Origin of the sequence: Acinetobacter sp. R933-2 (genome assembly GCF_030325485.1) — a bacterium.
Taxonomy (GTDB): domain Bacteria; phylum Pseudomonadota; class Gammaproteobacteria; order Pseudomonadales; family Moraxellaceae; genus Acinetobacter; species Acinetobacter sichuanensis.
This window is the reverse complement of the sequence record NZ_JACAIJ010000013.1, coordinates 57,672-115,342: the sequence shown is the minus strand read 5'-3', so window position 1 is coordinate 115,342 and position 57,671 is coordinate 57,672. Positions and strand designations below refer to the sequence as shown.

Here is a 57,671-nt window from a genome sequence, read left to right as displayed (position 1 = left end):
TAAACCTGCGGCAATCCCAGCAATACTGACCATGAGTGCATGATCGACAGGAGTGTGTTCAGCCTGACGTTCAGCCAAATAAGCACGACGACGTTTCATTAACTCCGCTTGTAATAAATGCAAAGGGAGCAAATACGGTTTTCGTACTTTCATGGCTTGATCAAGGACTTCATTTGAGCTTAAAAGTTTCGATTCACCTTTCATTGCCAACAATGTTTGTACTGCATCATGCAAGCGTTGACGTAATTCAGCACCTAAAACTTTCAAGTCTTCATCATCGGTTAGATGCGATTCATAATATAGTGCAATGTTGGAATCGGCTTTGGATAAGACCATTTCCAGCATATCAATGAGGGTTTGGAAATAAGGCCATTCGGCAAGCATTTCATCTAATAAGGCTTTCTGACCTTGATCAATCACTTGATTGATTGCAGCGCCAGTACCAAGCCATGCGGGTAACATTAAACGAATTTGTGTCCATGCAAATACCCACGGAATCGCACGTAATGACTCGATCCCACCACTGACTTTACGTTTGGCAGGACGTGAACCAAGCGGTAGCATTTGTAATTCAAGTTCAGGCGTTACGGTACGTAAATATTTCACAAAATGTGGGTTTTCACGCACGGTCTGACGATAGACCTGAACCGATAAATCGGTCATGATGTGCATCAAATCACGCCATTCCTGTTTCGGTTCAGGCGGTGGCAGTAGCGTTGCTTCAAGCGTCGCTGCGGTATAAATTTCCAGATTTTGTAGTGCGATTTCTTCCAAACCAAATTTAAAGCGAATCATTTCGCCTTGTTCAGTCACGCGAATCGCACCTGAAATAGACCCTGGTGGTTGTGAGAATAGTGCTTGTTGCGTTGGTGCACCACCACGACTGATAGAGCCACCACGACCATGGAACAGCGTCAATTGTACGCCGTGTTGTTTTGCCACAGCAGTTAATTCTTCTTGGGCACGATACTGCGCCCAGTTTGCTGACATGAAGCCTGCATCTTTAGCCGAGTCTGAGTAGCCGATCATGACTTCGTGTTTGCCCTGAATATGCTGTTTATACCAATGCATATTGAACAGCGTGTTCATGGTTGCTGCTGCACCATCTAAATCTTTCAGGGTTTCAAACAGTGGAACGACACGCAAAAAGTGTTCAATGCCTGCTTCTTTTTGCAAGAGTAAAACAGCTAAAACATCACTTGGGTATTCCGCCATAGAGATGATATAAGCCCCTAAACTTTCTTTTGGCTGTTCCGCCAAAGTACGCATAGTGGCAAACACTTCTTGTACATCAGGATGTTCAATCAAGCTATTGGCAGGTTCATTTAAATGTTTAGGCAAGAGCGGACGTTTACTTTGTAACTCTTGAATGAGGAAGTTTTGACGTGCTTGTTCCGTCCAAGTTTCAAAATTTCCCAAACCTAAATATTCAGTAATTGCTGAAATGGCTTGACGATGACGACCTGATTCTTGACGAATATCAAGTTTGAGTAATTCGATGCCAAAACAGTTGACCCGATAAATAAAGTCGAGCAATTTGCCATTGGCAATTTCAGGTAAATTACTATCAATCAATGAGCGATAGCACAGAAGAAGTGGCTGTAATAACTCATCTTTATGACGAATGATCAGACTGCGGTCAACATCGGAGTGTTGTCCTTGTAATTTGCTCGCAAGCCATTGGCGAGTTGCTTTTAAGCGAGTGCGTGTTGTGCGTAGATATTCACGATAAGGTTCAGGATGCTGCCCACCTAAAGCTTGTTTGAGTTCATTTGAACATGCTTCGATAGAAAGTTCCCAGCGCAGATCTTCAATATCACGAACATATAAATCTGCTGCCTTCCAGCGTGATAACCATAAGACTTCTTGGGTAATATTATGCGTGACATTTGGATTACCATCACGATCTCCACCCATCCATGATGCAAAACGAATTGGGGAAATATCTAAAGGCAATGGTTTTTTGCAATGTTCTTGAACCAAGTGGTCTAGTTCACGAATAAACTTAGGAACAGCATTCCATAATGTTTGTTCAATGGTGGTAAAGCCCCATTTTGCTTCGTCTACAGGTGTAGGTCGGTGTTGACGAATTTCATCCGTTTGCCATGCTGAACAAATTAATTGTTTTAAATCTGCTAAAACTTCAGCACGTTGTTTAGGGGTGAGCTTTTGTTGATCAAATTTTGATAGGCAATCATTAATGCCATCATATTTTTGAATCAGCGTACGGCGGCTTACTTCAGTCGGGTGCGCAGTTAGTACCAACTCAATACTGAGTTGACAAATTTGTTGGTAAAGCTGCTGTGTACTAATTTCTTGAGTTTTAAACTGTTCAAACAATGGTACAAGAACATTGGGTGAGGGCTGCGTTTCATCAAATTCACTTTGGCGACGACTACGCACCACATGATATTGTTCAGCAATATTAGAAAAATTCAAAAAATGTGAAAATGCACGGGTTAGTGGCAAAATCTCATCATCTTTTAAATGAAGAAACAATTGTTCGAGTTGTTTTTCTGCTTCGATTTGACCATCACGTGCACCTTTGGCTAAAGCACGAATTTGTTCAATTTGATTAAACAAATCTTGTCCAGCTTGTTCTTTTAAAGTTTCCCCTAAAAGATTTCCGAGCAAACGTACATCCTCACGCAGTGGAGCATTAATTTGTTGAATCATTGCTATTCTCCAGTTCTTATCCTTTTGACTATAACTCGCTATGTTGAGATTCCAAGTACACCCCTACAAAAGTAGAAAAGCAGTCGGTTATTTCAACAACAATTGTGCTTTTAAAAAATAGTATGCCGTAAAATCTGCATAATCTTTATTTAGAAACTTAATACATTGACTATAGGCTATAACGTAAAAGAAATAGATGAATACTATCTTGAATAATTTGATATTTTTCTTGTTCATCGGGTGGTTGACGAATACCAAGCAGAACTTCGTGATGACGAATGCCCAATAACAATGACAAAATTAAATTTGTTTGTTTTTCAATATCATCAGCTTGAATGAATTTTAATGCGATGGCTTGTTCAAAGAAATCTTGCCAGACTGTACACATTTTTTGGTGTGAAACATTATAAAACTGTAGTGCTAAAGGGTTCTTTTCAGCAGCAAGTTCTAAAAGTAAATGCTCAAGCTTAATGGCTTCAGGCAAAGAAATAATATTTAGTGCGAGTTCACACACTTGATAAAAACACATTTGAAAATTACTTTCAGCAGTCAAACCTAATGGTCTAGCATTAATTGAAGCTTCACAGGTTTGTTCAATTGCACAGGTAAATAAATTTTCTTTATCTTGAAAATGGTTATAGACCGTCAGTTTGGTTACACCTGCTGCTTTAGCAATTTGATTCATGCTTGAACCATGATAGCCATGTAATAAAAATAAGGCTTTAGCAGCTTCTAAAATCTGCTTGCGCTTTTCTAAGTCCTTAGGACGACCAACATGTGCTTGCACTAAATTTTCCAAAAAAAAGTCAAATAGGTCATTTACTTTTATGGTCATTTTTAATTAATGTACCTTGCGGTATATTAATTAAAAGTTGAACCTTTGTTAAAGTGATTGAACATGGATGAACATATGTGAGGAATCACATGATGGATAAAATATTCATTCACCTAACTGCTATTCTGCCCGAAAAAAAACGTTTCAATAAGAGCATTGTGTATGAGTATTTTAAAATCAACTGTGATCAGTTTAATGATGGTATGTGGTGTGATTTTAGTGGGGTGTCAAAAACAAGCGCCAGAAGCAGAAGAAATTCCTTTTGTTATGGTAACGCAACCTACAATGTCGCATGAAGAACAAAAAAGTTATGCTGGTGATGTACAAGCACGACAAACGACAGCTTTGGCTTTTCGTGTGGGTGGACAAATTACGGAACGTTATGTGGATGTTGGGGATCGGGTCAAAGTTGGGCAAACTCTTGCAAAGCTAGACATCAAAGATGCTCAGTTACAATTAAATTCAGCCACAGCCCAACTGGAAAATGCACAATCTGCATTAAAAATTGCAGAAGATGAATTTAAGCGTTTTCAACAACTTTTACCAAGCCATGCTGTGAGCCGCTCACAGTATGATGCTGTCAAAAATCAATATGAAGCAGCAGCTTCGACCTTAAAACAAGCACAAGCTCATTATGAAATAACAACCAATCAAACAACCTATAATCAACTCATTGCCAATAAAAATGGGGTGGTTACACAACGTAATATTGAGGTTGGGCAAGTCATCTCAGCAGGGCAAGCAGCATATCAATTGGCAATTGACGGTGAACGAGAAGTCGTCATCGGTGTTCCAGAGCAAGCCATTGGTCAGATTAAAGTAGGGCAAAATGCATGGGTCACATTGTGGTCAAAACCACAGGATAAATTTGCGGCTTATGTACGTGAAATCTCACCTGCGGCAGATCAATCCCGTACTTTTAGTGTGAAAGTTACATTAAGAGAAGGGCAGTCTGTGATTCAGTTGGGGCAAAGTGCTCGCGTGTTTTTTAGCCAAAATGTTGACAATGTTTTAAGTGTGCCTTTGTCTAGTGTTTCAGCAAATAATCATCAAGCTTATGTTTGGGTGGTTAATCAAAATCAGACGATTCGAAAAGTTCCTGTCAGTTTAGGTGCTTATGGTCGTGATAGTGTGCCTATTTTAAATGGTTTAAATGCAACGGATTGGGTGGTGATTGGTGGTGTGCATTTATTACGAGAAAAACAAAAAATCAAACCTGTAGACCGTGAAAATAGAACAGTCACTTTATCGGCAGGAGTAAAACCATGAGTCACGACATGAAATTTAACTTGTCAGAATGGGCACTCAAAAATAAAGGTTTAGTGCTTTATTTTATGATTTTACTCGGTATTGTGGGGATATTTTCTTATTCAAAATTATCACAAAGCGAAGACCCGCCATTTACCTTTAAAGTGATGGTAGTACAGACCTATTGGCCGGGTGCAACCGCAGAAGAAGTTTCTCTACAAGTCACAGATCGTATTGAAAAACAATTGATGAGTACGGGCTTATATGATCGGATCGCAGCCTATTCACGCCCAGGTGAATCATTGGTGACATTTGTTGCCAAAGACTCTTTAAAATCTAATCAAATTCCTGATGTTTGGTATCAAGTTCGTAAAAAAATTGGAGATATTCAGCACCAATTACCGAGCGGTGTGCAAGGACCATTTTTCAATGATGAGTTTGGTGATACTTTTGGAAATATTTATGTTTTAACAGGCAAAGATTTCGATTACGCCACTTTAAAAGAATACGCTGACCGCTTACAGCTCCAGTTACAGCGTGTTAAAGATGTAGGGAAAGTTGAGTTAGTTGGCTTACAAGACCAAAAAATTTGGATTGAACTTTCAAATACCAAAGCTGCTCAATTAGGAATTCCTGTAACAGCAATTCAAGAAGCCTTACGTCAGCAAAATAGTGTCGCAAGTGCAGGTTTTTTTGAAACAACAACAGACCGTATTCAAGTTCGTGTAGGGGGGCAGTTACAGTCTGTCGATGACCTTAAAAAAATGCCTTTGTTAGTGGGCGATAAAACCATTCAACTGGGTGATGTTGCTGAGGTTTATCGAGGCTTTAGTGAGCCTGCGCAACCACGTATGCGGTTTAATGGTGATAATGGTATTGGTATTTCAGTATCTATGCGTAAAGGAGGCGACATTATTGCCTTGGGCAAAAACTTAGAAACCGAATTTACCCACCTACAAAAAACTTTACCACTGGGTATGCAGCTACAAAAAGTTTCTGATCAGCCTGTTGCAGTGCAACGTAGTATTCATGAGTTTATTCAGGTTTTAGCAGAAGCTGTCATTATTGTTTTATTAGTGAGTTTCTTCTCACTCGGGTTTCGTACAGGTTTAGTTGTCGCATTTTCAATTCCTTTAGTTTTAGCAATGACTTTTGCAGGAATGAATTTATTTGATGTCGGGCTACATAAAATTTCCTTAGGTGCTCTCATTTTAGCACTCGGTCTTTTGGTCGATGACGCCATTATTGCTGTTGAAATGATGGCAATCAAAATGGAGCAAGGCTATAGCCGTATGAAAGCCGCAGGTTATACATGGACAAGCACGGCTTTTCCTATGCTGACTGGGACATTAATTACCGCAGCAGGTTTTTTACCGATTGCAACCGCAGCATCGAGTACGGGTGAATATACACGCTCTATTTTCCAAGTCGTGACCATTGCTTTGGTGGTGTCTTGGGTGGCAGCCGTGGTTTTTGTGCCTTATTTAGGCGATAAACTTTTACCAGATTTTAATCAAACAGCCCAAAAAGCACCATGGTATCAACGTCTATGGGCGCGTTTACGTAAACAACCTGAACCAACCCCTATCGTGCATCATACGGGTGAACATTATGATCCATATCAAACTAAGTTTTATCAAAGCTTTCGAAAGTTGGTCAACTGGTGTGTAAATTATCGTAAGACCGTGATCACGCTGACTGTAGGTATATTTATTTTATCAGTGATGATGTTCAAGTTAGTACCACAACAGTTTTTTCCACCTTCCAATCGAGCTGAAATTTTAGTTGATCTTAAGCTCGAAGAAGGTGCTTCTCTGGTTGCAACCGAAAAAGCAGTCAAAAAAGTCGAGGCATTTTTATCTAAACAAAAAGGGATTGATAATTATGTTGCTTATGTCGGTACAGGTTCTCCTCGCTTTTATTTACCGCTTGATCAGCAGTTACCACAAGCAAGTTTTGCCCAGTTTGTCGTTTTGGCATCTTCTTTAGATGATCGTGATGAAATTCGTAAATCTTTAGATACGCAAATTCGCCAACTATTGCCTGAGGTGCGTACTCGTGTGGCGTTACTAGAAAATGGTCCACCTGTAGGTTATCCAATTCAATATCGTATATCGGGAGAAGATTTAAATACAGTTCGTCAGTTAGCACATAAAGTTTCAGCTTTGGTCAGTCAAAATTCAAATACGACTAACGTGCATTTAGACTGGGGCGAACCAAGTAAAATTATTTCTTTAGAAATTGATCAAGATCGTGCACGCCAAATGGGCGTGAGTAGTCTAGATGTTGCCAATTTTTTAAATAGTTCAATTTCAGGGGCAATGATTAATCAATATCGTGAAAAAAGAGAGCTTATTGATATTCGTTTACGTGGTGAACAGGCTGAACGGATTGAAGTCGGATCTTTAGAAAATTTGGCTGTGCCAACGAGTCAAGGTGGTTCAGTGCCATTATCTCAAATCGCCAATATTCAATATAAATTTGAAGATGGTTTAATTTGGCATCGTAATCGTTTACCAACAATCACAGTACGTGCAGATATTCGTAGTGCTTTACAACCAGCAACAGTAGTGGGTGAGCTAGCAGACAGTATTGAGCAATTACGTACTGAATTACCCAATGGTTATTTAGTTGAAGTCGGTGGCACAGTAGAAGAGTCAGCCAGAGGACAAAGTTCTGTCAATGCAGGAATGCCATTATTTTTAGCTGTCGTGTTTACACTCTTAATGATTCAATTAAAAAGTATTTCACGCTCCTTTATTGTATTTTTAACAGCACCTTTGGGTTTAATTGGTGTTGTTTTATTTTTATTAATCTTTAATAAGCCATTTGGTTTTGTTGCTATGCTCGGTACAATTGCATTATCAGGCATGATTATGCGTAATTCACTGATTTTGATTGATCAAATTGAGCAAGATATTCAGTCTGGACAAGATCAATGGAATGCAATTTTAGATGCAACCGTTCGTCGTTTTAGACCGATTATTTTAACTGCACTTGCTGCGGTACTTGCAATGATTCCATTATCACGTAGTATTTTCTTTGGACCAATGGCAGTTGCCATCATGGGTGGTTTAATTATCGCAACACTTTTAACACTATTTTTTCTACCTGCGCTTTATGCCGCGTGGTTTAAAGTTAAAAAACAAGTAAAAACTTCCTAGAAATATATGAATTGTAGGTGCGAAATTTTGAAAAATTCAATATAGTAGCACCTCATATTTTACAGCTAGTCGCATTAGAAGTTTCCACACAAAATATGTAAAATGATGTGATGGATTGAGGTATAAAAATCACCTATGGGGCAAGACAATCTCAAAGTACATCGTCGTTATATGACGATCTCGTATATTTTCCTATTTCTCGCATTATTTACGATTATCAGTGCTCTTATTTCGTACTTTTTAGCACGTAAAGTTGCGATGTCCGAACATGCAGAAGTATGGATTCATGCTCAAGCATTATGGGTGATGCGTAGTGTGGTCATTTTCTTAGTTTTGGCAGCATTTGCTGCATTGTGGTTTATTCCGCTCATTTTCTTTTATTGGGATTCGATGCTTTGGGTTAAGGCATGTACTGTGATTGGTGTAATTTTTAGTGCAATTTCATGGTTATACCTCTTAAATGCATGGTTTAAAGGTTTCAATAAATATCTTATTAGTAAAGCTGTATTTTAATTTTTTTACTGTGAACGCTTGTAAAAGCGACGGGTCGTCCCCATTTTAGTTGACAGTAAGAATTGATCAAAATTTTGTGGAGCATCGCCAATCATGGCTAAACGTGATTATTATGAGGTTTTAGGTGTTGCTAAAACCGCTAGTGATGATGAAATTAAAAAAGCCTACCGTAAGTTGGCGATGAAATATCATCCAGACCGTAACCCTGACAACCCTGAAGCTGAAGATAAATTTAAGGAAGCTGCTGAAGCTTATGAAGTTTTATCTGACAGCGAAAAACGCAGTATGTATGACCGTATGGGACATCAAGCGTTTGAAGGTGGCATGGGCGGTGGTGGCGGCTTTGGCGGTGGTGGCTTTAGCGCAGAAGATATTTTCAGCCAATTTGGTGATATCTTCGGTGGTGCGTTCGGTGGCGGCGGTCGTAGCCAACAACGAACCCGTCGTGGCTCAGACCTACGTTACGTCATGGAATTAACCTTAGAAGAAGCAGTTAAAGGCGTTAAAAAAACGGTGACTTTTACTGCACCAGCACCATGTGATGTATGTGATGGTAAAGGTTCTAAAAATCCAAATGATGTAGAAACGTGTAAGACTTGTCATGGTGCAGGTCAAGTGCGTATGCAACAAGGCTTTTTCTCGGTACAGCAGACATGTAGTACGTGCCGTGGACAAGGGAAAATCATTAAGAACCCATGTAACACCTGTCATGGTACAGGCGTAAAAGACCGTCAGCAAACACTTGAAGTGACCATTCCTGCGGGTGTGGACAATGGCGATCGCGTGCGTTTGACAGGCAAAGGCGAAGCAATTCGTGATGGTCAAGCAGGTGATTTATACGTTGAAGTTGTCGTACGTGAACATGAAATCTTCCAACGTGATGGTGCAGACCTTTATATGGATGTTCCTGTTAGCATCGCTGATGCTGCTTTAGGTAAAGAAATAGAAATCCCGACTTTAGAAGGTCGTGTGAGCTTAAAAATTCCTGAAGGTACTCAAACAGGAAAAATGTTCCGTTTACGTGGTAAAGGTGTGACCCCTGTACGTAACAGTATGCGAGGTGATTTGCTGTGTCGTATTGTGGTAGAAACACCAGTCAACTTAACAGCACGTCAACGTGAATTGTTAAAAGAATTGCAAGCAACAATGGATGGTGATGACAGTACATCATCACCAAAGAAAAAATCATTCTTCGATCGTTTATTTGACTAACTGATCGTATGATGAAATGAAAAGCCAACTTTGATGCAGAAGTTGGCTTTTTTATTGAAAATAAACAACCTTATTCAAATCAAAAACATGAGATGAAAGTGCTTTTATGAAACAGGATTTAGCTTTAGTAATGGCATTGCCAAGTGAGTCAAAAGGCTTATTTGAACAAGAAAGTATTGCTGTGCATTATAGTGGTATCGGAAAAGTGAATGCTGCATTTAAAGCATTTGAAATTATCCAGAAAACGCAGTGTAAAACTTTATTAAATTTAGGTACTGCGGGAAGCTCAACGTTTAATGCGCATGAATTGGTTGAGGTTACGACATTTGTACAACGTGATATGGATGTATCACCTTTAGGCTTTGAGGTTGGAATTACCCCAATGGATGAGCATTTTCCAAGTGCTATTGAAATAGAGCCTTATTTTCAAGACTTGCCGAAGGGGATTTGTGGTACAGGTGATAATTTCGAAATTAGCTTACCTAAAGTGAAATGTAATTTAGTCGATATGGAAGGCTATGCATTAGCAAAAGTCTGTAAAAAATTGGGTGTGCGTTTAATTTCAGTAAAATATATTACTGATGGTGCAAATGAAACCGCACATTTAGATTGGGAAGAAAATTTATTATTAGGCGCGCAAAAATTATTAGATTTATATAAGCGGTTTTAAATTTTTAAAATAAAATCTGGCGACCATAGCAAACTATGGTCGTATGCCAAAACAATGTTTGAGCTTTAAGGATGATCGATTTATCTTGGAATTACACCATATAAAATCATATGAATCGTGTGTTCAATTGCACGTTGATACATACTTTTATTTCTTAAAGTCTTGCCTGTAACCATTTCCATCTGTGTACTAAAATCGGCATAATTTTGTGTTAAGCCCCAGATATTAATAATCAGAAGTTCAGGGTCAATTTGCGTTGAAATTTTACCTTGCTCTTGCCAGTTTAAAATCACTTTTGCTTTACGCTTAAATAATTTTTTTAATGGACCTTTTAAGATCGGTAAAATATGAGGCGCACCCTGAATAATTTCTAAAGCAAACAGCTTAGAGGCTTTTGGTTGCGTTCTAGAAATTTCAATTTTTGTCATTAAATAATGACTTAACGCTTCAACAGGCTCTAATTCTGATTCAAGCATTTGTAAAGGCGCTAACCATTTTTGCATGACTGTTGTTAGCACTTCGACATACAAGGCTTCTTTATTTTCATAATAATAGAAAATATTTGATTTGTGCATTTCGGCAAGCTGAGCAATTTCCTCTAAACTCGCGCCATTAAATCCGTAGATTGAAAATACGTCTAAGGCTGCATTGAGTAACTGCTGTCTTTTCTGAGCACTCTTTTTTTGTTCCATCGCATCACTGGGTCTAAAAAATAACATTTAAATTGTACGGTAAAACGTTTGATTTGTGCACAGGTCTGCTCGACTATTTTAAAATATTATTGAGTTTTATTATGAAGTTTTATTATTTAATGTCGAATATGCATTTATTTAGTTTATATGCACAAAAATAATGCAATAATTATAAAAATATAAGAAAAAATAAATGGTTTTTTTAAGCTTATTTTAATATTGAACATAATATAAAAAGTAAATTTGTTAAGAAATTTTAATAAATTTGTGATCACGTTAAAATAAAATGACAACAACTCTAAATTAACTTTAAAGTTGTTGTTTGAATTTTATACTATGAATTAAGTAGACAATACTGCTTGTAAAATTTGTTGTTCAAACTCGGCAAAAGCGATGCCTTTCTGACGAGGTCGTGCCAAATCAATATTAAATTGTTGAGCAATATGTCCCTTGTCTAACAAAATGATGCGATCGGCAAGTTGTACTGCCTCACTGACATCGTGAGTGACCAAAATCGTGGTAAAACCTTGTTCTAGCCATAATTTTTCAATCAAACTTTGCATTTCTAGTCGTGTTAAGGCATCTAAAGCACCCAATGGTTCATCCAAGAGCAGAACACGTGGTGTGTGAGATAAGGCACGTGCTAAAGCTGTACGTTGGCGTTGCCCACCTGAAAGTTGAGAGGGCCAGAGTTCCGACTTTTCTTTTAATCCGACTTTTTCCAGTAATTGTTCAGCTTTTGGATATTGGGCTTTATCTAAACCCAATTGAACATTTTTAAGAATACTTTTCCAAGGTAATAAACGTGGATCTTGGAACATGACACGAATATCATCTGCGGTAATGCCTTCACGAAAATTAATTTGCGATTTAAACTTAATTTCACCATAACTAGGTTGTTCTAAGTCGGCAATTAAACGCAATAGGGTGCTTTTACCACAACCACTGCGTCCTACAATGGCAATAAATTCTCCTGCTTTGATGTTTAAATCAAGATCTTCTAGAACTTTTACATCACCATAATATTTGTGTAATTCAGTGATATCGATTTCTGCACCAATTTTTTCATTATCTGCTGCAACATTTTCAGGCGTTGTAACAAACTCGTGCGCATATTGGCTGATGCTTAAATCCGTCATAATCTAGCTCCTATTTTTGATAGCCTGAGTGCCAACGCAATAAATATTTTTCTAAATATTGTGCAAAAACATCGGCAAATTTACCTAATAGGGCATAGAGTAAAATCCCCACCAGTACGATATCTGTTTGTAAGAACTCTCGAGCATTCATGGTCATATAACCAATACCTGATTGCGCTGAAATGGTTTCAGCAACAATCAGTAAGACCCAAACCAGTCCAAGTGAAAAACGTAAACCGACCAAGATTGAAGGCATTGCCCCTGGTAAAATAATGTCTTTGTACAGTTGCCAACGGCTTAAACCATAGCTTTTACCCATCTCAATCAATTGTGGATCTACAGAGCGGATACCGTGATAAGTATTGATATACATCGGGAAAAATACGCCCACAGCAACCAAAAACAACTTGGCTGATTCATCGATACCAAACCATAAAATGACCAGTGGAATCAAAGCGAGCGCTGGAATATTACGGATCATTTGTAACGTTGTATCGAGTAAATTTGATGCAACTTTTGACGAACCATTGAGTAAGCCTAAAAATAGACCTAAACCACCCCCGACTAATAACCCCATCAAAGCACGTCCTGCACTGACTTTGACATGTTGCCAAAGTTCACCACTGAGCAATAACGTCCAAAATGCCGAAATTACAGCAGTAGGTGCAGGCAATACACGACTTTCAAGCAAACCTGTTTGAGAGGAAATTTGCCAAATCAGAACCAATAAAATAGGTACGATCCAAGGTAACAGGCGTTGTCCAATTTGTTTCGTTCCACGTGAAACGGAACTATTTTTTACTTGATGACTTGGTTTGGTCGCTGCATTCATGCTGACTCCTTTAAAGGAGTTTTATGTTCCTCTGCGGTATAGTTATTGGCAACGATTTCACCAAATGGACCTGTTAAATTCGGTTGTGTAAGTTTTTGGCGTGTTTCAATCGGCAGTAAAGGGAAGACCAATTCAGCAAAACGAATTGATTCTTCTAAGTGTGGATAGCCTGAGAAAATAAATGTGCTAATGCCTAAATCAGCATATTCTTGAATACGGTCAGCAACTGTTTGTGCATCACCAACCAAAGCTGTACCCGCACCACCACGTACTAAACCGACACCTGCCCAAAGGTTAGGTGACACTTCGAGTTTACTTCGGTCTCCATTATGCAGTTCAGCCATACGGCGCTGACCAACAGAGTCCATTTGTTTAAATTTCTTTTGTGCTGCGGCAATCGTTGCATCATCGACATATTGGATCAGTTCATTGGCTGCTTGCCATGCTTGTTCATTGGTTTCACGCACAATCACATGTAAACGAATACCGTAATTTAACTGACGACCTTTAGCTTCAGCTTTGGCTTTGACGACAGCTATTTTTTCTTTGACTGCGGCAGGTGGTTCACCCCATGTTAAATAGGTATCGACCTGATCGGCTGCCAATTCAATCGCATCTTCAGAAGAACCGCCAAACCAAAGTGGCGGATAAGGTTGCTGAATCGGTGGATAGAGTAACTTGGCATCTTCTACGCTTAAACGTTCACCTTGAAAACTAAAAGACTCGCCTGTGTGTGAGCGCTTTAAAATTTCACGCCAAATGGTGGTGTATTCTGCGGCAGTTTTATAACGTGTTGCATGGTCTTCATAGACACCGTCGCCTTTTAACTCTTGCTCATCGCCACCTGTCACAAGGTTGAGTAACACGCGACCATTCGATAAACGGTCAAAGGTTGCTGCCATACGTGCAGCAAGGGCAGGAGTGGTCACACCCGGACGTAAAGCCACAAGAAATTTTAAGTTTTTTGTCGCATCAATTAAGCTTGCTGCTGTAATCCACGGATCCTCACATGAACGCCCTGTTGGAATAAGAACACCTTCATAACCTAAGTTATCAACTGCAACCGCAATTTGCTTCATATAAGCATGATCGACTTGACGAGCACCTTTACTTGTACCCAAATAACGACTATCACCGTGTGTTGGAATAAACCAAAAAATTTTCATCACTTGCGTCCTTTTAAATTATTTGCCAGTCCAAACGACTAGCTTGATATTGATCGGTTTAGGAATAATGTTCAGTTCAGCAAAACGATTTGCCAGTTGTTGCTGATCTGCAATGACTTTGGCGTTGAGTGGTGCTGCAAAAGAAGGTTTTGGGCGACGTTGAATAAATACCGTACTGATGTTTGGTTTTAAACCTGTGCTTTGAGCAATACTTTGCGCCGTCTCTTTTTGATGTGTTTGTACCCATTGATCAGCCAGATTGATCTGTTGAATAAAACCAGTCACTGCTTGAGGATGTTGTTTTACAAAATTTGGTGAAGCTAAATAAAATGTGTAGTTAGGACTTAAACCTTTACCTGAAGCCAATACACGTGCTTGGTCTTCAATTTGTGCAGAAGCAAAGTAAGGATCCCAAATTGCCCATGCATCGACGGCACCTTTTTGAAATGCTGCACGAGCATCCGCAGGCGTAAGCCAAATGGGTTGAATATCAGACCATTGCAAACCTGCTTTACGCACCGCCTGTACCAATAAATAATGTGCACTAGAGCCTTTTTGTAGCGCGATGCGTTTCCCTTTGAGTTGACTGAGTTGCGTCAATTTTGAATCCTTAGGCACTAAAATCGCAGATGCCAAGGGTTTTGCTGCTTCATAGGCGATGTAATACAATGGTTTATTGGCTGCTTGAGCATAAACAGGCGGTGTATCGCCAGTTACGCCAACATCAATTGAACCCACTGCAAGTGCTTCTAAAATTTGTGGACCAGCAGGAAATTCATTCCAAGAGATTTTGGCATTGGGAAATTCTTTTTCATACAATTGTTGTTGCTTCGCGATTGCCAAGTTAATGGAGCTTTTTTGAAAGCCAATGCGTAACTCTTTGACGCTTGGGTCTACTGCCCAAACTACAGGTGAACCCAACATCGCACAAGCCACCAACATTGCAGTCATGCCATGCTGTGTGAACTGAGGCTGTAATGGTTTTGGTGTCTTGTTTTGCTGTTGAGTCATATTATTTCCCTCAAATTAATGGGCTAAAATAGCCGCTTGAATATTGATTTTGTTTGGAATAAGTTTTTGCTGATAAAAAGCATCTGCGACATATTGCTGTTCTTTCGCCACTTCATTTGAAATAGGTTTCACCCCAAATCCCATACGAGAGATAGACGTGCTGAGTATCTCTGTCGATAACCCTGTTTGTTGTTCTAAAAGCTTTGCTGCATCTGTTTGATGCTGTGAGACCCATTGTGTTGTGGTGTTGAGTTCATTCACGACGGTTTTTAGGACATCAGGATGTTGTTCTGCAAACTCACGATCTGCCAAATAAAATTGGTGATTACTGACGAGGTTTTCTCCTGTTGCCAGAACTTTGGCACCAAGTTGTTGCTCTGCTGCGGCAAAGAACGGATCCCAAATCACCCATGCATCCACAGCACCTTTTTCAAATGCTGCACGGGCATCGGCTGGAGGCAAATACACCACATCAATGTCAGAAAATTTTAAATGGTTGGCTTCAAGCAACTTGAGTAATAAATAATGGACATTTGAACCTTTATTTAAAACAACACGTTTACCTTTGAGTTCTTGGATAGATTGAATGTTTGAATCTTTCGGTACAATTAAAGCTTCAGCTTTCGGTGCAGCAGGCTGATTGGCGATATAGACCAGTTTCGAGTTCGCCGCTTGTGCAAAAATAGGCGGTGCTTCACCTGCCTCACCAAACACTACACTGCCGACATTGAGACCTTCTAAAAGCTGTGGACCAGCAGGGAATTCTACCCATTTGATATTGATGCCTTTTTGTTTTAACGCTTTGTCCAGATCACCACGCGCTTTAATAATGGGGAGTAGACCATATTTTTGATAACCAATATTTAAAGTGGTAGTTTCTGTTTTTTTTGAACATGCAGATAGCATCATAACGGTGGCAAGACTCGCACTGAGAATGGTAATTTTTTTCCATGTCGGTTGAAATGAACGAGTCATGAGTTATGTTGCCCCTACGTTAAAAATAAAGTGAATGAGCAACAGCTTAGAGAGCTTTGTATTTTCCAAAAAATAAGTTTTATGTGATTGCTAATGAAAAAAAAAGATAAAAAAATAAAAGCTAAACTTAGCAAAAAATAAGCAATTTAAAATGTATTCACTAGAAATAAGAGTTAATTAAATATTTGAAAAATATAATTTATTTTATATTTATTTTTATAGATATAGATTGCATCAAAATGAATATAGGATTTGATGCAATCTATTGATATAAGCTTAGTGAGAATTGTGCTAATGGCTATTCAGATGTCATACAGAACGGAATCAAGAAATACGCTTTTTAAAAACCATAGAGTTACGTTGGTAGTTATACAAAGCTTGGCGTGCTGAAGGTAGGTCGTCAACGCTGGCTTTAGAGAAACCATGCTCAATAAACCAATGTGCAGTACGTGTAGTGAGTACAAACAGTTGTTGAATTCCAAGTTGTTGTGCTTTTTCTTCAAGAAAATGCAGAATTTGACTGCCACGATTGGACTTGCGATAACTTGGATGTACAGCAACACAAGCTATTTCAGCAGATTGAATTTCATTTTCTGTTGCAGGAATTGGATAGAGCGCAGCACAAGCGAGAATCGTACCATCGCGTTCAATCACAGCAAATTGATCAATTTCATTTTCTAAAAGTTCACGTGAACGATAGACCAAAATGCCTTCTTCTTCGAGTGGACGCAATAGGTTGATTAAGCCACCAACATCACCAATATTTGCCATGCGCACTTCTTCATAATGGGCATCAGTGATCATGGTGCCGTGACCATCACGAGTGAATAATTCCTCAATTAACGCGCCATCATAGGCATAAGACAGTAAGTGAACGCGATGTACGCCTTTGAGTGAAGCTTCCTTGGCATTATGTAAATGGAGTGCGATTTCAAAATTAGAATCTTGAAATTTTTCAATATGTTGATCGAGTTGGTGCGGTGTGATCTCTCTCAATAATTGCCCATGTTCATCTAACAAACCTTGTTGATTGCCTAAAAAAATCAATTTATCGGCTTTGATATGAATCGCTGTTTTGGTTGCGACTTCTTCTGCTAATAGATTAAAGACTTCACCTGTAGTGGAGTAGCCTGTAGGACCCAGTAAAACAATATTTTGGCTGTCTAAATGCCGTTGGATAGCTTCGGTATCTAGGCTGCGGACTTCACCTGTCAGTTGAAAGTCCACACCATCACGGATGCCATACGGTTTTGCAGTCACAAAGTTACCAGAAACGACATCTATACGTGCCCCAAACATCGGAGAGTTGGCTAAACCCATTGAAAGTAGCGCTTCGATTTGCAAACGAATAGAACCAACAGCGTTCATCACTGCAGGTAAAGACTCGCGTGTCGTCACACGTCGATTGATATGAATTGGGCTTTGAATATGCTTTTCTTTTAAATTTGCATTAATTTGTGGGCGCGCACCATAAACAAGAATCAGGCGGATCCCAAGTGAATGTAAGAGCGCAATATCATGAATAATATGCTGAAAATTCTCATGTAGAACCGCTTCACCAGCAAACATGAGCACAAATGTTTTGCCGCGATGTGCATTGATATAAGGCGCAGAATGACGAAACCAATGCACATATTGTTGGGTGGTGCTTTGTGAAGTTTCTAAAATGTCAGTTTGCATGTAAGCCATCTCAATAGGTCATATTCAATTTGCAATTCTAAACAAAAAAAATCACTTCGGTATATGAACCATAAAAAAACACCTTATGTCTTTTAAAAACATAAGGTGTTGGGAGAGATTTTTGAGTTTAACGAACAACTTTGACAATTTTATGATTTGTCGTATTCATTAATACATATTGACCATTCACTTTATACCATTGCTGATGTTTGGTCGGTTTGTTCAAGTTTTTATGTTGTTTATAATCAATTTTATAGCCAGCACTACGATATTGACTTGGGAAGGCATTGCCTGTTTTCCACGATTGTTGTTGTGATTGTGCATGCTGTGTATGGGTATTATGTTTTACAGTTTGTTGATGCGTTTGGCTGCTGTGAGATGTATGTGTAGCATGTGAATGATCTTGTGGTGCAGCCATTGCAGATGTTGCAACAAGTGCGCTTAATGATAATGTAATTGCGCTAACTAAACTTTTCATTGACTCTGCCTAACCTTATGTTTGTGCCTTTCGATGAGTTAAATTTACGTGAAAAATATAGAGAAACGATGAAGTAAATTTGAAAATATGTATTTAAAAAACGTTATATTTATCCATAAATATATTTAAATTATCAAAATAAGAAAAAGCCCAATATAAATTGGGCTGTATGGGGTTTTCTAGAAATTCTAATTTTTAACCAATGATGCGAATAATACGATTATTTCGTTCATTCACTAATACATAGTCACCATTTACTTTATACCACTGTTGGTATTTGCTCGGTTTTGGCAATTGGCGATAATTTTTATAATTTACCTGATAACGTGATGAGCTAAATTGGCTTGGTAAATACTGCCCAGAACGCCATTCACGACTTGGATTTACACGATTATTATGCTGGTTGTTATGTTGATTGTTGTGACGATTATCGTTATTCCAACGGTGATCATTTTTATGATCCCAATGGTTTTGTTGGTAACGATTGTTATGGTCACGATGATAGTCATTTGGTACAGCCATTGCAGATGTTGCAACGAGTGCGCTTAAAGATAATGCGATTACAGAGAGTACACTTTTCATTTGATTCACCTGAATAGAGCTGATTTCCTTCGATAGAATCAATTTACTCAACAATTAGAGATAAATGGTGAGTGCTATTGAGTTGAATTGTGAAATGTATGAAGAATTGATGGAGAACAAAAAGCGAATATTGTTTTATATTCAAAATAAGATCAGTATTTTCAACGCTTGATGTAAAATTTAAGACAGATAAAAAAATAAAGAGAAGACCATTATGACGATAAATTTTTTTTTTGATTACTTTTTTCACCAGTCTCATCAGTATTTATCTCTTTCAAATCATGCGTCACTTGTTTCGTTATCAAACGCCCAGTCATAACCGCCTAGAAATAAGTCAATACACAAAAGTCTTTTTCATCCTATTGGCAATAGCTGCAGGCGCAATAGCAATTTGGATTTTAACAGGGCATGTGGAAAAAAAGTAGCAGATTGCTGCATGGGTCATCTGTGGGCTATTTGCTTTTCTTGCCAATACTTTCTTATTTTTGGCACGTAATTGGTATATCGAATTGCATGAAAATTGTGTTGTTTATAATCGAGGTGTTGGAAGGGATCGGACGATTTATTTTCATGAGATTACGAAATATCGCCATTTAGATATTTTAGGAAAACCCCATGTGCGAATATATAATCAGCAAGGTTGGAAGATTGATATTCCTTTCGCTTTTATTGAACAGCATCCATTAATGTATTGGATCGACTTGCATAAACCGCAGAGGCATTGAATTACACCTATGGCATTCAGCAACAGCATACATGTAAAGTGTACGCTATTTTATTATGATAAGCATTGTGAGATGGTCAATAGATACTGATCACATCCCACGAATATTCACGATATTATTACTGTCTGAGTCAACTAAAATATAGTCGTTATTAATTTTGTACCATTGTTGATTACGAGATGGCTTAGGTAGATTACTGTCTTTATAATCGACTTTATAACTATTACCACGATAATGTTGCGGCATGACATAACCTGTTTGCCATTTGTGTTGTTGCAAACGTTTTACACCACGTTCTTCACGTTCACGACGCTTTTCTTGAATATCATCGTCATCATAGTCACGTGCATTACGCCCACGATTTCCACGGTCGCCTTTTTCACCACGTTCATAACCACGATCATTGTCAAAATGAGGTCCTGCACTGGCGATTTGCATGTTCATCAGTGTCGATAAAGAAATGGCGATGATCGCTAAAATCTTTTTCATAGGAGCCCTCGCTTTTTTGAAGTGTTGTTTTTCACATCACTAATGTACTGTCAAATTGCAGAGAAACTGTGAAGAAAGTTCAGTTTTTCATTTAAAAATGCAGACATAATAAGAACATATTTCTGTTAATGATAAAAGCTCAAATTGGAAAGACTTGTTAAATAAGGGTTAAAGGCAAATTTAAAATTTGTGACGGAGTTCAATAAAGATGTAAGAAATTATGAAAATAAGTGAATTGATCACACTAAATTATCATTGCTTATCTTTTAAATGACAGAAAAAATTAATGCCACTGCTGCGTTATATTTTTTAAATAAGTTAAGGCAGTGCTGACATTTTCAGCCAGTTTTGCATCATTTAAAGCATCAATGAGTTCATTTGGAAGTTGCAATTCTTCAATAGAACGAATCATTTCAACTTTAAGTTTTTGATCTGTCATGTGTAGTTCCTTGCCATAAAATTGAGCTTGGAAAAAGGATAAATCAGATCTTTTGATTTGGAAAACTGAATATTATTGTAATATTGATTGGGTAAAGCGATTTTAAATAATGTGTTGTAGAAAGACGTATTGAATGAGTTTTAGCAACTCATTCAAAACTTAATACTAAATTTTAGTCTTGTGCATCAATACTTTGACCATTCATATCAAGACTGTCATCTCCCATTAAATAAAGATATGCAGGAAGAATCGCTTCTGGTGTAGGTAAAGTTTTTGGATCCTCAGCAGGGTAGGCTTTGGCACGCATTGCTGTACGTGTTCCACCTGGATTAATGCAGTTAAAACGAATATTTGGATAAGTACGTTCTTTAGCAAAAATTTGGCTGACAGCTTCTATGGCAATTTTAGAAACAGAATAAGCGCCCCATTCTGCACGTGCTTCACGACCAACCCCTGAGCTTGCAAATACTACAGAAGCATGTTCAGATTTTTCTAATAGAGGCAATAACTCTTGAGTTAATATAAATGGCGCACGTAAATTAACAGCCATGACATCATCCCAAACTTCTTCAGGATAATGTGCCAATTCAACACGCTCCCCTAAGATACCTGCATTATGCAAAATCCCATCCAAACGACCAAATTGCTGTTCCAGTGTATCTACTAAAAGCTCATAGTCACGTGCTGAAGCTGAAGAAAGTTGTAAGGGTAAAATTGCAGGTTGTGGTGCTCCCAAAGCTTCAATTTCATCATAGATGACCTCAAGCTTATTCAGCGTACGACCATGTAAAACCACTGTAGCACCATGCAGTGCATAACTGATTGCAGCAGCACGCCCAATTCCGTCCCCTGCACCTGTGATCAAAATGATTTTGTCTTTGAGTAAGTCTGAACGAGGTTGATATTCTGAATATTTCATGGGAGACCTCCTAATCATTGTTATTTATGATGATTTTTAAGTTACGCTGTGTTGTTTAATACCCACCAGTTTATTGAGCACTTGATGTAATTCAGAAACATTGCTGACAATATGATCTGCTTGCCATGCTGCTAAATTATCTTTGTGTTGCAAGGGTAGATAACCATACGCTGCTAAAATGGTATACATTTTTGCATTGCGACCTGCGTCAATATCTCTTGGATGATCACCTACATAAATAATCTGTTTTTCATCAATCTTCAAGTGTTTTGCAGCAAGATACATCGGTTCAGGATCAGGTTTTGTTTGTTTGACATCTTCAGGACAAACGAGAACTGCACAGCGCTCAGTTAAATCAAGTGCTTTGAGTAAAGCTTCGCTTAATCCACGTGGTTTATTGGTGACAATACCCCATGGAATATGGTGACTTTCTAAATCTGCCAAAAGTGGATACATGCCTGTAAATAAATCTGTATCTACTGCAATATCAGCGCCATATAAATCTAAAAATCGTTGGCGATGTGCTAAAAAAATTGGATCATCCACTTCAAGTTCAGGATAAACCAATTTCACCATGGCACGAGCGCCTTCAGATACTTGAGTACGAATCAGATCTGCATCAACAACGGCACGTCCTTCTGCACGGCACATCTCTTGAATGATGCGAATAAAGTCTGCTGCTGTATCAATCAATGTACCATCTAAATCAAATAGAACTGCTTGCATTAGACACCCTCATTGACTGTATAAACCATATAATTCACATCGACATTTGATGCAAGCCAGTAGTGTTTAGTCAATGGATTATAATGTAAGCCTGTCATATCTTTGAGTTTTAAACCTGAGGTACGGATGTCATGTGCAAGTTCAGAAGGCTTAATAAATTTATGATAATCATGCGTGCCTTTTTTCAAAAGACGAAGTACATATTCCGCACCAATGATGGCAAATAAATAGGCTTTTGGATTGCGGTTAATGGTTGAGAAAAATACTTGCCCATTGGGTTTAACTAATTTTTGGCAGGCTTGAATAATAGATGCAGGGTTAGGTACATGTTCTAGCATTTCCATACAAGTCACAACGTCATATTGACCTGCTTGTTCTTCTGCGAGTTGTTCAACAGGGATTTGTTTATATTCAATATTTTGAACATTTTCTTGCTCAGCATGTAGACGTGCCACATTTAAAGGCGCAGCACCCATATCAATACCAAGTACATCTGCACCACGACGCGCCATGCTTTCAGCTAAAATTCCACCACCACAGCCAACATCAAGTACTTTTTTACCTGATAAACCGCCTACACGCTCATCGATCCAGTTTAAACGAAGTGGATTGATTTGATGTAAGGGTCTGAACTCAGAGTGCTGATCCCACCATAATGCAGCAAGCGCTTCAAATTTAGCAATTTCCTGTGGATCAACATTAAGTTGCGACATATCAGTCACCTCTGAATAAATTGTTTTAATCAAAAATTAAGTTCAATTATGCTAGTGTACCGTTAATTATGAAAAAAGCGATGAATCGTGTAAAAAACTTCACAGAAGGAAAACGATTTTCCCATAATTGTTTTATAGTGAGTGCATAAGCTATACAAAACGAGTTCGAGGACAATAAAGTCAATGAAAAAATTTATTTTAGGTGGCATGACTGCAATGGTTATGGCATTTTCTGCAAATGCAATGGCGGCTGATTTTGTTGCAGGTAAAGATTACACCGTAGTACAAAACCCTGGTAAACCTGAAGTTGCAGGTAAAATTGAAGTACGTGAATTTTTTTGGTATGGGTGTCCACACTGCTTTAAGTTAGAACCTCATATGCAAGCATGGCTAAGAAAAATTCCAAGTGATGTGAATTTTATTCGTACACCAGCAGCAATGAATAAACTTTGGGAACAAGGTGCACGTGCATATTATGTATCTGAAGCATTAGGCGTACGTAAACGTACACATTTACCGTTATTCCATGCGAATGGTACTGGTCAGCAAATTTTACAAAAAGATGAATTTGCTAAGTTCTTTACCAAATATGGTGTACCTGAAGCAAAATTTAATAGCATGTATAATTCATTTGCAATCACTGCCAAAGTTTCACAAGCCAATAAACTTGCTCAACAATATCAATTAAGTGGTGTTCCAGCAGTTGTGGTAAATGGCAAATATGTTGTACAAGGTGAAGATCAAAAAGTAGTTCAAGTTGTTGAATACTTAATTAATAAAGAACGTAAATAATTTAACATGACAAAAAAAGACCTACATTATGTAGGTCTTTTTTTGTCAGAATTTTTCAGAAAATAATGCAAATTGAAGCTTTAAATACGGCTACTTTCCCAGTTTAAAATGCCTCTAAAAATTAAACGAATTTGTGTCACGGATTGTTTTTTAAAAAGCATTTTTTGTGACTCTAATTCAAGATCTGAGTATTGGCGGCTCAGGCTAAGCCATGACATTGCCCAAGTAAATGATGAGTTAATCAATAAACTTGTTAAAACATGTAAGTCCTGACTATTTTGAAAATGTTCAAAAAATTCTAATTTTTTTAATTCGCTGGTTAAATCTTCAGTTAAATAATTAATTTCGCGATTAATGGCAAGGCGTACAGCTTTTGATCCTCCCCATCGTTCAGCGATCATGAAAATCCATTGTTGTGGATTTTGCTCTACAGCTTCGAAAAAAGAGTCCATTGTTGTTTGAGTTTTCGCTTCAGGCAAAGCCAGACCTTGTCCGAGTTGATGGAGAACATTTTTAAGGTAAAGAGCAACTTGATCAACTAACTCTTTGCCTAACTCTTCCATATCTTGGAAATGTCGATAAAAAGCGGTTGGAACTAAACCTACTTCTCGTGCAACTTCACGCAAACTAATACTCGAAAATGAACGACCTGATGTGCTGAGTGTCAAGGCAGCATCAAGTAAAGCCTGACGACTTTGTTGTTTGCGCTCATCCCGTATCGACATGCTGTTATCCGAAGAAATTGATTGTGATGAGTTTATCAAAAATAAAGGGAAATTAAACGACGAATGTCAGTAAACACTTGTTGACTGAAATTAAAAATAAGTATAGCTTACAAACGTTCACTAAAAGAACACTTGTTCACTCAATAAATAGCAAGCACAAAGAGGAACGTTTATGAGTTATATCGCAACAGTGCAAGACGAGCAGTATCATCCTGAATGGATTCGTGAGGATTTTGTCGATTTTATCGCCGAAAAAATTAATCCTGTTTGGGCATGGAAAAAGATCAAAGCGACGATCATTAAAATTCGTGTCTTAAGTATTGGTTTTTATCAAATCCAATTACGCCCAAATCGTAATTTTAAGCATCGACAATTTAAGGCAGGACAAAGCATATTGGTGACTGTGGAAATTGCAGGAGTACGAGAACAGCGTAGCTATTCTATAGTGAAGTTACTTGAAAATGGTGACATTATCATTGCAGTGAAACAACAAGGTAAAGTGTCAAATGTCCTGACACAGTTAGCGTTTGGTAGCATTGTAGAATTATCACAACCGCAGGGTGATTTTGTTTTAGAAAATCATAGCTCACCGTTATTATTGATCGCTTCGGGGAGTGGTATCACCGCAATTTATTCTTTATTGCTTGAAGCTTTAAAAGACGAAAATCGTGCTGTAGATGTGATTTATTTTAGTCGTGATGAAGCATTTCATGCAGATTTAGAACAGCTTTCTCAACAAAATTCACAGTTTAATTATCATTATATCAATACTCTACAGCAGAAAAAGCATTTAACCGTAGAGCTATTGGACAGTTTAGTACCTGACTTTCAACAACGTCAAAGCTATGTCTGTGGTTCTACAACCATGATGCAAAGTGCCAATGATATTTTTCAAGATTTGAATATCAGTGAGCGTTTAAAGCAAGAGTATTTTCAGATTGCTGTAGATGAAAGTTTGGAAGCGCAACCTGTGACTTTTATACGTTCTCAGCAAGAGTTTGAAGCGAAATCAAGTTTGCTTGAAAGTGCCGAAAAAGCAGGTTTAAGACCGACACATGGCTGTCGTATGGGCATGTGCAATACCTGTACCTGTACGAAAGTCAGTGGTTCAACCCAAAATATGCTGACAGGTGAGATCAATCATGATGCCAATACACAAATTAAGTTATGTATCAGCCAAGCAGTGAGTCCTGTGGTGATCAATCTCTAAGTTGCAGATATTTCTAAATCATCAATATCTTTAAACCCATTTAAAAGATGTAAACAATTTTTCGGCAGACCCAATCTTGCTAAAGGAAAATTGTTGCCAAAATTTAGTAACAGTCCTTAAAAATTGGACTGTTCAGGAGTAAAAATAATGAATATGTCAGTGAATTTTTCAAACAGTAAATCAAAACATTTAAACCCTGAACAAACAGCAGAATTTGGTCGCCGTGTGGATGAAATCCGTCGTGAAGTGATGGAAAATTTGGGCGAGCAAGATGCTAAATATATTTATAAAATCCGTAACTTTGTGCGTTATAGCGAGATCGCTTCTCGTGCTATGTTGATGTTTGGCGGTTGGATTCCACCTGTTTGGGTGATGGGTACAGGTTTATTGGGCATTTCCAAAATTGTGGAAAATATGGAACTCGGTCATAACGTGATGCACGGTCAGTTTGACTGGTTAAATGATCCAAGTTTAAATGGTGCAAATTATGACTGGGATACCATGGCAACGGGTGATGACTGGAAATATACCCATAATTATGTGCATCACACCTATACCAATATTGTTGGGAAAGACCATGATGTGGGTTATGGTTTGCTTCGTGTGAGTGAGTCACAAAAGTGGGAGCCACGTTTCTTGTTTAATATCCCGTTGGCGATTCAGTTGATGGTGTTTTTTGAATGGTATGTGGGTGTGCAAAATCTGCATTTGGAAGATGCATTGATTTATAAAACCAAAACCTGGAAGCAAGTTTGGGCAGATGCGACCAAGTTCCGTAAAAAAGCGCGTCGTCAGATTTTAAAAGATTATGTGTTTTTTCCTGTGATTGCGGGTCCAAATGCTTTGCCTGTTTTTGCGGGCAATGCGATTGCCAATGTGATCCGTAGTTTGTGGTCTTCAGCGGTGATTTTTAATGGTCATTTTACTGAAGATGCTGAAACTTTTGAGCCTGATAATACTGAAAATGAAACGCGTGCTGAGTGGTATTTGCGTCAGATTCGTGGTTCGAGTAACTTCACAGGCACAGATTGGTTGCATATTTTAAGTGGAAATTTGAGCCATCAAATTGAGCATCATTTATTCCCAGATATGCCTGCCAATCGTTATGCAGAAGTGGCACCGAAAATTCAGGCTTTATGTGCTGAGTATGGCATTAACTACAATGAAGCAAATTTTGTTCAGCAGTTTGGTAGTGTGTGGGTACGTTTAGCCAAATGTTCTTTGCCTAATAATATGACCACTAACATCACACAATCTTTGGCAAAGGTGAAAGGAATTTTTGCTTAAACATTTGCATGTTGGCGCTACTTTTATGGAATAGTGTAAAAACTATTCCATCGTTATTTAAACTGTTTCGATATATCTTTCTTCAACATGTAAATAGTTTAATTCGTGCTCAGCAGTACCAGAAGAAATAAAACTATTTTGCATTTTTAATAATAAATTATAGCTTTCGCAATAAATATCATTATAGAAATTAATTAAATCTTGGTTTTTAAGATTTTTTAAACTTGACTTGAGTTCTTCAAAAATCATGATTTCGATTTTTTCAATAAAACTCTTTCGTGTATGTTCATTATTCTGAAAATAGAGATGTTTAATAGGCTCATCTATTCCTTGAATTAAGCTCATTTCAAAAACAATCATTTCAACTATTGGTTATATTTAATTGTTTGAAAATTTAATGTATTTAAATTTAAAATAAAAGATTGATTTTTTTAAAACAACGACTTCTATATCAAAAATATATAAATATTTGTAAAAAATAATATTCAATTTAAAATGACTTAAACCTGAGTTTTGTTAAATTTAAATATAATTTTTTGTATAAATATATTTGAGTTTTCTGAATTTTTTTAATATTTTTTATTTTAAATTAAAATGTGATGTATTTAACATTTTATTATTTTAAAAATAATGATTATTTATGAAAAATAATAAAAAAGGTAAAATAAAAACAGCAAACTTGGTTGATTTACATCACAACAAACTGGCGCTATAACATCTTGTTTCGTTGAAAAACACTTACTTGTAACAAAACCATCTTGATTGCATCTGCTATACTTATGCACAATTATTTTAGTCAACATTAGGACGAATTATGCGTATCGACCAACGTACATTAGATCAATTACGTGATGTGAAAATTACCCGTAATTATACGCGTTATGCAGAAGGTTCTGTATTGGTTGAATTTGGTCATACAAAAGTGTTGTGTACTGCAAGTATTGATAACTCAGTACCACGTTTCTTAAAAGGAAAAGGGCAAGGCTGGGTGACTGCTGAGTATGGTATGTTGCCGCGTTCTACACATACACGTAGTGATCGTGAAGCCGCACGTGGTAAACAAAGTGGTCGTACTCAAGAAATTCAACGTTTAATTGGTCGTAGCCTACGTGCGATGGTTGACTTGAAAAAACTGGGTGAAAATACCATTACGATTGACTGTGATGTGATCCAAGCGGATGGCGGCACACGTACAGCATCGATTACTGGCGCAGCAGTTGCACTCATTGATGCGATGAATATTCTACTTGAACAGAAAAAAATTAAACAAGATCCATTAAAAGGGCTTGTTGCTGCAATTTCTGTTGGCATTTATAAAGATGAAGTTTTACTCGATCTTTGCTATGAAGAAGATTCAAACTGTCAAACCGACTTAAATGTTGTGATGACCCAAGCTGGTGAATTTATTGAAATTCAAGGTACAGCCGAAGACAAACCATTTACACGTGTACAGTGTAATGCAATGCTAGAAATGGCTGAAAAAGGTATCCAAGAGTTAGTGAAAAAACAACAAGAAGCTTTGGGCTGGTAAGCACTTTTTAGCCTAAATATATAACGCATCTTCGGATGCGTTTTTTATTGTCCATTCAAAAGCTTAATGGAATTGAAACCAAAGCATCACCAAACTGTCATGGGCTTTGTATTGACTAACAGCTTCTTTGAAATACGGAAATGGTCAATGAAAAGTTTATTTTTAATTTTAGCCACAAGCTGCTGTTTAATGCTCAGTGGATGTAATGACGATAATGACAGTGATTCAAGCCAAACGCCAAATCCACCTGTGTCAAATTGTAAAATGCACTGTGCACCATAATAAAAATTAAGGATATTGAAGATGAATCGTCGTGATTTTTTAATAAATACAAGTAAAACAATGTTTGGTGCGGCAGCTTTAGCAAGTTTCCCAATGAGTATTCAAAAGGCGCTCGCAATTGATGCCAAGGTAGAAACAGGCACAATTCAAGATGTCAAACATGTCGTTATTTTAACGCAAGAAAATCGTTCATTTGATAACTATTTTGGTACCTTAAAAGGTGTACGTGGCTTTGGTGATCGCTTTACTATTCCACTGTCAAATGAGCGTAAAGTTTGGCAGCAATATGATAAAGATCAGAATAAAGTATTGCCTTATCATTTAGATAGTCGTTTAGGCAATGCTCAACGTGTCAGTGGCACACCACATTCATGGAAAGATGGACAAGATGCGTGGGACGCTGGACGTATGGGCGATTGGGTGAAGCATAAACAACCTCAATCGATGGGATATTTTAAAAAAGCTGAAGTCGAGTTTCAGTTTGCTTTAGCAAATGCTTTTACTTTGTGTGATGCGTATCATTGTGCGATGCATGCAGGAACAAACCCAAATCGAAAATTTATTTGGACAGGAACCAATGGACCTACAGGTGCAAATGTTGCGAGTGTGGTCAATGAATTTGATGGTCTTGGTCCTTCGAGTGCAGGTTATGATTGGGTGACTTATCCTGAACGTTTGCAACAGGCAGGTGTGTCATGGAAAGTTTATCAAGGCATGCCAGATAATTTTACCGATAATCCACTGGCGGGTTTTAAACAATATCGTCGTGCGAATGAATTGTCAGGGCAACCTGTCAGTCATAGTGATGTCATTAGCCCAGCTTATGATGAAAAAATTGATGCAACACAGCCTTTATATAAAGGGATTGCCAATACCATGCCAGATGGTGGTTTTTTTGCGGCATTAAAAGACGATATTGCACAAAAGAAATTACCACAAGTCAGTTGGGTTGTTGCACCAGCGACATATAGTGAACACCCTGGACCTTCAAGCCCTGTACAAGGTGCATGGTATATTCAAGAGCTATTAAATGCATTAACTGAGAATCCAGACGTCTGGAGCCAAACTGTACTCTTGGTGAATTTTGATGAAAATGATGGTTACTTCGATCATATGCCATCACCAAGTGCGCCTTCTCGTAATGAAACAGGACAATTACAGGGTAAAACGACTTTAACCAATGCTCAGCTTTCGTATGAGTATTTTGACCATAAAGCAATTGCGGATTCAAAATCACAACCTCAACCTGATGGTCGTGTTTATGGACCGGGTGTTCGCGTCCCTATGTATGTCATTTCTCCATGGAGTCGTGGTGGATGGGTGAACTCTCAAGTCTTTGACCATACTTCTGTGATTCGTTTCTTAGAGGAACGTTTTGCTGTCAAAGAACCAAATATCAGCCCATATCGTCGTGCAGTCTGTGGCGATTTAACCAGTGCATTTAATTTTAAAACACCAAATATCTCTGCTCTACCTGAGTTAGCAGGCAAAAAGAGTAAAGAGCAAGCTGATGCTATTCGTCAGGCACAAGCTGCATTGCCTCAAGTGGTACGCCCAATAGATGCATTATTTCCTGTGCAAGAACAAGGCATTCGTCCTTCTAAAGCTTTACCTTATATTTTACATACCAGTGCAAAAGTAGATGTGTTAGGACAAACTGTAAAATTAATGTTCTCTAACACTGGTACGCAAGCGGCAGTATTCCATGTTTATGACAAATTAAATTTAACTGCAATTCCAAAGCGTTATATGGTAGAAGCAGGCAAACAGTTAGAAGATGTTTGGCATACGCTAAATGGACAATATGATTTGTGGGTGTTAGGACCAAATGGTTTTCATCGTGCTTTTATTGGCGATTTAACTGAAACTGCTCAAACAGAAAGTTTGCCTGAAATACGTGTATGCGTAGAAGAATGTAGCTATAAGCTCTATTTAAAAGTCAGAAATGACGCTGCTAAAGCAACAAAATTGCGCGTCACAGCCAATGCCTATTTGCCCAATAAAACATGGGAAATTGAAACAAATGCGACAGAGCAAGAGTTAATTTTGGATATGACAGAATTTGGCGGATGGTATGATTTTACGGTAAGTATGCCAACAGATTCTCGTTATAGTCGTCGTTTTGCGGGACGTATTGAAAATAACAAAGATTCTATCTCTGATCCTTATATGGGGTTTAATGGGTAGTTTTGTATTTAAAAATAAGGCATTACATGGTTGAAAAATGCCTTATTTTTCTAACTTTGCTATAAAATAAAAACTTAAATTTACATTTTTCCTTATAGACCACCTTGAAGATACAACCGAATCTTTAAAAAAATGTCATGTTTATCTTTTAGTGTTGTAGATCATAAAAGATAAAGTTTTGAGGTTTTATGAATTTATTAATTATTGCTTTGATGGTCGTTACTTTTGTGTTGATGACAATTGCACCACAGGCAGAAAACTCAGATGACACATTACAAACCCAAAAAAACCAATCGACTCAACCCAACAAAAGCAAGCAGACTGATGTAGAGGGCTGAGTAGAAAAGTGCACTTTGCATAAACTCATTTTAATCCTGCCGTTGCAGGCTTGATTTTAAACTTTCATAACTAAAGTTTTTACCATCTAAAATATCTAGGTTTAAATCTTTATAATCTTGCAATTGCTGTACAGCATTATCACAATGTTGAGTGGTGTAATTGCCTGTTTTATGGATAGCACTATAGCAAGTATTCACTTTTTGGATAAACTTATAATAGGGTGACAGTGGAATATTCGCTGCTGCTAAAACACGTGGTGCAAGAAAATGTGCAGGAATAAACGGTTCTGCCCATTGTTTTTTGTTGATTGGAAAACTGCTCCAAATGGCTAAAGGTGTTTCATAAAAACGCACATCATTTTTCTCGGTTTTGGCTTGTTCTGAACCCCAAAAGCTATATTCATCATAAACATTTTGTAAGTTAGGCAAGTGATCACCAAAGAAAATTACAATACTTGGGCGTTCTAATTGTTTGGTATATTCAAGCAAAGTTTTTAAATGTTGATCGGCACGTTGCATACCAGACAAATAGGTATTTAAAGCACGTTTGGAAGCGTCTGAAATACCCGATTTGCTAATGTTAAAATTATTGGCTCCAAAACGATCATCATTATACATCGGATGATTTTCAACACTAATTGCATAAATAAATTGTGGTCGATCTTGTTGTTTGAGTTGTTGTTGAATGCTGTTATAAATTAAATCGTCATTTGCCCAACCTGCTTGATTAATATATTTACCACGATCAGCAGCACTCACCATATTTTCAATCGAAGTAAATTGGTTAAAACCTAAATTTTGATAAACACTGCTACGGTTATAAAAATATTTACCATTATTATGCATGGCTGTCGTGTTATAACCCAAGCTATTTAAATACATCGGTAATGAATAAGTTGGACGTTTTAGTTTTGCAACATAAGCCAACTGATTCTGATTTAAATAAGTATTTAAACTGGTTAAGACTTCAAATTCGACATTGGCTGTACCACCACCAAAACTAGGGGAGAGTAGTTTGCTGACCTGATTTTTTTGAATGGTGGGGGTAATATTTTTAGGAATACTCTTGTCGAGCTGAGTTGCATCCCAGTGAGATTCACTCATGACAAAAATAATATTCGGTAATACTTTTTCTGGGTCTGCTTGGTGTTGAGGTTTATTTTCAGCTAAAGCTTCTGATGTTGCTAAGATATTTTGAATTCTAGCTTCAGGAATTGTCGCAGTATTTGAAACTTTGGCTTTAATATCATCAACTGTTTTTGAAAAGAAAAAAGCACTAAAACCTAATTGTTTAATATTCATATGATCGCCTACCCAATCTCCACGTGTATTGGGTAAGTACATACGATATTTACATAAACTTGGTTTTTGTTTGCCTGAGCATACCTGACTAAAATTATTACTAAAATTTGCCGTAATAAAAAAGCTCAGAATTGAAATAGACAAAACTGCATTTGCCCAAAGTAGGGTATTTTTTTCAGTTTGCTCTTTACGATATAGCCAAAACATTAAGGCAATAAAAAGCAGTAACCCTGTAAAAAAAGTAATTTTTAATAAAAAAGGCGAAGCAATGAATGTTTCTTTTGCTAATAAAAAATCGCTAGGAATAAGACTTGCTGACAAATACTGTTCTTTTTTCACATTGATAAAGGTCAGCATAAAAATTAAAAACTGACTGACTAAAATTGTGGCAAAAGTTCGTCTAAAAACCAGATAAATCAGGCTAATCAGTGCGTAATTTAAAAAAACAGAAAAACCATATTTATAAAGGCGTAATTCTCGATAAGCTTCGGGTAAAGCCCAAAACCTTTGAATATTTTCTTGATAGAGAAAAAAAGCCAATACAGATACAAAAGCCACAATTAAAAAAAGGACTTGTTGTCTTAAAGTCTTCATTTGCAGAGATTAAGCTTGATAAGAGAAGGCTTGCAATTATAGGCTTGAGGGATAGGTTTTGAAAGTTTTAAGGCGCTTAAATTGTAATCAAAATACCATTTTATTCCCCCTTTTACTTTAAATAACTAAAAGAGGGAATATGTTTGAATTATTGCCTGTTAAGCATTAAAACGCATAGATAAATCAATGGCTTTGACATCTTTGGTGAGTACGCCCATTGAAATATAATCTACACCTGAAGTTGCAACTTCACGTAAATTATCAATGGTAATATTACCCGATGCTTCTAATTTACAGCGTCCTGCAACATGTTTAACGGCATCAATCATTTGCTGTTGGCTAAAATTATCTAACATGACAATATCAGCTTTGGCTTCAAGTGCTTGATTGAGTTCTTCCCATGTTTCGACTTCGACTTCGACTGGTTTATTCGGTGCAATTTGATGTGCTTTAGCAATTGCTTGTGCAATGCCACCTGCTGCCATGATGTGATTTTCTTTAATTAAAAAGGCATCAAATAAACCCAAACGATGATTTTTCCCACCACCCACTGCAACGGCATATTTTTGTGCAATACGAAGACCCGGTAAGGTTTTACGTGTATCGAGTAATTGAGTGTTTAAGCCTTCAAGTTGTTTGACATAATCAGCAGTTTTAGTGGCTACTGCCGATAATGTTTGCACAAAGTTGAGCGCTGGACGTTCTACAGTAAGTAGGCTACGTGCTGAACCTGCCAGTTTAAATAATATTTCATTGGCTTGGACGAGATCACCATCATTTTTAAGCCATGTAATTTGTACATTTGGATCATAAGCTTGAATCAGAGCATTTACCCAAGGTTGACCCGCTAAAACCATCGTTTCACGTGTGATGATCGTTGCAGTCGCTTGCTCATCTTCAGGTGTGAGTAGGGCAGTGATGTCTGCGTCGCCCACATCTTCTTGTAATGCTTGTTGTATATTGATGTGGATCGATTGATCAAGCAAAGACTGAGGTATACTCATAAATTCCCTATATTCGCTCTTAAAAATTGTGCAATATATTAGCACTGTCCTTTAACAATAGGATAAGTTTTTATTTGACCTTGTTCAGCGTAAACTATCGTACCAAATGCATCCAATGCTTGAATGATTGATAATAGGAATGTTTATGCAAGCAACACCATTTCAAGTGGTTGATGGGCAACTTTTGGGCGCTCGACAAGTAGCTTCTCCCAATTTTAATCAGCGCCCCGAACAGACAGAAATTCAACTGATTGTGATTCATAATATTAGTTTGCCACCTTCACAATTTGGTGGTGGATATATTGAAAAATTTTTTCAAAATCAACTCGATTGGTCAGTGCATCCATATTTTCAAACCATTGAGGGTATGCAAGTTTCAGCACATTTACTGATTTTAAGAACAGGTGAAGTACTACAATTTGTCAATTTTAAAGATCGGGCTTGGCATGCAGGACGTTCAAGTTACTTGGGTAAAGTAGAGTGTAACGATTACTCTATTGGCATTGAGCTTGAGGGAAGTGATGATCTAGATTTTGAGAAAAATCAATATGATGTGTTGGCTCAAGTCGTGGCAGTTTTACAACGGGCTTATCCTAAAACCGATCAGCATTTGGCTGGGCATTCTGATATTGCACCAAAGCGAAAAACGGATCCTGGTCCACATTTTCAATGGAATGAGTTTAGAACATTGCTACATAAGCAAAAACAATAAATCATTCATGATTTAACAACGATATTTATTTTGAGTTTCTTTACAATAACGACTTTATTTTAATTGGGTGAATGCAATGGCGCTGTGGCGATCCACCTTTATTGTCAGTTCGATGACAATGCTGTCCCGAGTATTAGGACTTGTCCGAGATATGGTTTTATTAAATGTCTTTGGTGCAGGTAAGGATTTTGACACCTTTGTGGTTGCATTCCGTATCCCCAATTTCTTTCGGCGGCTGTTTGCGGAAGGCGCATTTTCCCAAGCATTTATTCCAATTTTAACAGAATATAAAACTACAAAATTACATGCCGAAGTTCAGATCTTAATTAGTCGTGTTTTTGGCTGTTTACTGACGGTGATGTCATTGCTGACATTATTTTGTATGATTGCAGCGCCTGTGATTTTGTATGTTTATGCACCTGGTTTCCATGATGATCCTGCTAAATTTGATTTAGCTGTCGATATGTTTCGTTTAACCATTCCATATTTAATGTTTATGTCACTGACAGCATTTGCGAGCAGTATTTTAAATAGTTATGGTTCATTTTCGACACCTGCATTTGCACCTGTTTTGTTGAATGTTGCTATGATCGCAGGGGCATGGTGGCTTGCTCCATATATGGCTGAACCGATTATGGCGTTGGGTTGGGCAGTGGTTGCGGCAGGAATTTTACAACTTGCGATTCAAATTCCTGAATTATGGCGCAAAAAACTACTGATTCCACCAAAAGTTGATTTTAAACATGAAGGTGTGGAACGCATTTTAAAATTAATGTTGCCTGCGCTTTTTGGTGTATCAGTCACACAAATTAATTTATTGCTCAATACCATTTGGGCATCGTTCATGCAAGATGGCTCGGTGTCTTGGTTATATAGTGCTGAGCGAATGACAGAGTTACCATTGGGCTTAATTGGTGTTGCTATTGGTACTGTTATTTTGCCTTCTTTGTCGATGAGCAAAGCACAGCAAGACCAAGAAAAATTTAGAAAAATGTTAGACTGGGCAGCTCGTGTTATTGTTTTAGTGGGTGTGCCTGCAAGTATTGCACTATTTATGTTATCTACTCCAATTATTCAAGCGCTTTTCCAACATGGTGCTTTTGATGTGCGTGATACACAAATGACAGCTATGGCGTTGCAATGTATGAGCGCAGGGGTATTGGCATTTATGTTAATCAAAGTTTTTGCACCTGGTTTTTATGCGATTCAAGATACCAAAACACCTGTACGTGTTGGCTTAATGGCTGTTGCAGCCAATGCAATTTTAAACGTTGTTTTTATTGGAATTTTTAAACTCATAGACTGGCATGCTGAACATATGGCACTTGCCATTGCATCTTCAGGTTCTGCATTGGTGAATGCGGGTATGCTGTATTTTTATTTACATAAACGTAATATTTTCCGTTTTGGAGCGCATTGGAAAAAGCTATTTATTCAATTTCTTATTGCCAATATCAGTATGGTCGCTGTGCTTTGGTATGCTTTAACTTGGTATGATGACAGTGTTGCACAATGGATTCGCATCCTTGAAGTCGTAGGGCTTTGTGTAGCAGGTGTGTTGGCTTATGCGATTGGTTTATTTGCAAGTGGTTTTAGACCACGTCATCTTAAGCACTAAATAAAGATAATAGACAATAAAAAACATCGCAATTTGGCGATGTTTTTTTATTTAAGTCATTTTTTAAGGTAAAACTTTTAATAATTCTACATCAAAAATCAGTGTGCTATTTGGACCAATGGCATCGCCTGAACCAATTTCGCCATATGCTAATTTTGCAGGAATGAAAAAGCGATATTTGGCACCTTCTTGCATGAGTTGTAAACCTTCTGTCCAACCTGCAATGACTTGGCTGACTTGAAATTCAACAGACTGGTTACGCGCAATTGAGCTATCAAAAACAGTACCATCTAATAAACGACCTTCATAATTGACGGATACTTTAGATTTCGCTGAAGGTTTTTTGCCCTGACCTGCTTGTAAAACTTGATATTGCAAACCTGATTTTGTACTGATAACACCTGATTTTTTTGCATTTTCAGCTAAAAAGGTTTCACCTAACTCGGTATTATTCTGAGCGACTTGCTGAAACTCAATCAGTTGTTTCGCTTCGCTTTGCTGTTTGTATTGGGCTAATGCTTTTGCCATTTCCTCATCAGTTAAACTGGCTTTTTGTCCAATAGAGCCTTGTTTTAAACCTTGAATGAATGCATCTAAATTAATATCTTTAAGTGTATCCGCATTTGTTCTACCCATGACATAGCCGTAGCTATAACCAAGTTGGTCTTTCTGAGAACTTTTGTTGTTAATATTTGCGGCATGACCTGCATGATACGTCATGAGTAAACCGATTAATATAATACTTTTTTTCATCATATCTATCCAAAAAAGGAGAGCAAATGCTCTCCTTTACTGATTTATTTTACTTTAATTAATTCAACATCAAAAATTAAGGTACTATTTGGTGGAATGGTACCAGGAACACCTTGTTCACCATAAGCCAGTTTAGATGGAATATATAATGTGGCTTTTCCACCTTCTTTTATTAATTGTAATCCTTCAGTCCAACCAGGAATAACTTGATTTAAAGGAAACTCAATTGGTTCGCCACGATCATACGAACTATCAAAGACTTTTCCATCAAGTAACTGACCTTTGTAGTGTACGGTCACCACGGATTCTGCAGTGGGTGCTTTACCATCACCTTGCTTAGTGATTTTGTATTGCAGCCCCGAAGCTGTGGTTTTTACACTTTCTTTTTTAGCATTTTCAGCTAAGAAATTATCACTTTGAGAAACGCTTGCTTTCGCATCAGCAAGTTGCTTTGCCTGCACTTCTTTTTGGAATTCAGTATAGGCAACTTGTAATTCTTCATCTGTAAATAAGCGTTCTTTTTTCGCATGTGCATCACGAATACCGCTGATAAATGTATCAACATCAACTTCAGCAGGTGTTTGACTTGCAACTTCATAACCTAAAGCATAGCTAATTTTTTCTACAGGTTTTGCAGTTTTAGAAATGCTACTTTTATTTACATCAACAGGGTGTTGAGTTGCATAATACACAGGAACAAGTGCAGCACCGCCTAATAATACAGCAACAGCGATGGGTAAGGCTTTACTCATGATATTTCCTAAAAATTTTTATCTTACAAGAGCTAATCATATAAATTATAGCTTGAACTACCAAAGCATATAATGTCTTACACTAAAACGGTATCTATATTCGTGTAAATCAACCAAAAATATACAGGGTTTTTAAATTAAAAATCCAGATCAAAAGATCTGGATTTTCATTATTTTATAGATTAATCATCTTTTTGTGCTGTATAGCTATAAGCATAATTATAACCATAACTGTAGCCACCTGAAGCTCGATTAATATCATTTAGAATAATACCATTTACTTTACTGCCTGCTTGCTCAAAGCGATTTATAGTCAGTTCAAGCTCTTTAATTTGAGTTTTTGCATAACGTGCAACCACTAAATTTACGCCTGCATATTGTGAAATAATAATACCATCTGTAACGGCTAAAACAGGTGGTGTATCTAAAATAATATGATCATATTGCTGAGAAAGTTGCTCTAACAATTCTTTAAATTGTGTAGAACTCAGCATTTCAGATGGATTATTCTGGTTTTTACCACGTGCAATAAAATCCAAATTATCGACTTGGGTTTTAAAGACTGTTTGTGCCAGTGTACTTTGACCACTGAGGAGTTCTGTTAAGCCAGGTGTGGTATCACGATTAAAATATTTATGTAAATAACCACGACGAATATCGGCATCAATTAATAAAACACGTTTATTACCTTGAGCAAAAATAGTTGCAAGGTTTGCCGAAATAAATGATTTACCGACTTCAGGTGCAGGACCTGAAATTGCAATGACATTATTTTTAGCATTTGCTAATGAAAAATGAATCGTGGTACGGATGCTACGTAAACTTTCAATGGCAATGTCATTGGTATTTTTAACCGCAAGAATAGGAATAGATTTCTTTTTCTTTAAAATTTGAATACGGCTTTCTTGTACAGGAGAACGAGGTACAGTGGCATAAACAGGTAAATCTAATTCATTTTCAATTTGAGTTGAATCTTTAATTCCTGTGTGCATTAAATTACGTAATAATGCAATGAGTACCCCAACAAAACCACCCACAAAAATAGATAGAATCAGAATCACTAATTTACGAGGCGCAATAGGTTTAATGGGCTCAGCGGCCGTATCAATAATACGGACATTACCAATTTCACCCGCTTCAGCAATTTTTAATTGTTGATAGCTATTGAGTAAAGAAGTATATAGTTCACTATTTACTTTTACATCACGATAAAGTTGTAAATATAAGCGTTGAGTTTCAGGTAGACGTTTTAAAGCCTGATTGAGTTCATTGGCTTTTTTATCAATAGTGGCTAACTGAGCATTAATTTCAGCCATTAATGGATGACTAGCGGTATATTTTGCAGAAAGTTCAGCTTGTTTCTGTTTTAACTCAATACGTGTTTTTTCTAATTCAACATTTTGTTTGAGCATTAACTCAGATTCTTGCGTGACATCAATAGTGTTGTATTGTTCACGGAATTTATTGAACTTGATTTCAGATTCTTCAAGCTGTTTTTTCAGTTCAGGTAACTGTTTATCTAAGAATTTGAGTGTTTGTTTTGACTCTAAAGTTTTACGTTCAATATTTTGTGCATGATATACATGTAAAATATTATTTAAAACCTCAGTAATATGTTGTTTGTCTTGACCTTGGTAATTCAGTCCAATGACACCCGTTAATTTACCTTTTTCAGCAACAGAATAATCAGCATTTAAAGAAGTTACGGCAGCAGGTAAAGATTGTTTAACCAATGTAAATGTTTGCTTAAATGGAGCTTTACTGTCTATGTTGATATTCCAGCCATTTGACTGGTTGGGTTGATTTAATTTACCCGTAAAAAGAACTTTTTCTTTTTCAATATCAATTAACTTAAACTGTTGAGGTACTGTCAAATCTAAAGTTAGGGCTTTATTTTGATAAGCCAGTGGCACATCAAATTGCTTAATTAAAAAATTGGACTGATTTTTTTGGTAAAATACGCCGTCTTTACGATAATCTAATAAGATGTCATCTTGTGTGAGTAAGCGATGTAATTTGCTGTCTTCGTCATCATGGATTCGAATATTGAGATTCAAGTCTTGAATAACTTGCCCTAATACCATACGAGATTTTAAGATCTCAATTTCAGCTTGCGCTGGAGATTTTTGATCGACAACAGAAGATAAATCACCTAAAAGTGCAGCTGCACCTGCTCCTTTACTGTCCTCAACCTGAACTAAAGCATCTGTTGAATATGTATTTGGAGTAACACGTAGGTAGAGTAATGCACAAATCAAACTTAAAATTACACAAAGGGCAATCACTTTCCATTGAGCAATTAATGAAAAAAATAACTCTTTTAAGTCGATCGTATCATCATTCGTTTTTGAATTTTGGTTCATATGACTACAACTAATTTAAATTTAAAGATGTGATTGCCAATCAGTGACATAACGTTGAATATTATTGCATGTCTCAATAAAAAATGCTTGATCATGCTTATATGGGTCAGGCACATTAATATTCTGCCAATGCCCTAACATAAACACTTTACCTTTAGCAAAAGGCCAAGTTTGTTCAATATGTTTTTGCTGATTATGACTCATGACTAAAATTAAATCGGATTTTTTGATTAATTGTGCATTAATTTGCTTGGCAATATGTCCACGCATATCGATGCTTTGATCATCCATGCAAGCGATTGCTTTCTCATCTGCAGGATGTCCAACCATCGCAGATAAGCCAGCAGATTCGATATGTAGGTCAGGATGAGCATTTTTTAAAAAATACTCAGCCATAGGGCTACGACAAATATTACCCACACAAACGACAAGAATATTTTGAATTTTCATTATTGCCCTAAACGATCAATGTTATATAAAGCATTAGAGAAAGGAATAATTTGGTTAATGACACGTTGCCAACGTGTTAATCCAGTCGCATCTACATAAACGATATCATTTTTTTGCATTGCAAATTGGTTCGCTAAAGCAAAATTACCAAAACTACTCAGATTTAATTGGTAGACCGTAGATGCTTTAGTATTTAAATCTGTACGCATCACATAAATGCGTGCTGCACTTGCAGAGTTTGGATTAATACCGCCACTTTCACCTAGAACATCGCTTAAAGTCATACCTTGATCACGTAAATTCACAGCTTGAGTACGACTAGACTCACCTAATACATAAAGCTTTTGATCTTGTTTAGCATTCACAAAAATAGTGTCATTTGGTTGAATGAGAAGATTATGTAAAGATAAACCCTGCTTTTCTAAAGTAATGGTATTTAAATTATAAGTTTGCCCATTACGAATTAATTGAATATTCGTATTATCACCTGTTTGGGAGTTTATACCACCTGCTTGTCCTAAAGCAGTATAAATACTAATGGGTTGATCATTTAAAGTGTATTGTCCACTTTTCATCACCTGACCATTTACAAAATAGCGTTTTCCTTCATAAGCTAAAACACGCACAACAACATCTGGTGTTTTGAGATAACGAGCAAATAAACTACGCATCTCTTTATTGATTTGTGAAAGAGTTTTACCTGATGCACGGTATGAACCAATTAAAGGCGCTTGAATATAACCATTTTGATCAATACGATAACCATTGGCTAATACAGAAGTATCATTGGTCATTTGGGTTACAGGGGGGGTGATTTCTGGATAAGCCCAAAGCTGAATAGATAAAATATCCCCTGAGCTTAGGCGATAGATTGTATTTTGATGATGAAATAATGACGCTACATTTTGAACCGATTGGTCAAGACTACCTATTTGACTTGGCAAAGTATTTTGAGTGAGCTGAACGACATTGAGTTCTGCACCTTGATCAGTTTGATATTGTCCTTGGTCTGGAACATCATAGGTTTGTAAACCAGAAGTCATTGCACAGCCAGTAAATAAAAATGAAACTGCTAAAAAAAGTGAGGTGCGTGGATACTTCACATTCAAAACCCTTAATTGTATTAAATTGTAACTTAGAATTACCTTATGCCTTAAATTGTATGCTATTACGAATAAAATTCCTACTAGACTTAATTATCATAAATATAATTAATACATAAAACTGAGTGATTTTAGTTAAAAACATGTAATTTTAGTTAATATTTAATGTAATTTCCTTTAGAATACCGTTTTTGTTTTATATAACTAACTGGATTAGAACCAGCCTCAGGATTTAAAAAGCATGCTTCAACTTGAACAACTAAAGATAGCAATAATTGGATTAGGCTATGTCGGTTTACCATTAGCAGTAGAGTTCGGGAAAAAAACCTCTGTGATTGGTTTTGATATTTATCAAAAACGTATTGATGAATTGAAAAGTGGTCAAGATCATACTTTAGAAGTCAGCCCAGAAGAATTAAAAACAGCAAAATATCTTTCTTATAGTGCTGATTTAGAAGATTTAAAAAGCGCAAATTTTTATATTGTCACCGTTCCAACACCAATTGATCATGTGAATCGTCCAGATTTAACACCACTGCAAAAAGCAAGTGAAACACTTGGCAAAGTGATTTCCAAGGGTGATATTGTTGTTTATGAATCAACTGTATATCCAGGCGCAACAGAAGAAGTTTGTGTTCCAGTTCTAGAAAAATTTTCAGGTTTAAAATTTAACGAGGATTTTTTTGTGGGCTATAGCCCAGAACGTATTAACCCAGGTGATAAAGTTAATACACTAACTAAAATTAAGAAAATTACTAGTGGTAGTACACCAGAAGTTGCAGACTTTGTAGATACTGTATATCAAAGTATTATTACTGCTGGAACACATAAAGCATCAAGTATTAAAGTAGCTGAAGCAGCTAAAGTGATTGAAAATACACAACGTGATTTAAATATTGCTTTGGTTAATGAATTGTCTGTTATTTTTGATCGTATCGGTATTGATACTGTCGATGTATTAGAAGCAGCAGGAAGTAAGTGGAATTTTCTACCTTTCCGTCCAGGTTTAGTGGGTGGTCACTGTATTGGTGTAGATCCGTACTATTTAACACATAAAGCAGAAGAAGTTGGATATCATCCACAAGTCATTCTTGCAGGTCGTCGTATTAACGATAATATGGCACGTTATGTTGCTCGTAATACCATCAAACATATGCTGCAAAATGGTATTGATGTGCCTCGTGCAAAAGTAGGTGTTTTGGGCATAACTTTTAAAGAAAATTGTCCAGATATTCGTAATAGTAAAGTGTCGGATTTAGTCAAAGAATTAGAACTTTGGGGAGCACAAGTTGTTGTTGCTGATCCATGGGCTGATGCTGAAGAAGTAAAACATGAATATGGTGTTGATCTTCAGGTTATTGATGAAAACAATCCTGTAGATAGCTTGATTGTAGCTGTTGGACATAATGAATTCCGCACATTGACAGCTGAGCAGTTACGTCGTTTAGTACGTACAGAAAAACCTGTTTTGTCTGATGTGAAAAGTTTGTTTGATCGTGATGAAATGGTCGCACAAGGTTTTACTGTTTTCCGCCTTTAATTTTAATGAACGAAAGAAAGAAGTATATAGAATGAAAAAGTTTGCTCTTATCGGTGCAGCAGGATATATCGCACCTCGCCATCTTAAAGCGATTAAAGAAACAGGTAATACTTTAGCTGTTGCAATGGATGTTAACGATTCAGTTGGAATCATGGACAGTCACTTTCCTGAAGCTGAGTTTTTTACAGAGTTTGAAGAATTTGAAGCATATGTGGAAGACCAAAAATTAAAAGGTGAAAAGCTCGATTACGTTGCTATTTGTTCACCAAACTACTTGCATGCGCCTCACATGAAATATGCCTTGAAAAATGGCATAGATGTCATCTGTGAAAAACCATTGGTATTAAGTTCAGAAGATTTAAACTTATTGTCTGAATACGAAAAACAATATGGTGCAAAAGTAAACTCAATTTTACAGTTACGCTTACATCCTTCGATTATTGCTTTACGTGATAAAGTACAGTCAGCACCTGAAGGTAAGATTTTTGATGTTGACTTAACGTATTTAACTTCACGTGGTAAATGGTATTTAAAATCATGGAAAGGCGTTGATAATAAATCAGGTGGTGTTGCAACCAATATTGGTGTGCATTTCTACGATATGTTGCACTTTATTTTTGGCAAAATTGTGAAGAATGAAGTCCATCACCGTGATGAAAAAACAGCTTCTGGTTATTTGGAATATGAACGTGCTCGTGTACGTTGGTTCTTGTCTATTGATGCAAATAACTTACCTGAAAATGCTGTTCAGGGTGAAAAATTAACTTATCGTAGCATTACCATTGAAAATGAAGAGCTTGAGTTCTCAGGTGGTTTCACCGATCTTCATACACAGAGCTATCAACGTATTTTAGAAGGCAAAGGCTACGGTGTTGAAGAAAACCGTGCTGCAATTGAAACAGTTGAAGTGATCCGTGTGGCACCTTTAGTAGAAAATCCTACAAATCCACACCCATTATTAGCGAAAGTAAAAAAATAATCAGGGATTCTATTATGAGTTTTTATCAACATGAAAGTGCGATTGTTGATGAAGGCGCGCAAATTGGAAATGATTCTCGGGTTTGGCATTTTGTTCACGTATGTGGCGGTGCCAAAATTGGGCAAGGCGTGTCTTTAGGGCAAAACGTATTTGTAGGAAACAAAGTTGTTATTGGTGATCATTGTAAAGTTCAAAACAATGTTTCAGTTTATGACAATGTGACTTTGGAAGAAGGCGTTTTTTGTGGACCAAGTATGGTATTCACAAATGTATATAACCCTCGTTCTCTTATTGAGCGCAAAGATCAATATCGCGATACTTTAGTGAAAAAAGGTGCGACTTTAGGTGCAAATTGTACGATCGTGTGTGGAGTCACTATCGGTGAATATTCTTTTGTAGGCGCTGGTGCTGTCATTAATAAAGATGTACCTGCATATGCATTAATGGTGGGTGTGCCTGCAAAACAAATTGGCTGGATGAGTGAATTTGGTGAGCAATTGGCATTGCCAATCACAGGTCAGGCAGAAGTAGTGTGCTCACATACAGGTGCAATTTACCGTTTGGATGGTCAGGTTGTGACCAAGCAGCAGGCTTAAAATGATTGAATTTATTGATTTAAAAGCACAACAAACTCGTTTAAAAGATAAAATCGAAGCGGGTATTCAAAATGTATTAACACATGGTCAATATATTCTTGGACCTGAAGTAAAAGAGTTGGAAGAGAAGCTTGCAGCTTATGTCGGTGCAAAATATTGCATTACTTGTGCAAATGGTACCGATGCTTTACAGATCGTGCAAATGGCATTTGGTATTGGTCCTGGTGATGAAGTAATCACACCTGGGTTTACTTATATTGCGACAGCGGAAACAGTTGCAGTATTGGGTGCAACGCCTGTATATGTCGATGTTAATCCAAAAACATATAATTTAGATATTGAAAAGTTGGAAGCGGCAATTACCCCGCGTACCAAAGCCATTATTCCTGTAAGTTTATATGGACAATGTGCTGATTTTGATGCCATTAATGCAATTGCTGAAAAATATAACCTACCTGTGATTGAAGATGCTGCACAAAGTTTTGGTGCAACATATAAAGGTCGTAAAAGTTGTAATTTAAGTACAGTAGCATGTACAAGCTTTTTCCCAAGTAAACCTTTGGGTTGCTATGGAGATGGTGGTGCTATTTTTACCAATGATGATGAACTTGCAAAAGTCATTCGTCAAATTGCACGTCATGGTCAAGATCGTCGTTATCATCATATTCGTGTGGGTATGAACAGTCGTTTAGATACCTTGCAAGCTGCAATCTTACTGCCAAAACTTGAAATTTTGGATGATGAAATGCAAGCGCGTCAACGTGTTGCTGAAACATATACACGACTTTTCAATGAAACAGGTATTTTAACAACACCATACATTGAAGAACACAATCAAAGTGCATGGGCGCAATATACCATTCAAGTGGAAAATCGTGATGAAGTACAGGAAAAGCTAAAAGCACAAGGTATTCCGACGGCTGTACATTATCCAATTCCATTGAATAAGCAGCCTGCAGTAGCAAATGATGCTGTTTTACCTGTAGGTGATGCAATTGCTGAGCGTGTAATGAGTTTGCCAATGCATCCTTATTTGACACTTGAAGCACAAGAAAAAATTGTTAATTGTTTAAGTAGTTAATTCATGAATATTCAGCTCCCTCATATTTTGATTATCCCATCATGGTATCCATATGATTCAAAAGATATAAGAGGGAGCTTTTTTCGTGAACAAGCAATAGCTTTACAAAAATATAGTTTGAAAGTTGGCGTAATTTCTCCTTTAAATCGATCATTAAAGGACATTAATGGAGTGTTTAAGAAAAAATATGGTTTAGATTTATGCTTAGATAATGGAGTAAAGACATATAGATATCATTCAGTTGTATTTACTCCTAAATTTTATTCTTTAATACGTAAGCAATGGATATCGAAAGGTTTAAAATTATTCCACAGATATGTAAAAGATAATGGCAAACCAGATGTGATTCATGTGCATTCTATGACTAATGGCGCATATTTAGCATATGAAATTTTTCAAAAATATCAAATACCTTATGTTATAACTGAACACAGTAGTCATTTTTTTTCAAATTCAGTAGATATTGATGAAATAAATAGTCTCAAGGAAATTGTAAAAGAATCAAGTTCATGTATTGCTGTTAGTCAAGCATTTGCTGATAAGTTAAATTATTTGTTTAATGAAAATAAATGGTTTTATTTACCAAATATTGTTAATGATAAGTTTTTAATGCACGAGCTTTATGATTCTCAGCAGTGTGATTTTTCATTTATTAGTGTATGTATGTTAAATAAGAATAAAAATGTTGATTTAATTATTAATGCTTTCCATAAGGTTTTAAAAAGTAATATAAATGCTAAATTGAAAATAGTAGGCGATGGACCACAAAAAGAGAAATTAGAGAGTTTAGTTGAAAATTTAAATATAAAAGAAAATGTAAGTTTCTTAGGGCTATTAAATAGAGATGATGTAATCAAAGAAATTAATACGTCAAGCGCATTATTAGTCGCTAGTGATATTGAAACATTTAGTGTTGTGCTTGTTGAAGCATTGGCTTTAGGAAAGCCTGTTATATCTACTAAATGTGGAGGACCTGAATCTATTATAAGTCCAGAAGTTGGTTATTTGGTGGAAAAAAATAATATAGATGAATATGTAGAAGCTATGCTAGAAGTTTATCATAATAAATTAAGTCTATTTACAGCATCTAACATTAGAAGATATTGTATAGATCATTTTAGTGAAGCTACTGTAGTTAGTGAACTTATAAAAATTTATAGTATGGTAAAAAGATGAATCTAAAAAAGGTGATGGGCTATGCTTTGGGTCCATTTGGAGCTGCTGCTTTAGGATTTATAAGTTTACCTGTAATGGCGTGGTTCTTTTCGACTGAAGATATAGGTCGGATTTCTATGTTACAGATTTTTTCGACATTTTCGATTTTATTTTTTTGTTTGGGGCTAGATCAAGCATATGTCCGAGAATTTCATGAAAGTGATGATAAGGAATCTCTTTTTAAAAGTTGCTTTTTGCCTGGATTCATTTTTTGCTTAATATTTTTTTTAATTTTATTTATTTTTAATTCAAATATAATATCTATAAGTTTATATGGTATAGATAGCATATATATAAGTTGTCTATCTATTATTTGTTTTTTATTTGCTTTTATAATAAGGTTTTTAGGTTTAATTTTGAGGATGCAAGATAAAGCTTTTTTGTATTCTATCAGTCAAATTACACCTAAAGTTTTTTTTATAAATTTTATATTCGCAATATATATATTTAATTTAGATAAGAATTTTAAAAATTTAATAATGGGCCAAGTACTATCACTTTTTTTCTGTGTTTTGATTTTGTTATGGAATAATAAAGATACGCTGATCGAAATTTTAAAAGCGAAGTTTGATGTAGTTAAGTTTAAGAGAGTAATTAAATTTGGTTCTCCTCTTATTATAGGTGGACTTGCATCATGGGGTCTTAATGTTACAGATAAGTTAATGCTTAAGAATTTAGCAGATTTTAATGAATTGGGATTATATTCCATGGCATTTAGTATCGCAGGTGTGGCAACTATCTTTGCTGGTGTATTTAATACTATTTGGTCACCTATGGTTTTTAAATGGATTAGTAGTGGAAATGTAAACTATCATAAAATATGTGATATACAAGAATACGCTTTATGTGGAGTATATTTTTTAATTGTATTATCAGGTCTTTTTTCTTGGTTAATTATGTTTTTTTTACCAGAAAATTACTATATTGTGCAATATATTGTTACAAACTGTTTATTAGTTCCATTTTTTTACACACTTTCAGAAGTAAGTTCAGTTGGCATTGCTATTTCTAGAAAAACATTTTTTTCAATGTACGCATCTTTTATAGCTTTAATACTGAGTATATTATTTAATTATTTTTTAATTCCTTTACTAGGTGCAGCTGGTGCATCGATTGCTTCAAGTATTGCATTTTGGCTTTTTTTAATCTTACGGACAGAGTTTTCTAATAGATGCTGGGAGAAGTTTAAAACAAAGAAGTTATACCTAGTAACATCAATGTTACTATGTACAGCAGTATTAAACTCATTGCAATTCCTTACTGATTTTGAGATGAAAATAATATGGGTTTTTTTATTGATCATTGGTTTTTTTATATTTAAAAAATCAATAGTAAGTTTACGTTTTCTTGTAAAGTTAAATTAGTATAAGGTTAGTTTGGAGTTTTCAATGGTTCTATATTTTCATAAAAAAAATATTTATCCTTATACTATATTATTTTTTCTCATGACCTCAATCTTCCTACCATCAATAAATTTATTTGGTGTTAATGTTTATTTGACTACAATTTTTTCTTGTTTTTTATTTTTATTTATTTTTTTTGATAGAATTGTATTTAGCAAATATATTATTAATATTTTGTTAATGGGTGGGTGTGTATTTATAAGTAGTATTTATTCAGAAGCTATAGGTTTAACTACTTTTTCAAGTAGAAACTATATTGAAGCTATAAAATATTTGCAATATGTTCCATATTTAATGTCATTATCATTTTTTTATTTATTAGGTGATGATGTATTTAAAAAAATATTAAACTTTATTACATTATTTGTTATCTTTGTTTTTATGATTCAGTGGTTTGATTTTGCTGGGTTAAAACCAATATTAGTCAACATGTATTTAGATTCAGATTCTCCGCACTTTAATGGGGTTCTAGAGGGGTGGAGATTAACATTAACAGGCTCTGGTCCAAATGAAGGAGCTGCTATAGCTGTTTTTTTGCTAATATATAATTTTGTAATGTATTTAAAAAGTAGAAAAATATATTATATATTTACAGTTTTAGGCTTAATTTTGGCTGTGTTAATGTCGCAAAGTCGCACTTCTTTAATAGGAAGTTTTTTTGTTTTAACTTTAATTTTATTTTTTGATAAAAATATTAATTTAATTTATAAATTTTTATTTTTATTTTTTAATTTATTTTTTGTTTTTATTATATTTGCATATTTTGAATTTGAATATATTAAGGTTGGTTTGGAGTTAGCATATTCTGGTGATAATAATAGTTTAAATCTTCGATATGAAAACTTATATAATGGTTTAAAATATTTTTATGAATCTCCTATTTTTGGTGTTGGACCTGCTAAGAATGAATTGAGTACCATTATTGACTCGGAATATGTGCTTATTTTGCAAAGATATGGTTTTTTAGGGGTTTTTGTTTTCTCCTTTTTTATTTTGAGATTAATTTTTAATTCATTTAAAGAAAGAAATTTATTGGCTTCCAATATTTTGTTTGGATATACAATATTTACTTTATTTGTGATGTTAACTAATAATGCTTATAGTGGTTATCAATTAATGTCAATCACTATTTTTTTAATCATTTGGATTTTTTCTTCAAAAGGTACATTAAATGATCGTTCATTTGACATCAGTTCATCAACGAAATGATATTCGAATATTTATGAAACAATGTACATCATTAGCTCAGCGATTTAATGTAACTCTAATAGTTGCAGATGGGTTAGGTGATTCTAACGCAAATAATGTAAATATTATTGATATTGGTAAACCAAATGGAAGATTAAATCGGATGTTTGCACTTACTAAATTAATTTATAATAAAGCAATAGAATTAGATGCTGACCTGTATCATTTACATGATCCTGAACTTTTACCAGTTGCATTAAAATTGAAAAGAAAAGGTAAGAAAGTTATTTTTGATGCTCATGAAGACTTTCCTAAACAAGTTTTAACTAAACCGTATCTAAATAGACACTTAGCAAAAATTATTTCATTTTCTATGAAGTATTATGAACATTATGTTTGTTCAAAGTTGGATTTAATCGTTACAGCAACTCCAACTATTGGTCAGAAATTTTCCAATTTTTGTAAAAATGTAATTGATATTAATAATTATCCATTATTAGGTGAGCTTCAACCTTTGGATAAGGATTGGATTACTATTAAAAATGAAATTGCTTATGTGGGAGGAATTTCTAAGATTAGAGGAATTCAAGAAAGTGTAAATGCATTAGCTTTATTAAAGACCAATACTCAATTAAATTTAGTTGGTAAATTTTCAGAAACTACGACTTATGAGAATATAAAAAATAGTAAAGGATGGGACTCTGTTAATGAGTTAGGACAGTTAAATCGAGAGCAGGTTCGAGATATTTTACAAAAATCTGTAGCTGGATTAGTAACCTTTTTACCAGTACCTAATCATATTGATGCACAGCCTAATAAAATGTTTGAATATATGAGTGCTGGTATACCAGTCATTGGTGCTAATTATCCATTATGGCAAAGTATTATTGAAGGGAATAAATGTGGAATATGTGTAAATCCTGAAGACCCCAAAGAAATAGCAAATGCAATTGATCGTTTGGTATTAGACAAAAAGCTTGCAGAGGAAATGGGGAAAAATGGAATAAATGCAGTAAATACAAAGTATAATTGGAAAATTGAAGAGTCTAAATTAATTAAAGTTTATCAAGAGTTATTAGGTAAAGTATGAAAATATTAACAGTGATTGGTGCGCGCCCACAATTTATTAAGGCAAGTGTTGTATCAGCAGCTATTGAAAAAAGCTCAAATTTAGAAGAAAAAATTATTCATACAGGTCAGCATTTTGATGCGAATATGTCTAATATTTTCTTTGATCAATTAGGTATTCCAAAACCACACTATCAATTAGATATTAATAGTGGTAGTCATGGTTCAATGACTGGACGTATGTTAGAAGAAATTGAAAAAATTTGCCTAACTGAACAACCTGATCGTTTAATGGTATATGGTGATACCAATTCAACTTTAGCAGGTGCGCTGGCTGCTTCAAAACTTCATATTCCTGTTGCGCATATTGAGGCTGGATTACGTAGTTTTAATATGCGAATGCCTGAAGAAATTAACCGTATTTTAACGGATCAAGTCAGTGATATCTTATTTTGCCCAACAGATACAGCAGTAAAAAATTTAAATAATGAAGGCTTTGCAAATAAACCAGTACAAGTATTGAATGTTGGTGATGTGATGCAAGATTCATCAATGTTTTTTGCTGAACGGGCAGTCAAAGGTGAAGCATTAAATCACGTACCTGATACTGATTTTATTGTAGCGACGCTACATCGAGCAGAAAACACAGATGATCCTGTGCGTTTAAAGGCAATTGTAGATGCTTTAAACTATATTCATAAAAATATTTTACCAGTTGTTTTACCATTACACCCACGTACTCAAAAGGTTGTTAAGTCTTTAGGTCTAACTTTGGAAATGCTTGTGTTAGAACCTGTTGGATATTTGGAAATGATTTGGTTGTTGAAGCATTGTAGTGCTGTAGTTTCAGATAGTGGTGGTGTACAAAAAGAAGCATTTTTCTTTAAAAAACCATGTATTACAATGAGAGATCAAACAGAATGGGTTGAGCTTATTGAAAATGGTGTGAATGTGTTGGCAGGTGCTGATACACAGAAAATTATTGAGTTAACACAAGCTATGTTAGGTAAGTTGATCGAAGATCCTTCTAACTTATATGGTGGTGGTCAAGCTTCACAAAATATTGTTCATGTCCTTGAGAAGAACTAAAGAATTATGAGTCAAAAGAAGACAGTTTGGATTATTAATCATTACGCTTCAACCCCGCAGACTGGTTTTGCGGGGAGACATTATTATCTTGGTCAGGAACTAGCCAAGCTAGGTTATAATGTTTATATTATTGCGGCTTCATATACACATATTTTAAGACAACCATTAACTTTTGAAGATGATTTTTATATTGAAAATCATGCGCCAAATTTTAATTATGTTTGGGTTAAAGTACCTGAATATGCTGAATCACGCAGTAAACGTCGTGTATTGAATTGGTTTGAGTTCTCTTGGAAAATTTTGAAACTACCGAAAATATTGTCCGAAAAGCCAGATATAATTTTGAACTCTTCTTTAAGCCTTGTTTCATATATGGCAGCTGAAAAATTAGCTAAAAAGTTAAAAGTGCCTTTATATTTTGAAGTTCGAGATATTTGGCCTTTAACTTTATTAGAACTAGGCGGATATTCAAAATCTCATCCATTTATTATGTTGTTACAATGGATCGAAGATCGTGCCTACAAAAACTCTTATAAAGTAATCTCAAATTTGAAGAATTCAGTAGAACATATGGTCTCTCGTGGTTTAGAGCGATCTAAATTTCATTGGATTCCAAATGGTTTTTCTCAAGATGAGGTTTCCAATAAGGAACCATTAGATCCAAAAATAAGTGCTTTACTACCTCAAAATAAATTTATTGTAGGATATACAGGTACTTTAGGTTTAGCAAATTGTTTGCATTATTTATTACAAGCAGCGAAAGAATTTAAGAGTAATGAAGATGTTGCTTTTGTAATAGTAGGTAAAGGTGATTACAAAGCTGAATTGCAAGCCTATGCACAAGAGCATAATCTTAAAAATGTGACTTTTATTGATCCAATTCCAAAAATTCAAATTCAAAGTATGTTAGATCAATTTGATGTTTGTTATATTGGATTAACACAAGATCCACTGTTTAAATATGGTGTTTCACCAAATAAACTATTTGATTATTTATATTCAGGTAAGCCTTTATTGTATGGTATAGATTCAGGGAATTATAAGCCAGTTTCTGAAGCAAATGCAGGATATGAGTTTATTCCAGAGAATGTGCCAGATCTAATAAAAAAAATACAGTTATTAGTGCAAATGCCTGCATCTGAACGTCTTGCTATGGGCTATAATGGTCGTATATTAGCAGAATCGAAATATGAATATAGTAAATTAGCTCAAGAATTAGAGCGGGTTCTTGAACTATAAATAAGAGAGCATAAAATTTATGAAAAGGTTGATAGATATATTTATTGCATCTGTAGCATTGATGCTTCTTTCACCAATTTTTCTAATTGTTGCAAATAAAGTACGTAAAAATCTAGGATCACCTATCTTTTTCTATCAAGAGCGTCCAGGGAAAGATGGAAAATTATTCAAAATGATTAAATTTCGTTCCATGAAGGATGCTTTTGATAAAGACGGTAACCCATTACCCGATGACCAACGTATTACTCCATTTGGGCAAAAGTTACGTTCTACCAGTTTAGATGAAATGCCACAGCTCATTAATGTACTCAAAGGTGATATGAGTATTGTAGGACCACGCCCTCAAATGAAAGAATTTTTAGATCATTATACTCCGCATCAAATGCGTCGGCATGAGGTTAAGCCTGGAATGACAGGTTTGGCACAAGTGAGTGGTCGAAATAATTTATCTTGGGAAGAAAAATTTGATTTAGATGTGGAATATGTAGAAAAACAGTCAACTTTATTTGATTTTAAAATTATGTTTAAAACGGTTGAAGTCATGGTGAAAAAGGAAGGAATTAATGCACCAGATCAAGAAGTTGGTGCGGAAAGATTTTCTAGTAGTAATAATGTATCAACAACAAAACCGCATTCTCACCAATAAATTTTAAAGTGCTAGTAAAGTAAGTTATGATCAAAAAAGCAATTCTTCCTGTCGCAGGCTTAGGTACACGTTTCTTACCAGCAAGTAAGTCTATTCCGAAAGAAATGGTGACAGTGGTAGATCGCCCAGCTATTGAATATGTCGTTAAAGAAGCCGTTGCGGCAGGTATTGAGCAAATTATTTTAGTGACTCATTCCTCTAAAGCTTCTATTGAAAATTATTTTGATCGCAACTTTGAGTTAGAAACCACCTTAGAAAATAAAAAGAAATTTGACTTGCTCAAAGAGATTACAGATATTTTACCTAAAAATGTCAGTGTTGTTAGTGTACGTCAACCTCAGCCTTTGGGTTTAGGTCATGCTGTACTTTGTGCTAAAGATATCATTGGAAATGAGCCTTTTGCAGTTTTATTACCCGATGTTTTAGTAAAAGATACTGATACCCAAAATGATTTATCATTAATGATCCAACGTTTTGAAATCTCAAATGCTTCACAGATTATGGTTGAAGCTGTGCCTGATCATTTAGTTGATCAATATGGTATTGTAGATGTTGCTCAATCACCGAATGAAGGTGAAAGCATTGTTATGCAAGGGATTGTAGAAAAGCCTGCTGTGGGTACTGCGCCTTCAAATTTATCAGTTGTCGGACGTTATGTTTTACCTGCTGAAATTATGCAACTTTTAGAAAATACGCCAAAAGGTGCGGGCAATGAGATACAGCTTACCGATGCGATTGCTGCATTACAAAATACCGCAACGGTTGAAGCGTACCGTATGAAAGGACAAACCTTTGATTGTGGTAGTAAGCTTGGTTATTTAAAAGCAGTGCTATACTATGGGATTGAGCATCCAAAACTGGGTGTAGAGTTTAAAAAACTAATTCAAAAATTAGAGCTGTAAAGACTCAAAACTAGGTGATAAATGAAAATTAGTGTTTTTGGTACGACCTTACAGGCGGGCGTACTGGCAGGTTTGATGGCTGAGTTTGGTCATCAAGTTTCGTGGTGTTTAAACTCACTCAAAACACTAAAATATCAAGATGAAAAAGTCAATCAATTAATCGAAAGCCAAATAAAACTCGGTTTTATAAGTATTATTGACGCCGATCAGTTGCATTTAGATCAAGATGTTTATTTATTTTCATTTACACCAACAGAGGTTGATATTGCTCTAAATATTGCAAAAAAGATTAGCCTTTCGGCAATTATTCATCCTAAATTGATGATTAATGGTTCAACCTTTGGTTTGCATGGTACTCAACAATTAAAAAGTATTTTGTCTCATGATTATTGGGCATATTTACCTGATGTAATTCAAGAGGGTAATGCGATTCAGAGTTTTACGCAGCTTAAACAAGTCATCGTTGGTGTAGAGCAAGAAGAAACTCAAAACTTGATGTCTGAATTATTACGTCCTATCTTTCAGTTTAAACAACAATTTTTGTTTATGCCGATTTTGGATGCAGAATTTACCAAACTCAGTATTTCTGGCATGTTAGCGACACGTATTAGTTATATGAATGACTTAGCTTCAGTGTCTGAAAAATTGGGAATAGATATTAGTAATGTTCGTCAAGGTTTAGCAGCCGACACACGTATCGGGGCAACTTACTTATCTCCTGGTGCTGGTTTTGGTGGTGAAAATTTTTCACATGATATTTTAACTTTATCCAATACTGTGGCTGATATGGGTGCTCATAGTCATTTACTGGAACAAGTATGGGCGATTAATGAGCAACAAAAAGAAGTTTTATTTAGAAAATTATGGAATTATTATCATAGCCATTTAAAAGGTAAAACTGTTGCAATTTGGGGTGCTTCCTTTAAAGAGAATACCTCAAGCATTCAAAATGCACCTATTCATGTCATGTTGCAAGCTTTATGGGCGCAAGGAATTACGGTGCAATTACATGATCCGCAAGCGTTAAAAGAAATTAAAAATATGTATGGGGTTCGTGCTGATTTAATTTTATGTGAGGATCAATATCAGGCTGTTGAAAATGCAGATGCATTGTGTTTAATGACCGCTTGGGCGCAATATTGGAGTCCTGATTACGCACAATTGAAGCAAAAAATGAAACATCCTTTGATTTTGGACGGTCGTAATATTTATGATCCTAAGTATGTGAAATCCCAAGGCTTTGCTTATCAAGGAGTGGGTCGTTCATGAGCAATATCGAGAAATTTCCTGTGCAAGTAGATATTCGGCAGCAGTTGAGCCTATTGGCTGAAGTTCAAAAAAATGTCCATTTAAATGAATTGTTTGCACAAGAAACACATCGTTTTGAAAGCTATTCTGTGCAATATCAGGATCTTACTTTTGATTTTAGTAAGCATCGTATTGATCAAACTATTTTTAAAAACTTAATGCAATTTGCTGAATCAAAACATTTAACACAATGGATTCAACGCTTATTTTCAGAAGAACAGATTAACTATACTGAACAACGTGCAGCAATGCATTGGGTTTTGCGTCAACCCATTGAAAATAAAAAAAATAAAAAAATTGTACAAGCTGTACATGAACAGTTAGAGCGTATGTATCGTATTGTTGAAAAGATTCATGCAGGACAATATCGTGGTGTGACAGGCGAAGTCATTCAAAATGTGGTCAACATTGGTGTGGGTGGCTCGGATTTAGGTCCTTTGATGGTCACACATGCTTTATCTGATTATAAAGTTCATACTGCAAAACCTTTAAATGTACATTTTGTTTCAACCATGGATGGCAGTCAGCTTTCAGAGTTGTTACATCAGTTACGCCCAGAAACGACGCTCTTTATTATTTCTTCCAAGTCTTTTGGTACGATCGATACATTATCGAATGCACAAACGGTACGCCAATGGTTAGAAAAGTCCTTAGGGCAGAGTGAAGGAGTTTTAAAAAATCATTTTATTGGTATTTCGACCAAACCTGAGAAAATGACTGCGTGGGGAATTGCACCTGAAAATCAATTATTGCTGTGGGATTGGGTCGGTGGTCGTTATTCGCTATGGTCATGTATTGGTTTGCCGATTGCATTGACAATAGGTATAGATGGTTTTAAACAATTACTTGCAGGTGCTTATACGATTGATGAGCATTTTCAACAGGCAGAGTTTGCACAAAATTTACCTGTATTGATGGGAATGTTAGGCGTTTGGAATAATAATTTTTTAAATATTCAAACACATGCAGTACTTCCTTATGATGGGCGTTTAAAATATTTTGCAGCTTATCTACAACAATTAGAAATGGAATCGAATGGTAAATCCATTCAGCGTAATAATGAAAAAGTAGAGTATGACACTTGCCCGATTCTTTGGGGAGAAGTGGGTCCAAATGCACAACATGCATTTTATCAATTACTGCATCAAGGTACGCATTTGGTTAGTTGTGATTTTATTGCACCTATCAATCGTTATAATGCGAATCAATTTACTTATGCTGAAAATGCAGAAGCCTTAATTGAGCAGCATCATTTAGCGCTTTCAAATTGTTTAGCACAATCACGCTTATTGGCATTTGGAAATCAAGCACTTGATCAAAATGAATTGCCTGATTTACCTAAATATAAGCAATACGAAGGCAATCAGCCAAGTACTACATTGTTAATGAAAGAATTAAGTCCTTATAGTTTGGGAATGTTAATTGCTTTATATGAACATAAAGTTTTTGTGCAATCTGTAATATGGAATATTAATCCTTTTGATCAGTGGGGCGTTGAAAAAGGTAAGGAAATAGCTAATCAACTATTGC

53 protein-coding genes (2 of these 53 cut by a window edge) are annotated in these 57,671 nt (G+C 36.0%); 28 read left to right on the top strand and 25 right to left on the bottom strand.

Annotated features, from left to right (window positions below; genetic code table 11):
• Together ppc and HX005_RS15185 are read right to left on the bottom strand one after the other, a co-directional pair.
• Positions 1 to 2,676 carry the 5' portion of a phosphoenolpyruvate carboxylase gene (gene ppc / locus HX005_RS15190; protein ID WP_286377988.1) on the bottom strand. Its footprint begins 15 nt before the window's first position, so only the first 2,676 of its 2,691 coding nucleotides appear in the window; it begins with the start codon at positions 2,674 to 2,676; its stop codon lies off the left edge, out of view.
• A 169-nt stretch (positions 2,677 to 2,845) separates the two neighbouring features.
• Entirely contained in the window at positions 2,846 to 3,463 is a 618-nt protein-coding gene (locus HX005_RS15185; protein WP_107009195.1) for a TetR/AcrR family transcriptional regulator, read from the bottom strand.
• Positions 3,464 to 3,673: 210 nt separating this feature from the next.
• On the opposite strand from HX005_RS15185, the gene HX005_RS15180 reads away from it, so the two are divergent.
• From HX005_RS15180 to HX005_RS15160, 5 genes are all read left to right on the top strand, one after another.
• On the top strand, positions 3,674 to 4,780 hold the full coding sequence (locus HX005_RS15180; protein ID WP_286377987.1) for an efflux RND transporter periplasmic adaptor subunit: 1,107 nt from the start codon (positions 3,674 to 3,676) through the stop codon (positions 4,778 to 4,780).
• Positions 4,781 to 4,788: 8 nt separating this feature from the next.
• Positions 4,789 to 7,923 carry an efflux RND transporter permease subunit gene (locus tag HX005_RS15175; RefSeq protein WP_286378003.1) on the top strand — a complete coding sequence of 1,045 codons (3,135 nt, stop codon included), beginning with the start codon at positions 4,789 to 4,791 and terminating at the stop codon, positions 7,921 to 7,923.
• A gap of 135 nt (positions 7,924 to 8,058) precedes the next feature.
• Entirely contained in the window at positions 8,059 to 8,436 is a 378-nt protein-coding gene (locus HX005_RS15170; protein ID WP_107009181.1) for a hypothetical protein, read from the top strand.
• A gap of 93 nt (positions 8,437 to 8,529) precedes the next feature.
• Positions 8,530 to 9,648, top strand: coding sequence for a molecular chaperone DnaJ (gene dnaJ / locus HX005_RS15165; protein ID WP_286377986.1), 1,119 nt, complete (start codon positions 8,530 to 8,532; stop codon positions 9,646 to 9,648).
• Positions 9,649 to 9,754: 106 nt separating this feature from the next.
• Positions 9,755 to 10,318: a 5'-methylthioadenosine/S-adenosylhomocysteine nucleosidase family protein gene (locus HX005_RS15160; protein ID WP_286377985.1), complete on the top strand. Its 564-nt coding sequence runs from the start codon at positions 9,755 to 9,757 to the stop codon at positions 10,316 to 10,318.
• Positions 10,319 to 10,398: 80 nt separating this feature from the next.
• On the opposite strand, the gene HX005_RS15155 is transcribed toward HX005_RS15160, so the two are convergent.
• From HX005_RS15155 to ubiG, 14 genes are all read right to left on the bottom strand, one after another.
• The gene (locus HX005_RS15155) at positions 10,399 to 11,010 is read right to left on the bottom strand and encodes a TetR/AcrR family transcriptional regulator (RefSeq protein ID WP_107009193.1); all 612 of its coding nucleotides are present in this window, start codon (positions 11,008 to 11,010) and stop codon (positions 10,399 to 10,401) included.
• Positions 11,011 to 11,351: 341 nt separating this feature from the next.
• Positions 11,352 to 12,149, bottom strand: coding sequence for an ABC transporter ATP-binding protein (locus HX005_RS15150; protein WP_286377984.1), 798 nt, complete (start codon positions 12,147 to 12,149; stop codon positions 11,352 to 11,354).
• Between the two features lie 10 nt (positions 12,150 to 12,159).
• The gene (gene ssuC / locus HX005_RS15145; RefSeq protein WP_286377983.1) at positions 12,160 to 12,981 is read right to left on the bottom strand and encodes an aliphatic sulfonate ABC transporter permease SsuC; all 822 of its coding nucleotides are present in this window, start codon (positions 12,979 to 12,981) and stop codon (positions 12,160 to 12,162) included.
• On the bottom strand, positions 12,978 to 14,147 hold the full coding sequence (gene ssuD, locus HX005_RS15140) for an FMNH2-dependent alkanesulfonate monooxygenase (RefSeq protein ID WP_286377982.1): 1,170 nt from the start codon (positions 14,145 to 14,147) through the stop codon (positions 12,978 to 12,980). The genes ssuC and ssuD overlap by 4 nt, the downstream gene beginning before the upstream one ends.
• 18 nt (positions 14,148 to 14,165) lie before the next feature.
• A complete protein-coding gene (locus HX005_RS15135; RefSeq protein ID WP_286378002.1) occupies positions 14,166 to 15,098 on the bottom strand; it encodes a sulfonate ABC transporter substrate-binding protein in 933 nt (310 codons plus the stop codon).
• Between the two features lie 75 nt (positions 15,099 to 15,173).
• A complete protein-coding gene (locus tag HX005_RS15130) occupies positions 15,174 to 16,133 on the bottom strand; it encodes a sulfonate ABC transporter substrate-binding protein (RefSeq protein ID WP_286377981.1) in 960 nt (319 codons plus the stop codon).
• Between the two features lie 324 nt (positions 16,134 to 16,457).
• Positions 16,458 to 17,813, bottom strand: coding sequence for an amino-acid N-acetyltransferase (argA, locus tag HX005_RS15125; RefSeq protein ID WP_286377980.1), 1,356 nt, complete (start codon positions 17,811 to 17,813; stop codon positions 16,458 to 16,460).
• A gap of 127 nt (positions 17,814 to 17,940) precedes the next feature.
• Positions 17,941 to 18,291: an RcnB family protein gene (locus tag HX005_RS15120; RefSeq protein WP_286377979.1), complete on the bottom strand. Its 351-nt coding sequence runs from the start codon at positions 18,289 to 18,291 to the stop codon at positions 17,941 to 17,943.
• Between the two features lie 195 nt (positions 18,292 to 18,486).
• On the bottom strand, positions 18,487 to 18,873 hold the full coding sequence (locus HX005_RS15115; protein ID WP_286377978.1) for an RcnB family protein: 387 nt from the start codon (positions 18,871 to 18,873) through the stop codon (positions 18,487 to 18,489).
• Between the two features lie 815 nt (positions 18,874 to 19,688).
• Positions 19,689 to 20,087: an RcnB family protein gene (locus HX005_RS15110; RefSeq protein ID WP_107009170.1), complete on the bottom strand. Its 399-nt coding sequence runs from the start codon at positions 20,085 to 20,087 to the stop codon at positions 19,689 to 19,691.
• A gap of 283 nt (positions 20,088 to 20,370) precedes the next feature.
• On the bottom strand, positions 20,371 to 20,526 hold the full coding sequence (locus tag HX005_RS15105) for a hypothetical protein (RefSeq protein ID WP_286377977.1): 156 nt from the start codon (positions 20,524 to 20,526) through the stop codon (positions 20,371 to 20,373).
• Between the two features lie 172 nt (positions 20,527 to 20,698).
• Positions 20,699 to 21,445, bottom strand: a complete 747-nt coding sequence (locus HX005_RS15100) for a YciK family oxidoreductase (protein ID WP_286377976.1) — start codon at positions 21,443 to 21,445, stop codon at positions 20,699 to 20,701.
• A 36-nt stretch (positions 21,446 to 21,481) separates the two neighbouring features.
• Positions 21,482 to 22,171, bottom strand: a complete 690-nt coding sequence (locus HX005_RS15095; RefSeq protein WP_107009167.1) for an HAD family hydrolase — start codon at positions 22,169 to 22,171, stop codon at positions 21,482 to 21,484.
• Positions 22,171 to 22,884, bottom strand: coding sequence for a bifunctional 2-polyprenyl-6-hydroxyphenol methylase/3-demethylubiquinol 3-O-methyltransferase UbiG (ubiG, locus tag HX005_RS15090; protein ID WP_107009166.1), 714 nt, complete (start codon positions 22,882 to 22,884; stop codon positions 22,171 to 22,173). The genes HX005_RS15095 and ubiG overlap by 1 nt, the downstream gene beginning before the upstream one ends.
• Positions 22,885 to 23,067: 183 nt before the next feature.
• Between ubiG and HX005_RS15085 the strand changes: the two genes are divergently transcribed.
• The gene (locus HX005_RS15085) at positions 23,068 to 23,676 is read left to right on the top strand and encodes a thiol:disulfide interchange protein DsbA/DsbL (protein WP_107009165.1); all 609 of its coding nucleotides are present in this window, start codon (positions 23,068 to 23,070) and stop codon (positions 23,674 to 23,676) included.
• 80 nt (positions 23,677 to 23,756) lie between these two features.
• Here the strand turns inward: HX005_RS15085 and HX005_RS15080 are convergent, their stop codons facing one another.
• Positions 23,757 to 24,401 (bottom strand): TetR family transcriptional regulator, encoded by a 645-nt coding sequence (locus HX005_RS15080; RefSeq protein ID WP_286377975.1) that lies wholly within the window; start codon positions 24,399 to 24,401, stop codon positions 23,757 to 23,759.
• 172 nt (positions 24,402 to 24,573) lie between these two features.
• Between HX005_RS15080 and HX005_RS15075 the strand changes: the two genes are divergently transcribed.
• Both HX005_RS15075 and HX005_RS15070 read left to right on the top strand, forming a co-directional pair.
• A complete protein-coding gene (locus HX005_RS15075) occupies positions 24,574 to 25,611 on the top strand; it encodes a flavin reductase family protein (protein ID WP_286377974.1) in 1,038 nt (345 codons plus the stop codon).
• A 147-nt stretch (positions 25,612 to 25,758) separates the two neighbouring features.
• Positions 25,759 to 26,898: a fatty acid desaturase family protein gene (locus HX005_RS15070; protein ID WP_502872754.1), complete on the top strand. Its 1,140-nt coding sequence runs from the start codon at positions 25,759 to 25,761 to the stop codon at positions 26,896 to 26,898.
• Positions 26,899 to 26,955: 57 nt separating this feature from the next.
• On the opposite strand, the gene HX005_RS15065 is transcribed toward HX005_RS15070, so the two are convergent.
• Entirely contained in the window at positions 26,956 to 27,243 is a 288-nt protein-coding gene (locus HX005_RS15065) for a hypothetical protein (RefSeq protein WP_286377973.1), read from the bottom strand.
• 469 nt (positions 27,244 to 27,712) lie between these two features.
• Here HX005_RS15065 and rph point away from each other — a divergent pair, with 469 nt between their 5' ends.
• The 4 genes from rph to HX005_RS15045 all read left to right on the top strand — a co-directional run bounded on the left by rph (position 27,713) and on the right by HX005_RS15045 (position 31,236).
• Positions 27,713 to 28,429 (top strand): ribonuclease PH, encoded by a 717-nt coding sequence (rph, locus tag HX005_RS15060; RefSeq protein WP_107009160.1) that lies wholly within the window; start codon positions 27,713 to 27,715, stop codon positions 28,427 to 28,429.
• Between the two features lie 147 nt (positions 28,430 to 28,576).
• Positions 28,577 to 28,711 (top strand): hypothetical protein, encoded by a 135-nt coding sequence (locus HX005_RS15055; protein ID WP_286377972.1) that lies wholly within the window; start codon positions 28,577 to 28,579, stop codon positions 28,709 to 28,711.
• Between the two features lie 21 nt (positions 28,712 to 28,732).
• On the top strand, positions 28,733 to 30,898 hold the full coding sequence (locus HX005_RS15050) for a phosphocholine-specific phospholipase C (protein WP_286377971.1): 2,166 nt from the start codon (positions 28,733 to 28,735) through the stop codon (positions 30,896 to 30,898).
• 188 nt (positions 30,899 to 31,086) lie between these two features.
• A complete protein-coding gene (locus tag HX005_RS15045) occupies positions 31,087 to 31,236 on the top strand; it encodes an ABZJ_00068 family colistin stress protein (protein WP_286377970.1) in 150 nt (49 codons plus the stop codon).
• A 30-nt stretch (positions 31,237 to 31,266) separates the two neighbouring features.
• Here HX005_RS15045 and HX005_RS15040 read toward each other — a convergent pair whose 3' ends face one another.
• Positions 31,267 to 33,132: an LTA synthase family protein gene (locus HX005_RS15040; protein ID WP_286377969.1), complete on the bottom strand. Its 1,866-nt coding sequence runs from the start codon at positions 33,130 to 33,132 to the stop codon at positions 31,267 to 31,269.
• A 158-nt stretch (positions 33,133 to 33,290) separates the two neighbouring features.
• The gene (nadC, locus tag HX005_RS15035) at positions 33,291 to 34,136 is read right to left on the bottom strand and encodes a carboxylating nicotinate-nucleotide diphosphorylase (RefSeq protein WP_286377968.1); all 846 of its coding nucleotides are present in this window, start codon (positions 34,134 to 34,136) and stop codon (positions 33,291 to 33,293) included.
• 145 nt (positions 34,137 to 34,281) lie between these two features.
• Between nadC and ampD the strand changes: the two genes are divergently transcribed.
• Both ampD and murJ read left to right on the top strand, forming a co-directional pair.
• Positions 34,282 to 34,848 carry a 1,6-anhydro-N-acetylmuramyl-L-alanine amidase AmpD gene (gene ampD, locus HX005_RS15030; protein ID WP_286377967.1) on the top strand — a complete coding sequence of 189 codons (567 nt, stop codon included), beginning with the start codon at positions 34,282 to 34,284 and terminating at the stop codon, positions 34,846 to 34,848.
• Positions 34,849 to 34,915: 67 nt separating this feature from the next.
• The gene (murJ, locus tag HX005_RS15025) at positions 34,916 to 36,466 is read left to right on the top strand and encodes a murein biosynthesis integral membrane protein MurJ (protein WP_286377966.1); all 1,551 of its coding nucleotides are present in this window, start codon (positions 34,916 to 34,918) and stop codon (positions 36,464 to 36,466) included.
• 63 nt (positions 36,467 to 36,529) lie between these two features.
• On the opposite strand, the gene bamJ (HX005_RS15020) is transcribed toward murJ, so the two are convergent.
• The 5 genes from bamJ (HX005_RS15020) to HX005_RS15000 form a co-directional block, all read right to left on the bottom strand.
• The gene (bamJ, locus tag HX005_RS15020) at positions 36,530 to 37,222 is read right to left on the bottom strand and encodes a BamJ family beta-barrel-assembly machinery protein (RefSeq protein ID WP_502872753.1); all 693 of its coding nucleotides are present in this window, start codon (positions 37,220 to 37,222) and stop codon (positions 36,530 to 36,532) included.
• Between the two features lie 41 nt (positions 37,223 to 37,263).
• Positions 37,264 to 37,971: a BamJ family beta-barrel-assembly machinery protein gene (bamJ, locus tag HX005_RS15015; RefSeq protein WP_286377964.1), complete on the bottom strand. Its 708-nt coding sequence runs from the start codon at positions 37,969 to 37,971 to the stop codon at positions 37,264 to 37,266.
• Between the two features lie 182 nt (positions 37,972 to 38,153).
• Positions 38,154 to 40,334, bottom strand: coding sequence for a polysaccharide biosynthesis tyrosine autokinase (locus tag HX005_RS15010; protein WP_286377963.1), 2,181 nt, complete (start codon positions 40,332 to 40,334; stop codon positions 38,154 to 38,156).
• Positions 40,335 to 40,355: 21 nt separating this feature from the next.
• Positions 40,356 to 40,784, bottom strand: a complete 429-nt coding sequence (locus HX005_RS15005; protein ID WP_107009151.1) for a low molecular weight protein-tyrosine-phosphatase — start codon at positions 40,782 to 40,784, stop codon at positions 40,356 to 40,358.
• Complete coding sequence (locus HX005_RS15000) at positions 40,784 to 41,887, bottom strand: polysaccharide biosynthesis/export family protein (protein WP_107009150.1); 1,104 nt, start codon at positions 41,885 to 41,887, stop codon at positions 40,784 to 40,786. Before HX005_RS15000 ends, HX005_RS15005 begins: the two co-directional genes overlap by 1 nt.
• 241 nt (positions 41,888 to 42,128) lie before the next feature.
• On the opposite strand from HX005_RS15000, the gene tviB reads away from it, so the two are divergent.
• The 14 genes in view from tviB to pgi are tightly spaced (at most 31 nt apart) and all read left to right on the top strand, a layout consistent with a single transcriptional unit that may run on beyond the window.
• On the top strand, positions 42,129 to 43,427 hold the full coding sequence (gene tviB / locus HX005_RS14995; protein ID WP_286377962.1) for a Vi polysaccharide biosynthesis UDP-N-acetylglucosamine C-6 dehydrogenase TviB: 1,299 nt from the start codon (positions 42,129 to 42,131) through the stop codon (positions 43,425 to 43,427).
• Positions 43,428 to 43,458: 31 nt separating this feature from the next.
• Positions 43,459 to 44,406, top strand: a complete 948-nt coding sequence (locus tag HX005_RS14990; RefSeq protein WP_286377961.1) for a Gfo/Idh/MocA family protein — start codon at positions 43,459 to 43,461, stop codon at positions 44,404 to 44,406.
• A gap of 14 nt (positions 44,407 to 44,420) precedes the next feature.
• A complete protein-coding gene (gene wbpD, locus HX005_RS14985; RefSeq protein ID WP_286377960.1) occupies positions 44,421 to 45,002 on the top strand; it encodes a UDP-2-acetamido-3-amino-2,3-dideoxy-D-glucuronate N-acetyltransferase in 582 nt (193 codons plus the stop codon).
• Between the two features lies 1 nt (position 45,003).
• On the top strand, positions 45,004 to 46,083 hold the full coding sequence (locus HX005_RS14980) for a DegT/DnrJ/EryC1/StrS family aminotransferase (protein ID WP_286377959.1): 1,080 nt from the start codon (positions 45,004 to 45,006) through the stop codon (positions 46,081 to 46,083).
• A 3-nt stretch (positions 46,084 to 46,086) separates the two neighbouring features.
• A complete protein-coding gene (locus HX005_RS14975; RefSeq protein WP_286377958.1) occupies positions 46,087 to 47,259 on the top strand; it encodes a glycosyltransferase in 1,173 nt (390 codons plus the stop codon).
• Positions 47,256 to 48,662, top strand: a complete 1,407-nt coding sequence (locus HX005_RS14970; RefSeq protein WP_286377957.1) for a lipopolysaccharide biosynthesis protein — start codon at positions 47,256 to 47,258, stop codon at positions 48,660 to 48,662. The genes HX005_RS14975 and HX005_RS14970 overlap by 4 nt, the downstream gene beginning before the upstream one ends.
• Before the next feature lie 24 nt (positions 48,663 to 48,686).
• Complete coding sequence (locus tag HX005_RS14965) at positions 48,687 to 49,910, top strand: O-antigen ligase family protein (protein WP_286377956.1); 1,224 nt, start codon at positions 48,687 to 48,689, stop codon at positions 49,908 to 49,910.
• 13 nt (positions 49,911 to 49,923) lie between these two features.
• A complete protein-coding gene (locus HX005_RS14960; protein WP_286377955.1) occupies positions 49,924 to 50,979 on the top strand; it encodes a glycosyltransferase family 4 protein in 1,056 nt (351 codons plus the stop codon).
• On the top strand, positions 50,976 to 52,046 hold the full coding sequence (gene wecB, locus HX005_RS14955) for a non-hydrolyzing UDP-N-acetylglucosamine 2-epimerase (RefSeq protein ID WP_286377954.1): 1,071 nt from the start codon (positions 50,976 to 50,978) through the stop codon (positions 52,044 to 52,046). The genes HX005_RS14960 and wecB overlap by 4 nt, the downstream gene beginning before the upstream one ends.
• A gap of 6 nt (positions 52,047 to 52,052) precedes the next feature.
• A complete protein-coding gene (locus HX005_RS14950; RefSeq protein ID WP_286377953.1) occupies positions 52,053 to 53,285 on the top strand; it encodes a glycosyltransferase family 4 protein in 1,233 nt (410 codons plus the stop codon).
• Positions 53,286 to 53,304: 19 nt separating this feature from the next.
• Positions 53,305 to 53,931, top strand: coding sequence for a sugar transferase (locus HX005_RS14945; RefSeq protein WP_286377952.1), 627 nt, complete (start codon positions 53,305 to 53,307; stop codon positions 53,929 to 53,931).
• 26 nt (positions 53,932 to 53,957) lie between these two features.
• Entirely contained in the window at positions 53,958 to 54,833 is an 876-nt protein-coding gene (gene galU, locus HX005_RS14940; RefSeq protein WP_286377951.1) for a UTP--glucose-1-phosphate uridylyltransferase GalU, read from the top strand.
• Positions 54,834 to 54,854: 21 nt separating this feature from the next.
• Positions 54,855 to 56,102 carry a nucleotide sugar dehydrogenase gene (locus HX005_RS14935; protein ID WP_286377950.1) on the top strand — a complete coding sequence of 416 codons (1,248 nt, stop codon included), beginning with the start codon at positions 54,855 to 54,857 and terminating at the stop codon, positions 56,100 to 56,102.
• Positions 56,099 to 57,671, top strand: the 5' portion of a protein-coding gene (pgi, locus tag HX005_RS14930; protein WP_286377949.1) for a glucose-6-phosphate isomerase. It continues 83 nt past the right edge of the window; only the first 1,573 of its 1,656 coding nucleotides appear in the window; it begins with the start codon at positions 56,099 to 56,101; its stop codon lies beyond the right edge, outside the window. The genes HX005_RS14935 and pgi overlap by 4 nt, the downstream gene beginning before the upstream one ends.

What these genes read in the sequence shown, in the direction of transcription:
- HX005_RS15085 (WP_107009165.1), top strand. Translation starts at nt 23,068, where the DNA reads ATGAAAAAATTTATTTTAGGTGGCATGACTGCAATGGTTATGGCATTT.
- ampD (WP_286377967.1), top strand. Translation starts at nt 34,282, where the DNA reads ATGCAAGCAACACCATTTCAAGTGGTTGATGGGCAACTTTTGGGCGCT.
- ubiG (WP_107009166.1), bottom strand. Translation starts at nt 22,884, where the DNA reads ATGTCGCAACTTAATGTTGATCCACAGGAAATTGCTAAATTTGAAGCG.
- ssuD (WP_286377982.1), bottom strand. Translation starts at nt 14,147, where the DNA reads ATGAAAATTTTTTGGTTTATTCCAACACACGGTGATAGTCGTTATTTG.
- HX005_RS15080 (WP_286377975.1), bottom strand. Translation starts at nt 24,401, where the DNA reads ATGTCGATACGGGATGAGCGCAAACAACAAAGTCGTCAGGCTTTACTT.
- HX005_RS14975 (WP_286377958.1), top strand. Translation starts at nt 46,087, where the DNA reads ATGAATATTCAGCTCCCTCATATTTTGATTATCCCATCATGGTATCCA.
- HX005_RS14935 (WP_286377950.1), top strand. Translation starts at nt 54,855, where the DNA reads ATGAAAATTAGTGTTTTTGGTACGACCTTACAGGCGGGCGTACTGGCA.
- HX005_RS15005 (WP_107009151.1), bottom strand. Translation starts at nt 40,784, where the DNA reads ATGAAAATTCAAAATATTCTTGTCGTTTGTGTGGGTAATATTTGTCGT.
- HX005_RS14945 (WP_286377952.1), top strand. Translation starts at nt 53,305, where the DNA reads ATGAAAAGGTTGATAGATATATTTATTGCATCTGTAGCATTGATGCTT.
- argA (WP_286377980.1), bottom strand. Translation starts at nt 17,813, where the DNA reads ATGCAAACTGACATTTTAGAAACTTCACAAAGCACCACCCAACAATAT.
- HX005_RS14965 (WP_286377956.1), top strand. Translation starts at nt 48,687, where the DNA reads ATGGTTCTATATTTTCATAAAAAAAATATTTATCCTTATACTATATTA.
- HX005_RS15050 (WP_286377971.1), top strand. Translation starts at nt 28,733, where the DNA reads ATGAATCGTCGTGATTTTTTAATAAATACAAGTAAAACAATGTTTGGT.
- HX005_RS15045 (WP_286377970.1), top strand. Translation starts at nt 31,087, where the DNA reads ATGAATTTATTAATTATTGCTTTGATGGTCGTTACTTTTGTGTTGATG.
- ssuC (WP_286377983.1), bottom strand. Translation starts at nt 12,981, where the DNA reads ATGAATGCAGCGACCAAACCAAGTCATCAAGTAAAAAATAGTTCCGTT.
- nadC (WP_286377968.1), bottom strand. Translation starts at nt 34,136, where the DNA reads ATGAGTATACCTCAGTCTTTGCTTGATCAATCGATCCACATCAATATA.
- wecB (WP_286377954.1), top strand. Translation starts at nt 50,976, where the DNA reads ATGAAAATATTAACAGTGATTGGTGCGCGCCCACAATTTATTAAGGCA.
- HX005_RS14990 (WP_286377961.1), top strand. Translation starts at nt 43,459, where the DNA reads ATGAAAAAGTTTGCTCTTATCGGTGCAGCAGGATATATCGCACCTCGC.
- HX005_RS15160 (WP_286377985.1), top strand. Translation starts at nt 9,755, where the DNA reads ATGAAACAGGATTTAGCTTTAGTAATGGCATTGCCAAGTGAGTCAAAA.
- HX005_RS15095 (WP_107009167.1), bottom strand. Translation starts at nt 22,171, where the DNA reads ATGCAAGCAGTTCTATTTGATTTAGATGGTACATTGATTGATACAGCA.
- HX005_RS15175 (WP_286378003.1), top strand. Translation starts at nt 4,789, where the DNA reads ATGAAATTTAACTTGTCAGAATGGGCACTCAAAAATAAAGGTTTAGTG.
- HX005_RS15075 (WP_286377974.1), top strand. Translation starts at nt 24,574, where the DNA reads ATGAGTTATATCGCAACAGTGCAAGACGAGCAGTATCATCCTGAATGG.
- HX005_RS15040 (WP_286377969.1), bottom strand. Translation starts at nt 33,132, where the DNA reads ATGAAGACTTTAAGACAACAAGTCCTTTTTTTAATTGTGGCTTTTGTA.
- HX005_RS15130 (WP_286377981.1), bottom strand. Translation starts at nt 16,133, where the DNA reads ATGACTCGTTCATTTCAACCGACATGGAAAAAAATTACCATTCTCAGT.
- wbpD (WP_286377960.1), top strand. Translation starts at nt 44,421, where the DNA reads ATGAGTTTTTATCAACATGAAAGTGCGATTGTTGATGAAGGCGCGCAA.
- HX005_RS15180 (WP_286377987.1), top strand. Translation starts at nt 3,674, where the DNA reads ATGAGTATTTTAAAATCAACTGTGATCAGTTTAATGATGGTATGTGGT.
- HX005_RS15110 (WP_107009170.1), bottom strand. Translation starts at nt 20,087, where the DNA reads ATGAAAAAGATTTTAGCGATCATCGCCATTTCTTTATCGACACTGATG.
- galU (WP_286377951.1), top strand. Translation starts at nt 53,958, where the DNA reads ATGATCAAAAAAGCAATTCTTCCTGTCGCAGGCTTAGGTACACGTTTC.
- rph (WP_107009160.1), top strand. Translation starts at nt 27,713, where the DNA reads ATGCGTATCGACCAACGTACATTAGATCAATTACGTGATGTGAAAATT.
- HX005_RS15150 (WP_286377984.1), bottom strand. Translation starts at nt 12,149, where the DNA reads ATGACGGATTTAAGCATCAGCCAATATGCGCACGAGTTTGTTACAACG.
- HX005_RS15055 (WP_286377972.1), top strand. Translation starts at nt 28,577, where the DNA reads ATGAAAAGTTTATTTTTAATTTTAGCCACAAGCTGCTGTTTAATGCTC.
- HX005_RS15105 (WP_286377977.1), bottom strand. Translation starts at nt 20,526, where the DNA reads ATGACAGATCAAAAACTTAAAGTTGAAATGATTCGTTCTATTGAAGAA.
- HX005_RS15120 (WP_286377979.1), bottom strand. Translation starts at nt 18,291, where the DNA reads ATGAAAAGTTTAGTTAGCGCAATTACATTATCATTAAGCGCACTTGTT.
- HX005_RS15115 (WP_286377978.1), bottom strand. Translation starts at nt 18,873, where the DNA reads ATGAAAAGTGTACTCTCTGTAATCGCATTATCTTTAAGCGCACTCGTT.
- bamJ (WP_502872753.1), bottom strand. Translation starts at nt 37,222, where the DNA reads ATGATGAAAAAAAGTATTATATTAATCGGTTTACTCATGACGTATCAT.
- HX005_RS15070 (WP_502872754.1), top strand. Translation starts at nt 25,759, where the DNA reads ATGAATATGTCAGTGAATTTTTCAAACAGTAAATCAAAACATTTAAAC.
- HX005_RS15010 (WP_286377963.1), bottom strand. Translation starts at nt 40,334, where the DNA reads ATGAACCAAAATTCAAAAACGAATGATGATACGATCGACTTAAAAGAG.
- HX005_RS15135 (WP_286378002.1), bottom strand. Translation starts at nt 15,098, where the DNA reads ATGACTGCAATGTTGGTGGCTTGTGCGATGTTGGGTTCACCTGTAGTT.
- HX005_RS14980 (WP_286377959.1), top strand. Translation starts at nt 45,004, where the DNA reads ATGATTGAATTTATTGATTTAAAAGCACAACAAACTCGTTTAAAAGAT.
- tviB (WP_286377962.1), top strand. Translation starts at nt 42,129, where the DNA reads ATGCTTCAACTTGAACAACTAAAGATAGCAATAATTGGATTAGGCTAT.
- HX005_RS15170 (WP_107009181.1), top strand. Translation starts at nt 8,059, where the DNA reads ATGGGGCAAGACAATCTCAAAGTACATCGTCGTTATATGACGATCTCG.
- HX005_RS15065 (WP_286377973.1), bottom strand. Translation starts at nt 27,243, where the DNA reads ATGAGCTTAATTCAAGGAATAGATGAGCCTATTAAACATCTCTATTTT.
- HX005_RS14970 (WP_286377957.1), top strand. Translation starts at nt 47,256, where the DNA reads ATGAATCTAAAAAAGGTGATGGGCTATGCTTTGGGTCCATTTGGAGCT.
- dnaJ (WP_286377986.1), top strand. Translation starts at nt 8,530, where the DNA reads ATGGCTAAACGTGATTATTATGAGGTTTTAGGTGTTGCTAAAACCGCT.
- bamJ (WP_286377964.1), bottom strand. Translation starts at nt 37,971, where the DNA reads ATGAGTAAAGCCTTACCCATCGCTGTTGCTGTATTATTAGGCGGTGCT.
- HX005_RS14950 (WP_286377953.1), top strand. Translation starts at nt 52,053, where the DNA reads ATGAGTCAAAAGAAGACAGTTTGGATTATTAATCATTACGCTTCAACC.
- HX005_RS15100 (WP_286377976.1), bottom strand. Translation starts at nt 21,445, where the DNA reads ATGAAATATTCAGAATATCAACCTCGTTCAGACTTACTCAAAGACAAA.
- HX005_RS14960 (WP_286377955.1), top strand. Translation starts at nt 49,924, where the DNA reads ATGAAACAATGTACATCATTAGCTCAGCGATTTAATGTAACTCTAATA.
- HX005_RS15155 (WP_107009193.1), bottom strand. Translation starts at nt 11,010, where the DNA reads ATGGAACAAAAAAAGAGTGCTCAGAAAAGACAGCAGTTACTCAATGCA.